Genomic DNA, 56,247 nt, shown 5'->3' on the forward strand with positions numbered 1-56,247 from the left:
TCCGCCATCCATGGCTCCGCACAGTTTCAGAACAGCCCACCCAACGGCTTCTTCTGACTTCAGAGTAGCCTGCCGTCAGTACAGGTCAATCCTGGTCCAGGAACTTCTCTGCATCCAGTGCGGCCATGCAGCCGAAACCGGCGGAGGTTACTGCCTGGCGATAGACGTGGTCGGCAACGTCGCCGGCGGCGAAGACGCCGGGGATGCTGCTCTGGGTTGCCATGCCTTCCAGGCCGGAGCGGATTTTGATGTAGCCGTTTTCCATGTCCAACTGGCCGTCGAACAGGTCGGTGTTCGGTTTGTGGCCGATGGCGATGAAGACGCCCGCCAGGTCGAGTTCCCGGGTGGAGTCGTCCTTGGTGCTTTTGATGCGCATGCCGGTGACGCCGGTGCCGTCGCCCAGGACTTCGTCGAGGGTGTGATCCCAGACGATGTTGATGTTGCCGTTCTCGGCCTTGTCGAACAGTTTGTCCTGCAGGATCTTTTCGGCGCGCAGGCTGTCGCGGCGGTGTACCAGGGTGACTTCGTCGGCGATGTTGGACAGGTACAACGCTTCTTCAACGGCGGTGTTGCCGCCGCCGATAACGGCGACTTTTTGCTTCTTGTAGAAGAAGCCGTCGCAGGTGGCGCAGGCGGAGACGCCCTGGCCCTTGAACTTTTCTTCGGAATCCAGCCCCAGGTACATGGCGGAGGCGCCGGTGGAGATGATCAGGGCGTCGCAGGTGTATTCGCCGCTGTCGCCTTTCAGGCGGAAGGGGCGGTTGCGCAGGTCGGCTTCGTTGATGGTGTCGTAAACCACGTTGGTTTCGAAGCGCTCGGCGTGCTTGAGCATGCGCTGCATCAGTTCCGGGCCCTGTACGCCGTCGTTGTCGCCCGGCCAGTTGTCTACGTCAGTGGTGGTTGTGAGCTGGCCACCCACTTCAATGCCGGTGATCAGGGTTGGCTTGAGGTTTGCGCGGGCTGCGTAGACGGCAGCGGTGTAGCCGGCAGGGCCGGAGCCAAGGATGATCAGTCGGGAATGCTTGGTTTCGCTCATTTTGGGTCTCTCGTCAAAACTGAAAGTCTACTGGAAAGTGCTGAAGGCTAACATGAACGGGGCGTTGTGCCAGTTGTTTTGGCTAATTTCTGTCATTGAATGATGCTATTCACTGAATGGCGTTGGTTATCAGTGACGCTCTTTAACCAATGACAGATGTGGAGGCAAGAAGTTGCCTGACCCGTTCCGTGCTTTTTCCCGATTCTCCCTGTTCCAGCCGGTGTTCCGCAACTGCGGGAAATACTGCCTGGATGTCGTCGGGCAGCACATGGTGCCGGCCGTCCATCAGGGCCCAGGCCTTGGCGGCGCGGACCAGGCCAAGGCCGGCGCGGGGAGACAGGCCGTAGAGCAGGCCGGGCATGCGCCGGCTGTGTTCCAGCAGGCGCTGGACGTAATCCAGCAGTGCCGGGCTGGCTGTTACGCGGCCAACGGCTTCCTGCAGGGTCGTCAGGTCGGACTGGTTCAGCAGGGTGTCCAGCTTTTCCGTAAGGATGCGGCGATCCTCACCCTCAAGCAGTTCCCGCTCGGCTTTGGGGTCCGGATACCCCAGGCGCAGACGCATGAGGAACCGGTCCAGCTGGGACTCCGGCAGGGGGTAGGTGCCGCCCTGTTCAATCGGGTTCTGGGTAGCGATGACGAAAAACGGGTGGGGCAGTGACCGGGTTTCCCCTTCGATGGAGACCTGCCGTTCTTCCATGGCCTCAAGCAGCGCACTCTGGGTGCGGGGCGAGGCGCGGTTGATTTCGTCAGCGAGTACGACCTGGGCGAAAATGGGTCCCTTGTGGAAGACCAGTGTCCCGGCTTCCTTGTCGTACATGGAATACCCCAGCACATCCGCAGGCAGCAAGTCGTTGGTGAACTGGATGCGCTGGTAACTCAGCCCCATGATCCGGGCCAGGGCGTGGGACAGGGTGGTTTTGCCCATGCCCGGGATGTCTTCTATCAACAGGTGGCCACGGGCCAGGAGCCCGCAAATGGCCAGGCGTACCTGTTGCTCCTTGCCCAGCAATATGGTGTTGAGCTCGTTGACGGCGGTATCAATCATTTTTTTCATGCCGGATTCAGTCCCGTACCCTTTTGAGAATGTCGCTGTAGGCGTCTATGCGTCGATCTCTCAGGTACGGCCATATCCGGCGTATCGATTCGCTGCGGTTGCGGTCGATGGTGGCATGCAGGACGGATTCCGACTGTTCGTCCGCCCGGGCCAGGAATTCGCCCTGGGGGCCACAGATAAAACTGTTGCCCCAGAAACGAATGCCGGCGGAGTGGCCGGATGGGTCAGGCTCGGTACCGACCCGGTTGGGCGCGATGACGGGCAGGTTGTTGGCGACGGCGTGGCCGCGCTGGACGGTGACCCAGGCGTCCAGTTGCCGCGCCTGTTCTTCTGGCTCGTCTGTTGTATCCCAGCCAATCGCGGTGGGGTAGATAAGTACTTCCGCGCCGGCCAGGGCCATCAACCGTGCCGCTTCTGGATACCACTGGTCCCAGCACACCAGGACGCCGAGTTTGCCAACGGACGTTTCAATCGGGGTGAAGCCGCTGTGACCGTCATTGAAGCTTGCGTCACCGGGGGTGAAGTAGAATTTTTCATAGAACCCGGGGTCATCGGGGATGTGCATCTTGCGGTAAAGGCCCGCAATGCTGCCATCCTGCTCAAAGACCACGGCGGTGTTGTGATAGACGCCGTTCATCCGGCGTTCGAAGATTGAGCCCACCAGTACGATGCCCAGTTCGGCGGCCAGTGCAGACAGGTGATTGCTGGTGGGACCGGGGATCGGTTCCGCCAGATCAAATACCGAAGTGTCTTCGGTCTGACAGAAATACAGGGTGGCGTGCAGTTCCTGCAGCACCACAAGTTGCGCCCCCTCCGAGGCAGCCTGCCTGACCAGCTTTTCACTGGTGGCGAGACTGATGGTCTTGTCCGGGCTGGAGGTTTGCTGGATGGCTGCTGTTTTCAGTGCGGCGCGATTCGCGCTGGTCATGGGGTTACCACTCCTGCGGGCAGCTGCATGGTGACACAGTGCAGGCTGCCGTGTTGGTGAATCAGGGGCCGACAATTGATGGGCACGATTTCCCTTTCGGGGAACAGGCCCTGCATGATGGCAATGGCCTCGTCGTCCTGGGGCACGTTGTAAACCGGCAGCAGCACAGCTTCGTTGATGATCAGGAAGTTGGCGTAGGTGGCCGGCAGGCGCTGACCTTCATCATCGAAGATGGCGTCGGGCCAGGGCAGCGGGGTCAGCTTGTATGGGGTCCCGTCCGCCTGACGGAATTGCTGCAATTCCTCTCCCATGGCCGCCAGGGCGCCGAAATGCTCATCCGTCGTATCCGGGCAGGCGACGTAGCAGATATGGTCCGGCGCGCAGAAGCGGGCGAGGGTGTCGATGTGGCTGTCCGTGTCGTCGCCCGCCAGGTAGCCGTGGTTCAGCCAGAGAATGCGGTCGGCCCCAAGTGTTTCAGAGAGCAGGGTTTCGATGTCAGTGCGATCCAGCTCCGGGTTGCGGGTGGGTGTCAACATGCATTCGCTGGTGGTCAGGATGGTGCCCAGCCCGTCGGATTCGATGGAGCCGCCCTCCAGGACAAAATCCACGGACATCATCGGCGTTGTTCCGAAGGCGCCGGCATTGGAAAGATGCTGGTTCAGGGCGTTGTCTTTTTCCCAGGGAAACTTGCCGCCCCAGGCATTGAACCGGAAATCCAGAATGGTCTTTCCGTCCGCTGTGTCCACGGAGATGGGGCCGTGGTCCCTGGCCCAGGTGTCGTTTGCCGGTGCGGGCACCGTAATAACACGACCGGGAAGGTCGTTGTCGCAGGCATAGGCGGTCAGTTGCTGTTCCAGTTCCTGCAAACGCACCACATGCTCACAGCTGATCACCAGGTGTTCGCGTTTCAGGACTGCTTTGGCAATCGCCATAAACACCGGTTCGACATCCTCAAGAATGTCGAACCAGTCAGTGCCGGGATGCGGCCATGTCAGCATGACCGCACTTTGGGACGCCCACTCTGCGGGCAACACGCGTCTGGAAGTCACTTGATAGCCACCTATTGCAAAAAGTCGTCATTCTAACCAAAGGATGACGTTGCGTCAGGATGTGTTTTAACGATTTCGTTTCAATACCGCATGGATAACGCGGTCGTCCTCAAAATAGACGACAAATCCATCGTAATGCCACTGGGAAATGGGGGGGGTGCCCACGGGACCCCTGGTTTGTTGCGGGTCGCCCCAGGCTTTGCGCACGTTGCCCTGCGTCATCCCGGTGCGGGGTAGATCCGCCTGCGACCGTTCAGCCTGCGATCCGACAGGGATCTTCACTTCATCGGCCATGGTCGGACTCACGGGTGACAGGCCAAGGGCTACCACGGTTGTTACAGCGCTGAGCAGGCGGGTTACAGGCTTTTTCATCGGTTCATTACTCCCTGGGAACTTGATGTTCAGCTGAACATCAGACATCTGAAAGACATGGATAAAGCGTAATATCCGAAAAACGTTAGCAAAAGTCACACAGTTTCGTCAGTCTACACGTTTTGGCGTTGCCGGATTTGCCAGCGCATCACATGCCGGGCAATTTGTTGGCGGTCACTGTCGTGAATGCTGGTGAATTCGGTATGAACCCTTGCGCCGCCGGTATCATCCGGGGTGGTGTGGAGGACCCGGGCAATGGCCTGGGGTTGAAACAGTTCGGGAGGCAGGGTCATGCGCAAGGCCAACTGATCGCCTTGCGACCAGGCGCCAGCGGCGCTGTGAAAGGCAAGTCCGCCCTCGCTGAGAGTGACATCCTGCCAGTCCTCCGGTTGCAACGGATTTTGCTCAAAGGCCATAATGCGCGCCAGCGTATCCAGCTTACCGTTCAGGGACTTGATCAGGGACGTCAACAATCGGTCCCGCTCCGCGAGATTTGCAAGCTGGGACCGGACATCCTGGTCCAGCCGTCTCAGGTCGGCGCGCAGGTTGTCCAGGTGATCACCGTTGAACGGGTTGTGCCCGTCCCCGGCGTTATCCGGAACCTTGCGGATTTCCAGGCCAATCCGGTCCTCAATCCGGAAACAGTCCCGGCGATCCGAGGCCGTCTCCGATGTGGAGGCGGACAGGGGAGTGTTGCGTGTTCGTGAGGGCATCGCGGCTCCGTAAGCACCGTATTTTTTGTTTATGTTGAAAAGTTTAGCAGTTTCCAGCCAGTCGTGTGGCCGGGAATCCGAATGACCCGAAGGTAGCAACAGGCACCTCTCATGTTCAGACCTTTATCGTTGTACATTGGTTTGCGGTACACCGCGGCGAAGCGGCGCAACCACTTCATTTCTTTTATCTCCCTCACTTCGATGATCGGGCTGATGCTCGGTGTTGCGGTGCTGATTATTGTCCTCTCGGTGATGAACGGTTTCGACCGTGAGCTGAAGCAGCGCATCCTTGGCATGGTGCCCCATGCCGTGATCGAGGGGGCGGACCAGTTGCGGGACTGGGAATCCGTGGATGCAAAGGTCGAGGAGCACCCCAGGGTGCTCGCCGCAGCGCCGTTTATCCAGGGGCAGGGCATGGTCACCGGTGGTGGTGATGTCCGCGGTGTGATGCTTAACGGTGTGCTTCCGGAGCAGGAGCGCAGTGTTTCGATCATTGAGAATCACATGCTTGAAGGCAGCCTGGATGACCTGAAATCCGGTGAGTTCGGCATTATTATCGGTCGGTTGATGGCCTCCAGCCTGCGATTGCAGGTCGGCGACAAGGTCACGGTCGTGCTGCCGGAGGCCTCTGTCACGCCGGCCGGCGTGCTACCCAGGCTCAAACGGTTTACGGTCAAGGGGATATTCAAGGTAGGCGCCGAGCTTGATGGCAACTACACGCTGATTCACATGGACGATGCGTCAAAGCTGATGCGAACCGGTGGCGAGGCCCAGGGTGTGAGGCTGTTGGTGGATGATCTGTTCGCGGCTCCGAAAGTCGCAGAGCAGGCCGCCCGGGGGCTGGATGGCCGCTACTATATTTCGGACTGGACCCGCACCCATGGCAATTTGTTCCAGGCCATTCGCATGGAGAAGACCATGATCGGGCTGCTGCTGATGTTTATCGTCGCGGTGGCCGCGTTCAATATCGTCTCGACCTTGGTGATGGTGGTGACCGACAAGACCGCGGATATCGCCATCCTGCGAACCATGGGGGCCACTCCGGGCCGCATCATGCGGATCTTTATCATTCAGGGTGGCGTCATTGGCATTTTCGGCACGCTGGTCGGTACCGTGCTCGGGGTTGTGGGTGCGCTGAATATCAGTGCTTTCATTTCGTGGCTCGAAGCGGCTCTTGGGCATCAGTTCCTGAGCGCGGATGTGTATTTCATCAGTTATCTGCCGTCGCAATTGCAGTGGCAGGATGTGGCCATTATCAGTGGCGCTGGCCTGGGCCTGAGCCTGCTGGCCACTATTTATCCCGCCTGGCGGGCATCGAGAATCGATCCGGCGGAGGCCCTGCGATATGAATGATGTGAATACTTCAGCGGCCGGGGCATCGCTGGTTATCGATTGCGAGAAGGTGACGCGCACGTACAACGAAGGCCCGGAAAAACTCACCATCTTCTCTGATATCTCGCTGCAGGTAGCCGCCGGTGAAACGGTGGCCATTGTTGGCAGCAGTGGTGCGGGTAAAACCACGCTCCTGAACCTGCTCGGCGGGCTCGACCGTCCGTCATCCGGCCACATCGCCATTTGCGACCAGGATATCCACCGGATGAGCGAGGCCGGGCGGGCGCGTTTCCGCAACCGGCACCTGGGATTCGTCTATCAATTCCACCACTTGCTTCCTGAGTTCACGGCCCTTGAGAACGTGATGATGCCCTGTGCGCTCGGTGGTATGGATGTCGCTGCAGCCCGGGAGAAGGCCAGGGCCGTGCTTGCGAAAGTAGGCTTGAGCGAGCGTCTGGGACACAAGCCGGGGGAGCTCTCCGGCGGTGAGCGCCAGAGGGTAGCGATTGCCCGGGCGCTGGTGAATGAACCCGAATGTGTGTTGATGGACGAGCCCACGGGGAACCTGGATGAGCATACCGGCGAGGGCGTGCGGCAATTGATCGAGTCCCTGCGTGACCAGTTGGGCATTGCGTTCGTGATGGTTACCCATGACATGAGCATGGCCCGGAGTCTCGGGCGGGTATTGCGTCTGGAGCAGGGGCGGTTACTGGTTGAGCGCGAGGTCGGGTGACCTAGCGCTTGCGGCGGCGCAGGAAGCGCCGTTCCTGCCAGTCTGATCGCACCTTCCGGCGCCACAGGAACTGTATCGACAGGTAGGCTAGACAGGCTGACAGGGTGGCGACGATCAGTGAGCCCAGGTAGAGCGGAATACCGATATCCAGGATGCGTTCACTGATCCACGACCAGGAAGCCTGGAATTCAAAGTTGAGGACTGGCCGGTCCAGGATCCAGGCGCCGATTTTGTAACTGAAGTAGAACATCGGTGGCATGGTCAGTGGGTTGCTGATCCAGACCAGCACCACGGACAGGGGCAGGTTGGCGTTGAACCAGATGGCGAAAAAAGCAGCGGCCAGCATCTGGAACGGCATCGGAATAAAGCACAGGAAAATTCCCACCAGGAAGGCGCGGGAAACGCTGTGACGGTTAATATGCCAGAGGTTGGGTTCATGAAGGATGTCGCCGAGAAATCGCAGCGACTCCATCGCCCTGACTCGATCGGGCGTTGGTAGGTATCGTTTCATGAACTTCTTTGGCATCTGGAAGTTCTGCCTTCTCAGAATGACAGCCCGGGACATGACGTCTTGCCGGAGCTTGGGAATAATCAGGAGGACATGGATTGTCCGGAAGTCTTGTCGCGTTTGCCTGCGGCGTTATCTTACTTTATACCCTCCCGGTCGTGCCACCTCTGAAGTGGCTGATTGTTGCCCTGTTGTCAGTACTTTATGGGCGTTTTGCGTCGACCTCGCGGCGGCTATCCACCGTGCTCATGTTCTTCGTCTGGCTGCTGGCAGGTCTGACCTGGTCATCCTGGCATGCATCAGACCGCCTGCAACATGCCCTCCCGAGTGAGTTGGAAGGCGAGGTGGTCGATGTTTCAGGCTACCTGTGTGAAATTCCCACCGAAGGAAGTTTTAACAGCCTCAGGTTCAGTTTTTGTGTCACCCGCTGGCGCCTTCCTGAAGGATTCAGGGCAAACGACGCCCCGTTGCCCGCCAAGGTAAGGCTGGCATGGTATGGCCGCGACGAGCAATCCCTGCCGGGACACCGGCTTCGCCTGAAGGTTGTGCTCAAGCAGCCGCACGGGGCGATCAACCCCGCCGGATTCCGTTATGAAACCTGGCTGTACCGCAAAGGCTTCCGGGCGACCGGGACAATACGGGGCGTTGATTCCGATACCTCGGTACCATGCGACCTGCATTGCCGCTATATGGCCTGGCGTCAACAGTTGGCTGATGCCGTGGGCGCCAATATGGGTGAGGCCAGGCACTACCCGTTGGTGTCCTCCCTCCTGATCGGGCATCGGGGCGAAATGACGCCTGACCACTGGGAGGTGTTGAAGGCCACCGGTACGATCCATCTGGTGGCCATCTCCGGTCTGCACCTTGGCTTGATCGCCCTCGGCGCGGGGTTTCTGGTCCGCCGATTGCTGCTCTGGTTGCCAGGGCCAACATTTTCGCCGCGTTACGGGCGGTACCTGGTCTATGCCTCCGTTGCCCTGGCCAGTATTGCCTACAGCCTTGCCGCCGGTTTTACGGTGCCAACACGCCGGGCACTGGTTATGGTGCTGGTTGCCGGCTGGGTGGTGATTCATGGTCGCCAGGTACCACCCTGGCGGGGATTGGTGTTCGCTCTTTTCCTGGTGCTGCTGGCAGATCCGTTTTCCCCGCTTGATCAGGGATTCTGGTTATCCTTTGGTGCCGTTACGGTGCTGGTGCTGGTGTTTTCCCGGCGTTTGTCCTCCCCGGGCTGGGCCGGGGCCCTGACGCTTGCGCAGGTAGCCGTGTTTGTCGGCCTGTGGCCGGTCTTGTCCGCGCTGGGGCAGGGGCAGCCTGTCTCGGGTCTGCTGGCCAATGTGTTCGCCATTCCCTGGGTGTCGGTTGTCGTTATGCCGGTGTTGATGGCTGGCGCGGCGCTGATATCGCTGCCGCCGCTGAGCCAGTCGTGGGTGCTGGGCTGTTTTGATCTGGTACTGGGAGTATTGTGGAGCGTGTTGGAGTGGCTATCCTCCCTGGACCTGCCGACTGGTAACCCCGGTGTTCCCGCCACCCTGGGGGTTGCGGCGCTGGCCATCCTTGCCCTGGTAGTCCCGTCATTGCGAATCCGCCTGCTGGTTGTTCTGGTGATGGTGCCCTGGCTGCTGTTGTCCCAGTTTGAGGGGCGCAACGGCAACCGTTTGGTAGAGGTGCCAGAGGTCTGGGTATGGGACGTTGGTCAGGGGTTGTCGGTGCTTGTTCGTCATCAGGATCAGGTGCTGCTCTACGATACCGGGCCATCCATTCCCGGTGTTTTCTCGGCCGTCGAGTCGGTCTTGATTCCCAATTTGTCGAATCTGGGCGTGGGCGTCATCAATACCCTGGTGATCAGCCACGGTGACAGTGACCACGCCGGCGGCTTGCCTCTGCTGTTTGATTCCGTCCCGGTGTCGGAAACCATTACCGGGGAACCGCGCCGGGTGGCCGAACGTTCGGGTGGGGAAGGACCTGCGCCACTGGTCTGCTCCCGGGACCTGAACCGGACTGTCGGCGAGCTTACCCTAGGCTTTTGGCGGCAGCCGGAAGTAACGACTGCCACAGACGCGAACGATACGTCCTGCGTTGTCACCGTCACCACTGCGGACCGGTCTTTCCAGTTGTTATTGCCAGGTGATATCACCAACGCAGTGGAATCTGGCATGCCGGGGCAGCCTCACTTTGCCGGGCTGACCGACCCGGGCGCCTACCGAATTGTGCTGGCGCCGCACCATGGCAGCAAAACTTCCTCGTCTGGCCAGTGGGTGCGGTGGCTTGACCCGGACCTGGTGATATACAGCGCGGGGTACCGGCATCGGTTCGGGCACCCCCATCCTTCGGTTGTAGAGCGTTACCGGGCTGCTGGTAGTCAGCAACTGAATACCGCTTACTCTGGCGCAATACGTTTGAGGATGGACAGCAGCGGCCTGGAAGTCGAGGAGCAACGACAGTCGGCCCCATTCTGGATTCGCCGGCCCGTAACGAATTGGTGGGCATTGTAAAATACCGTGACACAACGGGTGTGGCCTGCGGCGGCAGCTATGCTAAAGTAGCGCGGCTTGTTAACAATCAGGGAGACCAAGCGTGTTCGAGCTGTTGAAAGCCGGTGGCATTCTGATGGTGCCAATTGTAGCCTGTTCCATCCTGGCACTTGCCATAATCCTTGAACGTTTCTGGACGTTGCGGCCCTCAAGGGTAGCGCCTCCCCAGACCATTAATGAACTCTGGCGCTGGATCAAGAAAAAAGAGCTGAATGGCCGCAAGCTCAAGGCGCTGCAGGGTTCCTCTCCGCTTGGCCGGATTCTCGCAGGCGGGCTGATGAACGCCAAGCATGGCCGCGAAATCATGAAGGAAAGCATCGAGCATGAGGCCAGTCAGGTCATTCATGATCTGGAACGTTTCCTCAATCCTCTGGGCACTGTAGCTACCATTACGCCCTTGCTGGGGCTACTGGGGACCGTGATCGGCATGATCAAGGTGTTTGCAGAGATCCAGCTGGCCGGCGTCGGTAACGCGGGCAATCTTGCGGGCGGCATCTCAGAGGCTCTGATTACCACTGCCGCGGGGCTGAGTGTGGCCATTCCGGCGTTGATTGGCCACCGCTATTTCCTCCGCCGTGTTGATGTACTGGTGGTGGGCATGGAGCAGGAAGCCATCAAGTTGGTGGAAGTGGTCCATGGCGACCGTGAAATCGATGTGGAAGGAGCCTGAACGCCGTGAAGTTCAAGCGCCAGAGAAGTCAGGAGGTCGGAGTAGACCTGACGCCATTGATTGATGTGGTGTTCCTGCTGCTGATCTTCTTTATGGTTTCCACCACCTTTACTCGCGAAAGTCACCTTGAGGTGGAATTGCCGGAGGCCAGTGCCGATGTCCGCGCAGAAACCGAAGTGCGGGAAATCGACGTGGTGATCAATGCCGAGGGGCAGTACATCCTCAATGACCGCACGCTCGTCAACAATCGTCGGGAAACCCTGGAACGGGCCGTGCGGGAACTCTCGGAAGGCGACAGCGCTCTGCCCTACGTGATCACGGCGGATGCCCGGACACCCCATGAGTTTGTCGTCAGGGCAATGGACGTGGCTGGCCGCCTGGGATTTGCCAAACTGAGCATTACCACTGAGCGGGAGGCTGACGGGCAGTGAGTGAAACCGCCAACGCTGACGCCAGCGAGCCACAGGAAGCCTCCAACTGGGAGACCTACAAGCGCCTGCTGGCTTACGTCAAACCCTTCTGGCTGGCGTTCTCGCTGGCGGTTCTGGGGAACGTGATCTATGCCGCCGCCTCCACGGGCATGGCGGCTGCCATGGAATACGTGATCCTGGCCATTGAGAACCCCACGGAGCAGAACCGGATCCTGCTCACGTTGCTGATCGTCGGTGTGTTTGCCTTCCGGGGCGTGGGGACATTCCTGAGCCAGTATTTCATCAGCTACGTCGGCCGTCAGGTCATCAATGCCCTGAGGAACCAGGTATTCGACCGGCTGATGACCTTGCCATCCCGTTATTTTGACGACAATGCCTCCGGTCGTCTGGTATCCAAGCTGACCTTCAATGTCGAGCAGGTGGCGGAAGCGACCACCAACGCGGTGACGATCACCCTGCGTGAGGGTCTTACCATACTGGGCCTGCTCGGTTTCATGCTGTACACCAACTGGAAACTGACCGTGGTGTTCCTGGCGGTCGGACCTATCATCGGGCTGGTGGTCAGTTACGCGAGCAAGCGCTTTCGCAAGATCAGTAAACGGATTCAGGGGTCCATGGGGGACATTACCCATGTGGCTTCCGAATCCATCTCCGGATATCGCGTGGTACGGACATTTGGCGGCGAAGACTACGAACGTGAGCGTTTCCGCGACGTCAGTGAACGCAACCTGAAGCAGAGCCTGAAGATGGCATCCACTCAGGCCATCAGCATTCCGGTTATTCAGGTGCTGGTGGCGGTGGCCATTGCCGCGCTGGTTTGGACCATGCTGGCGCCGGAAATTCGCGGTGAAATGAGCACCGGTGAGCTGATCGCCTTTATCACCGCTGCCACCACTATGGCCAAGCCCATTCGCCAGGTGACGTCTGTCCACGCCAAGATCCAGAAAGGGGTGGCTGCGGCCCACGACGTGTTTGGCACCATGGATGAAGAGCCCGAGCACGACGAAGGCACCTACAGCCCGACGCGGGTGAACGGTGACATCACCTTTGACGACGTCTCTTTCCGCTACCGGGACCAGTTGGATGATGTGCTCAGCGGCATCTCCGTGGACATTCCCGCCGGGCAGAGTGTGGCGCTGGTAGGCCGCTCGGGCAGTGGCAAGTCCACTATGGTCAGCCTGCTACCCAGGTTCTATGAATACACCGGCGGCGATATCCGCATAGATGGCCATTCCCTCAAGGAATTCAGCCTGCAGGCGCTGCGTGCCCAGATCGCCCTGGTTACGCAGAACGTGGTGCTGTTCAACGACACCATCGCCGCCAATATTGCCTACGGGGCTCTGCGCCATTGCACCCGTGAGGAAATCCGGGAAGCCGCCGCCAAGGCCCACGCCCTGGAGTTCATTGACCGCATGCCGGCGGGCCTGGACACCATGATTGGCGACAACGGTGTGATGCTTTCCGGAGGGCAGCGGCAGCGCCTCGCGATTGCCAGGGCGCTGCTGAAAAACGCCCCGATCCTGATCCTGGATGAGGCGACATCGGCCCTGGACACGGAATCCGAACGTCATATCCAGGAAGCGCTGGAAACCGTGATGCAGGGCAGGACCACGCTGGTCATTGCCCATCGGCTGTCAACCATCGAGAAAGCCGACCGGATTCTGGTCATGGAAGCAGGGCAGATCGTTGAGTCCGGTCGCCACGACGAGCTGCTGGCCATCGGCGGCGCCTATGCCCAGTTGCACCAGATGCAGTTCAGCGAGCAGGCATGACCACCCTGACGGACAGGCTCTGGTATGGCCGTGGCCGACCCTTGTGGCCGTTATACCCGTTGGCATGGCTGTATCGCATGGTTGCCGAAAGCCGGCGGCGAAAAGCCTGGCAGGCTAAAGATGAGGTGTTGCCGGCGCCGGTTGTGGTTGTCGGCAATATCACGGCCGGTGGTACCGGTAAATCTCCGCTGACGGCCCGGCTTGTCTCACTGTTGAAAGAACATGGCTGGCGACCGGTGATCCTGAGCCGGGGATACGGTGGCCGCTCCGGTCATTATCCCCTGCAAGTTGATCAGACGACCCGCGCCGAGGTGGCGGGCGATGAGCCGGTCATGCTGGCGCTGGAAACCGGTTGCCCCGTGGTTGTCGATCCCGAGAGAAAGCGCGGAGCCCTGTGGGCCCTGGAGCAGCAGCTTGGCGATATCCTGATTTGTGACGATGGCCTGCAGCATTACCGGTTGCCGCGTGATATCGAGCTGGCGGTTTTCGATGCCGAGAGAGGCATCGGTAATGGGGCCGGAATCCCCGTGGGCCCCCTGAGGGAACCTCTGGACCGGCTGTCGGGTGTGGACTTCGTGGTGACCAACGGCGGTAAGCTGGAGGAGATCGAACATCCTGCCCAGTTTCCCATGACGCTGGAGCCGGCAGCCTTGCGCAATCTCAGTACCGGCGAAACGGCCCCGCTGGACAGCCTGCGGGACAAACCGGTGCATGCCATTGCGGGTATCGGTAATCCCCGGCGTTTTTTCGCTACACTGGAGTCACTCGGGGCCCGGGTTTCGGCGACGGCCTTTGCCGACCATCACAAGTTCCGTGCGTCGGATCTTCCGGTCGATGATGGTGTCTGGCTGCTGATGACTGCCAAAGATGCGGTAAAATGCCGGGAGTTTGCACCGGACAATACCTGGGTGTTGTCGGTAAAGGCACAATTGCCTGACGCATTCGCTGAAGCGTTCCTGGCCCGTGTGCGGGAATGCAGGGGCTCCCTGACTATTCATGAATCTGTGAGAACGTAAAATGGATAAGAAATTGCTGGCCATGCTGGCTTGCCCGGTTTGTAAAGGTGACCTGAAGCTGAACCAGGAGAAAACCGAACTGGTCTGCTATCAGGACGCCATGGCGTTTCCGATCCGCGAAGGTATCCCGGTCATGCTGGCAACGGAAGCCCGAACGCTGTCCACTGACGAGCGCCTTGATAAGCGCTGATAGGTAAGTTTCATGTCTTTTACTGTGGTGATCCCCGCCCGTTATGCCTCTACACGTCTGCCTGGAAAGCCATTGGCTGATATTGCAGGCAAGCCGATGATCCAGCATGTCCACGAACGTGCCGGGGAAAGCGATGCCGGCCGCGTGGTCATTGCCACCGACGACGAGCGCATTCAGTCCGTGTGCCTTGGTTTTGGGGCAGAGGTGGTGATGACGTCGCTCGACCATGCCAGTGGTACAGACCGGCTGGAAGAAGTGGCCCGTGTGCTTGGTTTTGCGCCCGACGACCGGGTGGTTAATGTGCAGGGCGACGAACCGCTGATTCCGCCGGCCCTGATCAATCAGGTGGCGAATAACCTGGAGCGTTTCCCTCGCGCAGCCATCGCCACCCTGTGCGAAAAGATTACCGATGTCTCCAGTGTATTGAACCCGAACGTGGTGAAAGTGGTGGCGGACCATCAGGGTATGGCTCACTATTTCAGCCGCGCGCCCATCCCCTGGGCCAGGGAAGCCTGGCGTGACGGAGGCTGGCCTTTGGGAGACGCCGATCTGCCGGAGGATGTGGATTACTACCGTCATATTGGCATCTACGGCTACCGGGTTCAGTTGTTGAATGACTTTGTTCGCTGGGCGCCCGCTCCCACGGAGATGACCGAATCGCTGGAGCAGCTGAGAGCCTTGTATAACGGCGCCCGCATTCATGTCGAAGAAGCGTGCCAGACGCCTCCGGCGGGGGTGGATACTGACGCGGATCTCGAACGGCTGAGGCGTTGGATGGAAACGGAGGCAAGAGGCGCATGAGTGAGCGGAAACCGGTCAATGTTCTGTTTGTCTGCCTCGGCAATATCTGTCGCTCTCCCAGCGCCGAGGGCGTGTTTCGCCACGCTGTCCGCGAAGCGGGCCTGGAAGACAAGATTAATATTGATTCCTGTGGCACCGGGGACTGGCATGTCGGCAACGCGCCGGATGACCGTGCCCGGCAAAAAGCCCTTCAGCGGGGTATCGATATTTCCGGTCTGCGTGCCCGCCAGTTCCATGCCAGCGATCTTGAACGTTTCGATTACATTCTGGTGATGGATCGGCAGAACCTCGCGGACGTGCGGGATATATGGCGTCAGAATGGCGGCACCGAACCCGAACTGTTCCTGAACTATGGCCGCAGCAACCATGATGAAGTACCCGATCCCTATTATGGCGGGGACAAAGGCTTCGAAACCGTGCTGGATCTGATCGAAGATGCCAGCGAGGGACTTCTGGATGTGATACGGAGGCACCAGGCTTGAGCCCTTCACCGGAGCTTGATGAAAACGTCAGCCTGGCGACCATGAACAGCCTGGCGGTGCAGGCCAGCGCCCGCTGGTTCGCTGAAGCCAGATCCGGCGAGGAACTCAAATCCCTGCTGGACGTGGCTGCCCGGAGAAATCTGGCCACGCTGATTCTCGGCGGCGGCAGTAACCTGGTGTTCGCTGGTGATTTTGACGGCCTGGTGTTGCGCATGTCGATTGCCGGCCGTCACTGGGAACAGGTAGAGGACGATTCCGCTGTCCTGGTGCTGGGGGCCGGCGAGAACTGGCATGAGTCGGTGCTGTATGCCGCATCCGCAGGCTACTGTGGCATTGAAAACCTGGCATTGATACCCGGTACGGCTGGCGCGGCGCCAGTGCAGAACATCGGTGCCTACGGTGTGGAGCTGAAAGACACCCTGGTCAGTGTTACCGCCCTTGATCGGGACACCGGTGAGTGGGTGGTGCTGGCCAATGAGGAATGCGAATTCGGCTACCGGGATAGCCTGTTCAAACATCGCCCCGGGCGCTATGTCATCACTGAGCTGCGTCTCAGGCTCTCCCGCTCCAGGACACTTTCCCTGGAGTATGCCGATCTGGCCAATTATTTTGACGACGAGGATGCTTCAACCCTGACTCCGCTCGACGTGGCCGAGGCGGTGATGGCGGTCAGGCGTCGCAAACTGCCCGATCCCGAGCAAATCCCCAATGCCGGCAGTTTTTTCAAAAACCCGGTGGTGGAGATGAGTGTCTGGGAAGCGTTAAAGGCGGCGTATCCGGACATTCCTGGCTACCCGGGTAACGGCAGCGCAAAACTGGCGGCGGCCTGGCTCATTGATCAATGTGGGTGGAAAGGATTCCGTAATGGTCGGGTCGGGGTCCATAACCGCCAGGCACTGGTGCTGATCAACCATTCCGGGGGGTGCGGATCGGATGTACTCGCGCTGGCGGACCGTATCCGACAGGATGTCCTGGCGCGGTTTGGCGTAACGCTGGAAATGGAGCCCGGCGTCATTCCGCCGGAGTTCGCACTGGGGCGATGACCCCAGTGCGGCTGCCTGACATCTGTGTCAGAGCCCGCTGCGTGGCGAAGCACTGATCAGGAATGGCAGGGCCTCGTCCAGGGCGACGTCCTGTTTGTCGGCATCGCGACGCCCCTTGTACTCCAGCGTGCCCGCCTCAAGGCCGCGGTCAGAGACCACGAAGCGGTGGGGGATGCCAATCAGTTCCATATCAGCGAACTTGACGCCCGGGCGCTCTTTGCGGTCATCCAACAGAACATCAAACCCGGCCTGGCGGAGCTGGTCATACAGTTTTTCCCCGGCTTCCGCGACGGTCGGCGATTTATGGGCATTCAGCGTGACCACGGCGACCTCAAAGGGCGCGATCGACTCGGGCCAGATAATACCCCTGTCGTCGTGGTTTTGCTCGATGGAAGCGGCCACAATCCTGGAAACTCCGATACCATAGCAGCCCATCTCCACAATCACGTGCTTGCCGTTTTCATCCAGTACCGTGGCGTTCATGGCTGTGCTGTATTTGTTGCCCAGCTTGAAAATATGACCCACTTCGATGCCGCGACGGATTTCCAGGGTGCCTTTGCCATCCGGACTTGCATCGCCTTCCACCACGTTCCTGAGGTCTTCGACACGGGAGAGTTCCGCGTCGCGGCCCCAGTTCACGCCGGTCAGATGGAAATCTTCCTTGTTAGCGCCGCAGACAAAATCCGCCAGGTGCGCGGCACTGCGGTCAACGATGACCGGCAATGGCAACTTGACCGGCCCGATGGAGCCGGGCTTGCAGCCAACCGCTTTCTCGATTTCCTCATCGGTGGCCATGGTCAGGGGCGCGGCAATGCCGGCCAGGTTCTCCGCCTTGATCTCGTTCAGCGTGTGATCGCCACGGAGGATCAGCGCGACGGGGCCGGACTCGCCGTTCTCGTCTTCCTCGCCTTTGACCAGCAGGGTTTTCACGGTGCGGCTGGCGTCGACGTCAAGGAATTGCGCAAGCATGTCGATCGTACGCTGGCCCGGCGTTGACACTTCTTTCAGCTCTTCCGACGGGGCAGGGCGATCACCGGCGGGTGCGACAGCTTCGGCTTTCTCGATGTTCGCGGCGTAATCACTGTCGGTGCTGAAGACAATGTCGTCTTCGCCCGACGATGCCAGCACGTGAAACTCGTGGGAGGCACTGCCGCCAATGGCGCCGGAGTCCGCCTGTACCGGACGGTAGTCCAGGCCGAGGCGATCAAAAATGGCGCAATAGGTGCGGTGCATGACCTGATAGGTTTCGTTCAGGGATTCGGCATTCAGATGGAAGGAATAGGCATCTTTCATGATGAACTCCCGGGCCCGCATCACGCCGAAGCGCGGACGACGCTCATCCCGGAACTTGGTCTGGATCTGATAGAAGTTGGACGGCAGTTCCTTATAGCTTTTCAGCTCGTTCCGGATCAGGTCGGTAATGACCTCCTCATGGGTCGGACCATAGCAAAAGTCTCGCCCGTGGCGATCATTCATCCGCAGCAGCTCGCCGCCGTACTGCTCCCAGCGGCCTGACTCCTGCCACAACTCCGCCGGTTGCACAGCTGGCATTAACACTTCCTGGGCACCACTCTTGTCCATTTCCTCCCGCACGATACGCTCAACCTTGCGCAGAGTACGCAGGCCCATCGGCAGCCAGGTATAGAGGCCCGAGGCAAGTTTGCGGATCATACCGGCCCGGAGCATCAACTGGTGGCTGATAACTTCGGCGTCCGCGGGTGTTTCTTTCAGGGTAGCAATCAGGAAACGGCTTGCTCGCATTGTGTCTTCCGTATGAGGTTGTGAAGGTTCTTAGACTAATGGACAGGCCAGATATGGCACGTCTGGACCTTTATTTGTCGTAAAGTGGTGGTTATTGTACGGAGCCTGTCACACAAGGTACAGATCGAGTGGCCATATGACTGCAGACAACACAGCCGTATCCGTTAGTGTCACCCCGCGCCGGAAACCGGTCCAGGCCCGGAGTCGTGAGCGCGTTAATACCATCCTTGAGCACGCCGCCGCGATTTTCCATGAGGTGGGTGTGGACAGCACCAGCATGTCGGCCATCGCACGGCAATCCGGTATGTCGCTGGCCTCCCTGTATCGTTATTTTCCCAACAAGGCCGCGATCGTAAAGGCGATTGCCGAGCGTCATGTCGAGAAAATGGAAACCGCGCTGCGAGAACGGTTGGGGGAAATGACCCTGGTAGACGCAGTGGATGTGCTGATCGATCTTTTCTACGAATTCTACCGGACAGAACCGGCATACTCGGCTATCTGGAGTGGGGTGGAATCCATGCCGGAACTGCGTGAGCTGGATCTGAGGGAGCTGTACAGCAATGCCAGGGATCTGGACGCCCGGCTGCAGGAGGAATATCCACACCTGCCGGAGGAGCGACGGTGGACCGCCAGCCTGATGATGCCCAGATCCGCTGGCACTCTGTTGCGGCTTGCCGCCACACTGCCCGAGGACCAGGCGCGGGCCCTGGTGGCTGAGCTGAAATGCATGGCGAGCGCGTATTTACGGGAGCTGGTTCGCTGAATAGCCCCTGACCGGTTCAGGACAGATAGCCCAGCGGGAGCGCTGTGTTGTCGATCACCCGGCGCAGCACGAAACTGGAGTGAACACCGCTGACCCCCTGAATACGGGTGATGCGGTTGAGAAGGAAGTGGTGATAGTGGTCCATATCGGGCACCACGACTTTCAGCATATAGTCGGCATCCTGGCCGGTAATCAGATAGCATTCCTGAACTTCCGGGTACTCCGCCACCTGCTCTTCAAAAGCCGCGAATCGCTCAGGGGTATGGCGATCCATGCCAATCAGGATGATGGCGGTCAGCGACAGCCCCAGTTTCTTGTGATCCAGAACAGTCACCTTACGCACAATGATGCCGGCGTCTTCCATGGCCCTCACCCGCCGCAAACAGGGGGAGGGTGACAGCCCCACCTTGTCCGCAAGTTCCTGGTTGGTGAGGGAGCCGTCCTGCTGCAGTTGTTCCAGGATTCTGCGATCGGTTTTGTCGATTTTAACGAGAGATTCGGTTGATCTGGGCATAATATTGCGTCATATCTGTTTATAAGGGCAGAAACGATTAAAATAGTAGATCAGATGTGAAAAATAGCAATCATTTGTCCCGGATTTCCAGATAGTCTGTACACCATACATAGATTGTCCCCAGAACAGCGCAAGGAATAGACGTCATGGCATTTGATCATCGCAAGTATGTTGCTTTCACGCCGGTTGCCAAGAAAGACCGTCGCTGGCCGGATCGTGTGATTGAAAAAGCACCCACCTGGTGTGCGGTGGATCTTCGTGATGGCAATCAGGCTCTGGTTAAGCCCATGTCGGTTGCCCAGAAGCAGCGTCTGTTCGATTTGTTGGTGAAGCTGGGCTTCAAGGAAATTGAAATCGGCTTCCCGGCCGCCAGTCAGCCGGATTTTGATTTTTGTCGCAAGTTGATTGAAGAGGATCGCATCCCGTCGGATGTGAAGATTCAGGTATTGACCCAGGCCCGCCCGGAGCTCATTGAGCGCACTTACGAGGCGTTGCAGGGCGCGAAGCAGGCGATTGTTCACGTCTACAACTCCACATCCACGGTACAGCGTGAACAGGTGTTCGGTCTTGACCGTGACGGCATTCGGGATATCGCGGTAAATGGCGCCCGTGTGGTGAAGGAAATTGCCGCACGCCATCCGGAAACCGACTGGACCTTCCAGTACTCGCCGGAAAGCTTCACGGGCACCGAGCTGGACTTTGCCGCCGAAGTGGTTGATGCCGTCAATGATGTATGGCGTCCGGATCAGGGCCAGCCGGTGATTATCAACCTGCCCGCTACGGTGGAAATGGCAACACCCAACGTGTTTGCCGACCAGATCGAGTGGATTTGTGATCGGGTCCGTTACCGCGAGCACATCAGCATCAGCGTCCACACCCACAATGACCGTGGCTGCGGGGTAGCGGCCGCCGAACTGGCGGTCATGGCCGGTGCTGACCGGGTGGAAGGCACCCTGATGGGGAACGGTGAGCGTACCGGTAATATGGACCTGGTGACCATGGCCATGAACCTGTATTCCCAGGGCATTGATCCGACACTGGATCTGTCCGGCATGGCCGAGATCACCGAGGTTGTTGAGGCCTGTACCGAGATTTCGACCCATCCGCGCCATCCCTATGCGGGTGAGCTGGTCTTTACGGCGTTTTCCGGCAGTCATCAGGATGCCATCCGCAAGTGTCTCTCCAAACGCAAGGATGGCGATGTCTGGAACGTTGCCTACCTGCCCATTGATCCCCGGGATCTTGGCCGCCGCTACGAAGAAGTGGTTCGTATCAACAGCCAGTCCGGTAAAGGTGGTGTGGCCTACGTGTTGGAGCGTGATTACAAAATCAGCCTGCCACGCTGGTTGCAGATTGAATTCAGCAAAGTGGTGCAGGGTGAGGCCGAGGTCAATGGCGGTGAAATTGACTCCGTGACCATTCACCGCCTGTTTGAAGAGCGATACCTGAAGGTGCATCAGGCCTGGGCTTTGACCTCTTACGACCTGCACCGCGACGAAGACGGTGTGATGGCTGTCGTCAACATGGGGGAGGGCAGTCACCCGGTTCGGCTGGAAGGTCGTGGCCTCGGTGCCGTGGAAGCGGTGTCAGCGGCCCTGGAGGAGCGGTACGGCGTGAACATCGCCGTTGAGGCATACGATGAATTTGCCCTGGGCGAAGGGACCAATGCCAATGCGCTGGCCTGCATCCGGTTGACTGCCAACGGCGCCCATTGCAGTGCGGCGGCACTGGCGGAGGATACCACTTCGGCCACCCTTCAGGCGCTGTTCTCGGCGGTGGCCCAGGTTGTCGATGCCCCGACTGATACCGCGGCGGCAGAGGCGGTGGAGTCCGCCGGGGCCTGACTTAAACCCCTGGCTCCCAATAGAAAAAGCCGGCATGCGCCGGCTTTTTTTACGCCTGGTTATTGCCATTGCCCGTGAGGGGCAAAGGGCGGGTCCGCAACCTCAGACCGGGGTTACGTTTTCCGCCTGGGGACCTTTCGGGCCCTGTGTCACGGTGAACTGTACCTGCTGACCTTCGGTCAGGGTACGGAAACCGCTGGCATTGATTGCACTGTAGTGAACGAACACGTCACTGCCACCGTCCTGAGCGATGAAGCCAAAGCCCTTGGACTCGTTGAACCACTTAACGTGGCCGGTTTTTGTATCAGACATTGATCTTTCCTGTATTCCTGAAATTTTGCCCTCACGGGACCTTCGGTTTTTTTGGATGAAACCGGTGCTGAGAAATCCGAGCGTACTGAGGAAAGGACAACGAAGAGCACTGCGGCAGGACGTTGGAGCGCATTCACCAAATACCGCTGTATTTTCACAGCAATTTCAGTATAGACCGACTTTCGGGGTCGTCAACGCTTTTTGATCACTTTTCTGAAGGTTTTTAAGGCAGCAAAAACAACGGCTTGTCATGCAATCGTCACCGAATGCCCCGGCCGGAAACCGACCAGGGTATTCGTTGCGGGCAGGATTTCGGTCAGCCGCGGAAATGCTGGCTGATTTCTTCAAGAATGGCCGGATCGTCAATGGTGCTGGGCACGGAGTATTTTTCCCCGTCCGCAATTTGTCGGATCACCCGCCGGAGTATCTTGCCGGACCGGGTTTTGGGAAGGCGTTCAACGACCAGCGCCCGGCGGAAGCAGGCAATGGCGCCGATCTTCTCACGCACCATTTCCACCAGTTCCTCTTCCAGTTCATCGTGGTCAATGGTAGCGCCATCCTTGACCAGAACCAGGCCGACGGGAACCTGCCCTTTCATTTCGTCCTGGGCGCCGACCACGCAGCATTCGGCAACGGCGGGGTGAGAAGCGACCACCTCCTCCATTTCCCCGGTCGACAGTCGGTGGCCTGCAACGTTAATGACATCATCAGTCCGTCCCATGACAAACACATAGCCGTCGTCGTCGACGAAGCCGCCGTCCCCGGAGCTGTAAAAACCCTTGATCGGCTCAAGGTAGGTTTTACGGAAGCGGGCGTCGTCCCCCCAGACAGTCATCATGCAGCCTGGGGGCAGCGGTAGCTTGATGGCAATCTGCCCCTGTTCTTCTGCAGGAACCTGATTGCCCTCCATATCCACCACCTGGACATTGAAGCCGGGGGAGGGAACCGTGGCGGAGCCGGGCTTGGTGGCCATCATTTCGATGCCTACGGGATTGCAACAAATAGCCCAGCCGGTTTCGGTCTGCCACCAATGGTCCAACACTGGCAAGCCGGTCTGTTCCCGCAGCCATTCGTACGTCGCCGGGTCCAGGCGCTCGCCAGCCAGGAACAGCCGTTTCAGAGAGCTGATGTCGTATCGCGAGAGTTGGTCTGCTTCCGGGTCTTCCTTGCGTACAGCGCGGAAGGCGGTTGGCGCGGTAAACAGCATGTTCACCTTGTGATCCTGGACCACACGCCAGAAAGCCCCCGCATCCGGTGTCTTGACCGGTTTTCCCTCGTAAAGAATGGTGGTGCAGCCGGCAAACAGTGGCCCGTAGACAATGTAACTGTGGCCGACCACCCAGCCTACGTCCGATGCGGCCCAGTAAACATCGCCGGGTTTGGCGTCGTACACCAGCTTCATGCTGTAGCGCAGTGCCACGGCGTGTCCGCCATTGTCTCTCACCACCCCCTTGGGTTTGCCGGTTGTGCCGGAGGTATAAAGAATGTAAAGCGGGTCCGTGGACCTGACGGCAACGGGGGAGACCGCCTGGGCGCTGGCCATCAGATCGTTCCAGTCGTAATCCCGTCCCGCCTCGAGGGAGGCTTTTGCCTGGGGGCGCTGATACAGGATGCAGAATTCCGGTTTGTGGCTGGCCTGGTTGATGGCCTTGTCCACCAGCGGTTTGTATTCGATAACTCTGGAGATTTCGATGCCGCAGGAGGCTGTAATGATCGCCTTGGGGTGGGCGTCGTCGATGCGAACGGCCAGTTCGTGGGCGGCAAATCCGCCAAACACCACGGAGTGAATGGCGCCGATACGTGCGCAGCCGAGCATGGCGATAACCGCCTCCGGAATCATCGGCATGTAGATGATAACCCGGTCGCCCTTAACGATTCCGCGGTCTTTCAGGGCCCCGGCAAACCTGGCAACTTCGTCGGTGAGTTCCTGGTAGGTGTAGGATTTCCGGGTGTTGGTGACGGGCGAGTCGTAAATGAGCGCGGTCTGATCTCCGCGGCCGGCACGGATGTTGGCATCCAGGGCAACATCGCTGGTGTTGAGTTCGCCATCGGGAAACCACTCGCCATGACCATTGTCGGTTGCCTGCCAGATGGTGTTGGGTGACTTGAACCAGTCGATGTTTGCGGCCTGTTCTCGCCAGAACTCGTCAGGCTTGTCGATCGAGCGCCTGAATTCAGAGTTATAGTCCATTCCATCTACCTCATGATCCTGTTGTTGTTTTTGGATACTAACCACAACTGTAGGCGCTTTGAGGGGAAGGACTACTAGACCATAGGCTTAGTCAGCCGGTTCATTGGGCGGATGAACTCCGGTCACGGTTGCGGTGAGGTCGCCTTTGGCCAGGCGGGTGGTGATGGATTCGCCTTTAGCGACCTCGCTGGCATCCCGGATAATGGCGCCGTCGCGCTCACGGCGGGTAATGGCATAGCCGCGCCCCAGCGTTGCCAGCGGGCTGACCACGTGCAGGGTCTGGCTGGTGTGGCTCAGCTTGTCGTGATGACGATCGAGGCGCTGGCGGATGGCGTCGTGGAGCTTGTCCCGCATCCGCTCCAGGCGGTCCCGGCCATGGTCCAGGTGACGACTCGGGGATTGCATCAGTAGCCGCTGCTTCAGATGATTCATTCGCAGCTCCTGCTGCCCGAGTATCCCTGTCATCGCCTTGCCCAGTCGCATGTCCAGTTCGTCCATGCGCTGGGCTTTATCCATCAGCTCCCGCCGGGGGTCGCGAAGCCGGGCGGTCAGATGCGTCATCTGGGTGTCCAGGCGTTGCAGTGACCGCCGGATGGCGTTGGCGAGACGGGCCTGTGTCTCATCCACCCGCCGGCTCCATTCCCGTTGGTCCGGCGAGATTTTCTCCGCCGCGGCGGAGGGCGTGGGCGCCCTGAGATCCGCCACGAAATCCGCAATGGTGACGTCGACCTCATGGCCGACCGCGCTGACCGTCGGGATGCTGCAGTCCGCGATAGCCCGGGCAACGGATTCTTCATTGAAGCACCACAGGTCCTCAAGCGACCCGCCGCCGCGACCGATGACCAGCACATCGGCCACGCCATGGGCCTGGGCCTGTTGGATGGCGCGGACAATATCGGCGGTGGCCGCCTTTCCCTGAACGGCTGTGGGGTAGAGCGTGACAGGGATAGCCGGGCATCGCCGCGCCAGAACCGTCAGAATGTCATGAATGGCCGCGCCGGTAGGCGAGGTGACAACGCCAATGTGACGCGGGACTGCAGGTATGGGTTTCTTGCGGGCGGCATCAAACAGCCCTTCCAGTTGCAGCTTTCTCTTCAGTTCCTCGAAGGCCTGCTGGAGCGCGCCGAGGCCGGCTGGCTCCAGGTGTTCGACGATGATCTGGAAGTCGCCCCGGTTTTCGTACAGGGTCACCTTGCCGCGGATTCGTATCTGGTCGCCTTCTTTCGGTAACTCGCGGATACGCTGGTTGGAGCCCCTGAACATGGCGCAGCGGACCTGGCATTTGCGGTCTTTCAGGGAAAAATACCAGTGCCCGGACGACGGGCGTGAAAATCCCGACAATTCGCCTTCCACCCAGACCTGCATAAAGCTGGTTTCCAACAGGTGTTTGGCCTGGTGATTCAGTTCGCTGACACTCAATGCCCGGGGACGGGAATCCTGAAAGGGGCTGTTCAATGTGTGACTCCCTGCTTCAATATACGCAATAGCCGAAAAGTGAAGGGCAAAAATAGCGGAATTTCAAAAAGATGCAATCGAAGGTTCAAACTGCGCTGGTTTACTGTCCACCCACGCCCATTTATAATAGTCCGATTAAGGTTTTTGCTTTGTCGCGCCATGCCGGGCGCGGCAGGTGAATTCCCAACTTAGCATGTTCAAAAGGCGGATCCCAATGCTGCGAATTGCCGAAGAAGCCCTCACATTTGACGATGTTCTGCTGATCCCAGGATTTTCGGAAGTTCTTCCCCACGAGGTCAGCCTGAAGACCCAGCTGACCAAAGGCATTACCCTGAATGTTCCATTGGTGTCGTCAGCAATGGATACGGTGACCGAGGCCGAGCTGGCCATCGCCATGGCTCAGGAAGGCGGCATCGGCATCATGCACAAAAACATGACCGTCGAGCAACAGGCGGCCGCCGTTCGTAAGGTCAAGAAATTTGAAAGTGGTGTGGTGAAAGACCCCATCACCGTGGCTCCGGGAACCACCGTACGTGAGTTGGTGGATATCACCACGGCCAATAACATTTCCGGTCTGCCGGTGGTTGACGGTCGTGACCTGGTCGGCATTGTGACCGGTCGGGATATCCGGTTTGAGAGCCGCATGGACACGCCGGTGTCAGATATCATGACGCCGAAGGACAAGCTGGTGACCGTCAAGGAAGGGGCAAGCCTTGATGACGTCAAGGAATTGTTGCATCGCCATCGTATTGAGAAAGTACTGGTGGTGAATGAGGACTTCCAGCTCAAGGGTCTGATTACCGTCAAGGACATCCAGAAAGCCAAGGATTACCCGTTGGCCTGCAAGGACGAGCAGGGGCGTCTGCGTGTCGGGGCTGCCGTGAGTACTGGTGGTGATACCGAGGCACGTATCACGGCGCTGGCGGAAGCGGGCGTGGATGTGATTGTGGTTGATACAGCCCACGGTCACTCCAAGGGCGTGATTGATCGCGTGCGCTGGGTCAAGGAGAAGTTCCCCGAGGTTCAGGTTGTCGGTGGTAACATCGCCACCGCCGACGCGGCCATTGCCCTGGCGGATGCTGGCGCGGATGCCGTGAAGGTGGGTATTGGCCCCGGTTCCATCTGCACCACGCGTATTGTTGCCGGCATCGGCGTTCCGCAGATTTCCGCGGTTTCCAACGTTGCCGCTGCATTGAAAGATCGCGGTGTACCACTGATCGCCGATGGCGGTGTGCGTTTCTCCGGTGACATTGCCAAGGCGATTGCTGCTGGCGCTCACAGCGTCATGATCGGCAGCCTGCTTGCGGGTACCGATGAGGCTCCGGGTGAGGTTGAACTGTTCCAGGGGCGCAGCTACAAGGCGTACCGGGGCATGGGCTCTATTGGCGCCATGGGGCAGGGGTCCAGTGACCGTTATTTCCAGGATGCCACCAAGGGTATTGAAAAACTGGTACCGGAAGGCATTGAGGGCCGGGTTGCCTGCAAGGGGCCAATGCGCAACATCGTGCATCAGTTGATGGGTGGATTGCGGGCTTCCATGGGCTACACCGGCAGCGCCACCATGGAAGAGATGCGTACCCGGCCACAGTTTGTACGTATCACCAACGCGGGTATGCGTGAGAGCCACGTCCATGACGTGACCATCACCAAGGAAGCACCCAATTACCGTGTCGGCTAATCATGCCGTTCCGGGCGCGGCTCAGGGGCTGAGCCGCGCTTATTATTTCTGATCCGAGGACTCCATGGCCCAGAACATCCACGACCACCGCATTCTGATTCTCGATTTTGGTTCCCAGTACACCCAGCTCATCGCGCGTCGCGTGCGGGAAATCGGGGTTTACTGTGAAATCAAGGCGTTCGACATCACCGACGACGAGCTTGAAGCGTTTAATCCCAAAGGCATCATCCTTGCCGGCGGTCCTGAATCTGTCACCCAGCTTGGTGGTCCCCGTGCTCCGGATGGCCTGTTTGACCGTGGTATCCCGATTCTTGGTATCTGCTATGGCATGCAGACCATGGCCGAGCAGCTTGGTGGCCGTGTCGCCAGCTCCGAGAAACGTGAATTCGGGTACTCACAGGTCAAGGTTCGGGCCGCCGGGCCGCTGTTGCAGGATATTACCGATCACCTGACTGCCACCGGTGAGTCCCTGCTGGACGTGTGGATGAGTCACGGTGACAAAGTTGTGGTCATGCCGGACGGCTTTGAACTGCTGGCCTCCACCGAGAGCGCTCCGATATCCGCGATGCAGGACCTGAGCCGCAACCTGTACGGCGTTCAGTTCCACCCGGAGGTCACTCACACACTCCAGGGCAAGCGCATCCTTGAGCATTTCGTGCTGAACATTTCCGGCTGTGAGGCGCTGTGGACCCCCGCCAAGATTGTTGATGACGCCGTACAGCAGATCCGTGATCAGGTCGGCAACGACAAGGTATTGCTCGGCCTCTCCGGGGGCGTGGACTCGTCCGTAACCGCCGCGCTGCTGCATAAGGCCATCGGTGAGCAGCTGACCTGCGTGTTCGTGGACAACGGCCTGCTGCGCCTGAATGAAGGCGATCAGGTCATGGACATGTTCGCCAGCAATATGGGCGTGAAAGTGATCCGTGTGGACGCAGAGGAACTGTTCCTGTCCAAGCTCAAGGGCGAGGCGGACCCGGAGAAGAAGCGCAAGATTATCGGCAACACCTTTATTGATGTGTTCGACGAAGAAGCCACCAGTATCCGCGATGTGAACTGGCTGGCCCAGGGCACCATCTATCCGGACGTCATTGAGTCCGCGGCATCCAAGACCGGTAAAGCCCATGTCATCAAGTCTCACCACAATGTGGGCGGCCTGCCGGAGACCATGAAGCTGAAACTGGTGGAGCCACTGCGTGAGCTGTTCAAGGACGAGGTTCGCCGCATCGGGCTGGAGTTGGGGCTGCCATACGATATGGTCTATCGCCACCCGTTCCCCGGACCGGGGCTGGGTGTTCGCATCCTGGGTGAAGTGAAGAAAGAATACGCGGATATCCTCCGCCGTGCCGATGCCATCTTCCTGGAGGAACTGCATCGTGCCGACTTTTATCACAAAACCAGTCAGGCATTTGCGGTGTTCCTGCCAGTGAAGTCAGTAGGTGTGGTTGGGGACGCGCGCCGTTACGAGTATGTGATTGCCCTGCGTGCCGTAGAAACCATCGATTTCATGACGGCTCGCTGGGCCCACTTGCCCTATGACTTACTGGAAACGGTATCCAACCGGATTATCAATGAGATTACCGGCGTGTCCCGGGTGACCTATGATGTATCGTCCAAGCCGCCGGCTACCATTGAGTGGGAGTGACCGGTACTGGTTGGTAATGTCAGGCACCGGCTAGCTTTCAAGGCGGGCTACGGAAGCACTCCCTGGACGGCATTCCGAAATACTCCCTCCAGGTCCTTGGCGCCAACGGGCCGCGGATTACCGCTGGCCGAAGGGTCCGCCGCGGCCAGGCGGCTAACGTCCACAGCATGGTCGAGGGGGACATCCAGCTCCGCCAGGGTATGGGGAATGCCCAGTTCGCGCCGAAATGCCAGTACCCATTGCAATACTGACCCGAAGGTCGTCTCAGCCAAACCGATCACCTGGGCGATCGGTTTCAAGCGGTCTTCAATGCATTCGCGGTTATGCACCATGACATAGGGCAGGACAACGGCGTTGGTCAGGCCGTGGTGGGTGTGGTACATCGCCCCGACGGCATGGGAAATCGCATGCACGCCACCCAGTCCTTTCTGGAAAGCAATCGCCCCCATGCTCGCCGCGGCCAGCATCTCGGTACGTGCCTTCAGGTCACTACCATCGCGGTAGGCCGTCGGCAGCGCCCTGGCCACCAGGCGCATACCTTCCAGGGCAATGCCATCGCAAATCGGGTGAAAACCCGGTGCACAATAAGCCTCGAAGCTATGTATAAACGCATCCAGTCCGGTCGCGGCGGTGACCGGGGCTGGCAGCCCAGTGGTCAACTCGGGGTCGAGGATGACCGTCACCGGCAGCATCCCGGGATGGAAAACGATGACCTTGCGCTGTTCGGCTTCGTTTGAAATCACCGCGGCCCGGCCCACTTCGGACCCGGTTCCGGCGGTTGTCGGGATGGCGATGACCGGCGCGATGCCCTCCGGGTCGGCGCGTTTCCAGTAATCGCCGATGTCCTCGAAATCCCAGATCGGGCGGGTCTGGCCAGACATAAAGGCAATGGCCTTGCCCACGTCCAGGCCGCTTCCGCCGCCCAGGGCGACCACGCTGTCATGACCGCCCGCCCGATAGGCGGTCACACCGGCCTCGACCATGCGCCCGGTGGGGTTACCCTCCACGTCGGAAAAAACGGCAGTGTTCAGGCCAGCGGCCGTCATGGTCGCCAACGTTCCGGTCACCATGGTCAGATTGGCCAGGCCACGGTCGGTGACCAGCAAGGGAGCCTTGAAGCCCAGTTCGCTGCACAGTGAAGGCAGCTCCTGCAGGCGGCCGGGGCCGACCAGCATGCGATTGGGCAGGCCCCAGTTTGCGGTTAAGGATTGTTCCCGGGTCATAGTTCAGCCACCTAATCTCAAATGAAAACTCTTGGGTTGGGTCAGGGCGTCGTAGCCCAGTTCCGATAAAGAGGCACCGTGGCCGCTGTGTTTCACGCCGGTCCAGGCCAAGGCGGGGTCAAGCACATCACAGCGGTTCATAAACAGGGTGCCGGTTTGCACCTGGCGGCCCAGGCGTTCGGCGGCCTCCAGGTCCCGTGTCCAGATCGAGGCGGAGAGTCCGAACTCGCTGTCATTCATCAGCCGGATGGCTTCTTCGTCCGAGGCAACGGCCATCACGCCCACCACGGGGCCAAAACTTTCCTCCGTCATCACCCGCATGCCATGGTCCACGCCGGTCAGGATTTGTGGTGCCATATAGGCGGTACCCGGCTTGTCCTGGGTAAAGCGTTTGGGGTCGATCACGGCGGTGGCTCCGTTTTGCGCCGCTTCGGCGATCTGGGCGCGTACAAAGTCGGCGGCCTGGGCCTTCACCATCGGCCCTAAGGTAGTGGCCCGGTCCAGTGGGTTACCCAAGGTCAGCTTCAGCGCCTCGGCCGCCAGGGCTTCGACAAAGGGTTGGTAAACGTCCCGATGCACATAGATACGCTCCACTGAGCAACAGGACTGGCCGCTGTTGAAGAAGGCACCGTCCGCCAGGTTAACTGCGGCGTCGGTCAAGTCCGCGTCCGCCCGGACGTAGGCCGGGTCCTTGCCACCCAGCTCCAGGGCGGTGCCGGCGAACTGGCCACTCTGTGCCACCGCTTGCTGGATGTTCCGGCCGCCGCGCACTGAACCGGTAAAACTGACAAGACGAATGGCGGGTTCCCGCAGCAAGGCGGCGGTGGTGCCGTGGCTGAGGTGCACCGCCTGGAAGACCCCCTCGGGCAAGCCTGACAGGCGTAACACCCGCTCCAGGCGTTCGGCGCAGAGCAACGTCTGTTGCGCGTGTTTCAACAACACGGCGTTGCCGGCGGCCAGTGCCGGCCAAACGGAGTTGACCGCTGTCATGTAGGGGAAATTCCAGGGGGCGATGGTCAGTACCACGCCAACCGGGTCGCGCTGGATGTAGCGTTTGAATTCGGCCTTCCCAGGTATCTCAATCGGGGCCAGCGCGCGGGGCGCAATCTCCAGCATATAACGGGCGCGCTCGGCGAACCCCCTGGCTTCCCCGGGGCCTTGGGCAATGGGGCGGCCCATTTGCCAGGCCAGTTCTTCCGATAGCTCGTCCTGTTGTTCCATCAACGCATCCACGGCGTCGCCGAGGATGCGCAGGCGTTCTTCCAGGGTGCTGTCCTGCCAGGCTCGCTGGGCTTCGGTGGCCCGCTCTACGGCCTGCCGGGCCTGGGGCTGGCTTAAATAGGGCCGTTCGGCATAGAGGGTGCCATCCACCGGGCTGATGATGCGTGCGATATCCGACATAAGCCTCTCCACTCCATCAGATGATTTCCCCTAAATAATTTCAAAGTAACGCTGCATTTCCCAGTCGGTGATGGCCTTGCGGAATTCCCGCTCCTCCCATTCACGGGTCGCCGCGTAATGGTCAACGAACGCATCGCCGAAGTAATCCCGCGCGACCTCGGAATGTCGCAGGCGGGACGCGGCCTCCATCAACGTGGCGGGCAATTGGCGTTCGGGGGTGAAGGCGATGTCATAGGCGTTGCCCTCGATGGGACTATCCGGCTCGATGTGGTTTTCAATGCCCCACAGCCCCGAGGCCAGGCTGGCGGCCAATGCGATGTAGGGGTTGATGTCCGCTGCCGAGATGCGATATTCCACCCGCTGGGACTTGGGCAACCCGGGGATGGCACGCAGGGCGCAGGTGCGGTTTTCAATCCCCCAACTGGCGGCCGTGGGCGCCCAGGCACCCGGAACCAGGCGGGTATAACTGTTGACTGTGCAGGCGATCATCGCCAGGAACTCCGGCATCAAGGCCTGCTGCCCACCGATGAAATGGCGCATGGTCTCGGACAGGTGATGGGGCGTGTCGCTCTCGTCATAAAAGGCCGAACTGCCATCGGACTTCTGCAGTGACAAATGGATGTGGCCACTCTGGCCGGGATAGTCCGGGGACCATTTCGCCATGAAGGTGGCCATCATCCCATGGCGCTCGGCATAGACCTTGGTGAAGGTCTTGAACAGGGCGGCCTTGTCGGCGGCCCGCAGGGCTTCGTCCACGTCCAGGGCGGCCTCGAGCACGCCTGGGCCGGTTTCGGTGTGGAATCCCTCCATCGCCATGTCCAGGTCCTGGCAGTAGGTCATGAAGTCGTTGTAGAACTCGCCCATCACCGAGTTGCGCAGGACGGAGTAGCCGAAGAAGCCCGGCGTGATGGTCTTCAACTCACGATAATTCTTCTCCCGCACCGACTGGGGTGTCTCCTGGAACATGAAGAACTCGAATTCGCAGCCAGCGAAGACCTTAAAGCCTAGTGAGTCCGCCCTTTTCAGTACCCGGCGCAGCAGGCCGCGGGGGCAGATCGACTCGGTCCGCCCGGTGAACTCGCACAGGAAAAACAGGATATTGCCTTCGGAAGGGATCTCTCGGCAACTTTCCGGAACTATGCGGGCCCAGGCATCCGGATAGGCGGTGTGCCAGCCGGTGAACTCAACATTGTCATAGAGCTGGTCGTTGCTGTCCCAGCCGAATACCACATCACAGAACCCAAACCCGTGTTCCAGCGCCGAAAGAAACTTGTCGCGGCTCATGTACTTGCCGCGCAATACGCCGTCTATGTCAAAGGCCCCGACCTTGACCTGGGTGGCATGGCGGTCTTCGACGATGGCCTTGGCGTCCTGAAGGGTTTTCACATCTCCGGGCTGCATCTGGTTTCTCCCATAGGAGGATTGGGCACGCCCGGCGCTTTTGAGGGTGCGGGTGGGCGTCATTTTTATTGTTGGGACTGCACCTTTCAGCTTAGCCATACCGCAAGACTCTGCCACAATATTCAGTAATCGCTATAGCAGGTACTGATCTGGTCCACCCTGGATCCCGTAATTCATGCTTGCAGCAACCGCAAAACCCGTAGCGGCCTTCGCCATCGAGAAACACGTCTACATGGTGTTTCCCAACGAACTGAACGCCCACCAGACGGTGTTTGGCGGCATGATCATGGCCAACTACATCGCCAGTTATGACAAGACGAAACAAGCAAGGTAGAATCCATGTTTTACGCTACGCCGGAATCCATGAAATCACGAGGGTTGGTCAATTATTGAGCCAAATAACTTCCTTTTGGCACAATAAGTTGCGATGCAACCCATTGTCCATCTCCACTATTAGTTAGTGGGTATTCACGGATTATTTAATATCAAATGGGAAACCGGGTATTTCGCCAGGAATGAGCGTTGACTTAGGTATTGACGAGTGTTGGATGGCGCGCGCTCTGGCCTTGGCCGAACAGGCCGCTGCCCGGGGCGAGGTGCCGGTTGGCGCCGTCGTTGTTCTTGATGGGCGGGAAATTGGTGCCGGATTCAACGCGCCGATCAGTGGTTGTGACCCCACGGCCCATGCCGAGATTCAGGCTCTGAGGGACGCAGCGAGACGGGTTGGTAACTACCGTTTATCCGGCGCAACGCTGTATGTCACGCTTGAGCCTTGTACTATGTGTGTAGGGGCGATTGTCCACAGTCGCATCAGCCGGTTAGTCTACGGAGCCGCTGAACCCAAGGCGGGCGCCGTGGAATCGGCGCGCAACACGCTGGAAGACGAACACTTCAACTGGCAGGTAGAAGCCAGTGGTGGCGTGCTTGCCGAGCGTTGCGGTGAAGTGATCAGCCAGTTTTTCAGTCGCCGGCGTGCGGAGATCCGTCGCCAGCGCCAGCAACAAAAACAGGATTCAGGGAAGGAGCAGGGCAAGCCATGAAAGTACTGGTGACCGGCGGAGCCGGCTATATTGGCAGTCATGTTGTCCGTCAGCTTGGCGCGGCAGGTCATGACATAGTGGTTTTCGATAATCTCTCCACTGGCTACCGCTGGGCAGTGACCTGCGGTCAACTGGTGGTGGGAGACCTGGCAGACGAAGCGGCCATTGCCGATGTGTTTGCGCAGCACCGGTTTGATGCCGTCCTGCATTTCGCCGCCAACATTGTGGTTCCTGAATCGGTTGAGAACCCTCTCAAGTATTACAGCAACAACACCCGCAATACGCTGAACCTGCTGCGGGCTGTTGAGCAGCAACGCGTCCCCTACATGGTGTTTTCCTCCACCGCTGCCGTCTATGGCATGCCGGAACAGACCGTGCTGACCGAGGACCTGCCGCTGGCGCCGATCAACCCATACGGCGCGTCAAAGATGATGAGCGAACGCATGATCATGGATCTGGCAGCATCCTGTTCGCTGAATTACGTCATACTCCGTTACTTCAATGTGGCTGGCGCCAACCCTGACGGATTGCTGGGGCAGGCGACACCGGAGGCCACGCACCTGATCAAGGTTGCCAGCGAATGTGTGACGGGAAAGCGCGAGGGCATGAGCGTATTTGGCACGGATTACGATACCCGTGACGGCACCTGCATCCGTGATTACATCCATGTGGAGGATCTGGCCAAGGCCCATGTGATGGCCCTGGACTACATGGCGGATGGCGGAGAATCGCGGGTACTGAATTGTGGGTACGGGCGCGGGTTTACCGTGCGGGAAGTGATCGATGTGGTCAAGCGTCAGTCCGGCGCGGATTTCCCGGTACAGGAAACCGGCCGCCGGGCAGGGGATCCTGCCGCCCTGATGGCGGACAATACGCGCATTCGGGAGGTTCTGGGCTGGCAGCCGGATTACGATGACCTGGAAACCATCGTGGGCACCGCTCTGGCCTGGGAAAAAATCTGGCAAGACCGGCAGATCGCCTGACCCAACTCAATTTACAACCTTACAATTATCAGGATTGACGGATGAAGATCACCATTTTTGGTACCGGATACGTGGGGCTGGTGACAGGTGCCTGCCTGGCGGACGTAGGACACGATGTGCTGTGCATGGATGTGGATCGCGGCAAGATCGAAAAGCTGGAAAATGGCCAGATTCCGATATACGAGCCGGGTCTGGACAACATCGTCAGGCATACAGTTGACGCTGGCCGGCTGTCGTTCACCACGGATACTGCGAAGGCAGTAAAGCACGGCGTGCTCCAGTTCATCGCTGTTGGTACGCCGCCGGATGAAGACGGCTCCGCGGACCTGCAATACGTGACAGCGGTTGCCCGCTCCATCGGTGAGCACATGGATGATTACAAGGTGGTCGTCGACAAGTCCACCGTGCCAGTGGGTACCGGCGACAAGGTCAGGGCAGCGGTGCGTGCCGAGCTTGATCGCCGCGGGCTGGAACTGGAATTTGACGTGGTTTCCAACCCGGAATTCCTCAAGGAAGGGGCCGCCATCAATGACTTCATGAAGCCTGACCGTATTGTGGTCGGCACCGACAGCGACAAGGCCGCTGACCTGCTGAGGGAGGTTTATTATCCCTTCAATCGCAGTCACGACCGGATGATCTTTATGGATATCCGCTCAGCGGAACTGACCAAATACGCAGCCAACTCGATGCTTGCCACCAAGATCAGCTTCATGAACGAGATGTCCAACCTCGCCGAGCGTCTGGGCGCGGATATTGAAGCGGTGCGCCGTGGCATTGGTTCGGACCCGCGTATCGGCTATCACTTTATCTACCCGGGTTGTGGTTACGGCGGCTCCTGCTTCCCGAAAGATGTCCAGGCCCTGGCCCGGACAGCACGGGACTGTGACTATGATGCGCGCCTGCTCAATGCGGTGGAAGCGGTGAACTCTGCTCAGAAGCATGTGCTGTTCGACAAAATCAGCCATTACTTTAACGGTGACCTTCAGGGCAAGGTTGTGGCGCTGTGGGGGCTGGCGTTCAAGCCCAATACCGACGATATGCGCGAAGCGTCAGCACGCACCCTGATGGAAGATCTGTGGAAGTCTGGCGCCAAGGTGCAGGCCTTTGATCCGGAAGCCATGGAGGAAACACAACGCCTTTATGGAGACCAGGCCGGGCTCACCCTGTGCGGAACCAAGGAGCAGGCCCTGAAAGGTGCTGACGTTCTGGCTATCTGCACCGAGTGGAAGGAATTCCGTTCGCCGGATTTCGCAGCCATAGCCGACGCGCTGAGGGAGCCGGTGGTGTTTGACGGTCGAAACCTTTACGAGCCAGAGATGCTGAACCGCAATGGCCTCATTTATTACGCCATCGGTCGTGGCCGTAACCAGTTCCAGTTTGACTGATATGCCGGCAACCAGCGACTTTCAGCTCCACCAGCGCCTCGCCGCTGACACCGTCAGCCTGGGACGAACCCGGTTGTGCCAGGTGCGGTTGATGAATGACCGCACCTGGCCCTGGGTTATCCTGGTGCCGGCCGTGCCCGGGATCCGCGAAATCTATCAGCTCGAGGTGAACGATCAGCAACGACTGCTGACAGAGTCCTCGGCCCTGAGTAAAGACATGATGACCCTGTTTGGCGGTGACAAGATGAATGTCGCTGCGCTGGGAAATATGGTGCCGCAGTTGCACTTGCACCACATTGTGCGCTTCGAGGGTGATCCGGCATGGCCGGGCCCGGTGTGGGGCAAGCAGGCTCCGGTACCCTATAGCGAGCTCGAACTGGAATCGGTTCGTAAAAAGCTCAACCCCGTTATTTCCTCTCTCGCCTGACCCGAGTGGCGGCCGACCTTTCAGGGGTCGTCACCGGCTTCGACTGTGGCCCGTTCTGCCATGGGCGTCTGACTTATTGGGCCAAAGCCCTCCTCCATGAGCCTATCCAGGAATCTCTGCGAACCAGGGATGCTATATATGCGTGTGAATAATAAGAATGTGACGTAGATCTCAAAAAAACGAATGAAAAAAGAGAGCGTACCTATGGAGAGTCATTCCTTTGCCCAGATGAATCTGCCGCAGGCGTCCCACGAGGAGGTTGTTAACTACCGATACCTTGCTCTTGGGTTGCTATCTGCAAGGGTGTATTCGGAAGACACCGCCGAACTTATCAGTGAATGTGCCGTGCTCGATTTTGATCGCGACGGCGTGGCGTTGATTCTTCCCGAAGAGCAGGTCAGGCCGGATCAGAGAGTACGTCTTTCTCTGGCGCGCAAGCATGTGGCCCGGAATGCCAGGGAAGAGCTTGCCATCAGTTTTGTACCCGGTAACGTTCGCTATGTTAGCGATATTGGCGACGGTGTCAGGGTTGGGATCAAGTTGGAGTACGCTGGCCTCGATGACATTGAAGACACCTTCCGCCACCGGGCCATCGAGATAGAGAATTACCTGGACCGGCACCATGCCGATGCTGAACGCATGGCATCCTCTGCCTACAAGGTTCCGGAGGGGTACCAGGTCGGCGGCAGAATGAAGTACGCCGTTTGAAGGAGACAGAAAAAAGCCCGCCAGGTGGCGGGCTCAAGTCGCCTCGTGGAGGCAACGACTCAACAATAGGATAGGCTCTATCCCAGTTAACTGACGAACGTTGAGTCGTTAGGGTTCCAAAAAAAACGAATTTTTTATCTCAGCTATTCAGGTTCGTGCCCTTCGGGCGTGTTTCGCCAGGGCCTGGGAGCCCATCAGAATCATCCGCAGTTCCGTCTTCAGTTTCAGTTTCAGTTCCTCTCTCTGCTTCGGCGTGGCATCCAGCGCTTCCGCGCCCTGATTGAATACCAGGGTCACCATGGATTCGGCGACGAGCCGGGCGTCCGACAGAGGCTTGTTCTGTTCATCCGCAAAGCGCCGGAGATCGTCTGCCAGTTCCGTAACAAAGTGATCGATTTCCGCCTTGATGGCGGTACGGAAAGGTTTGGAGACGCCAGTGCGTTCCCGCAGCATGAGCCGGAACAGGTTGGCGTTGTTCCCCAGGTACTCCATGAACGTCTCAATGGACGTACTGATGGCACTGCCGTCCCTTGCGATCCGTTTGCGTGCGTGGCGCATGAGCTGGCGCAGCGCCACGCCACCTTCGTCCACCAGTGCCAGCCCCAGTTCGTCCAGTTCAGCAAAGTGGCGGTAGAACGAGGTCGGCGCAATGCCGGCTTCCCGGGCGACTTCCCGCAGGCTGAGGCTGCCAAAGCCGCGATCCGCGCTGAGCTGGGCGAGGGCAGCATCCATCAGGGCGCGGCGCGTTTTAAGTTTTTGTTCGGCTCGGGACGACAATACAAGGGCTCCGATTGCTGAATAGGGCGCTACATTCTATCGGTCTGCGCAGAGGGCGTCACCCACCGTGATTGGAGCCTGATTTTCACGCGCATTGTGTTTATAATGGGCGGCTTTTCCAGTAGGGTCTGTTGACGTTTCGTATTCACCCCCTGTTGCGCCTGAAAAAGCACCAATCTAGGCGCGAGGAATGAGGTTTGGTCATTCCAAATAAGTGACGAGCAACGACGAGTGGCGCTTTTTCAGGCGCAACCCGAAGGGCTGGGGCCATTTTTCCGCCCAGCGTCGTTATCAGTCGCTTATTTGGAATGACCAAACGGCGCTCCTTCTGCCTAGCTGGACGAAAAAATGGCCCCAGCAGGGGGTGAATACGAAACGTCAACAGACCCTAGTGTCCGCCGAATCCATATTTCGCACACATTTATGCACACATTTGAAACAACGGGAACCGGTATGCGCAGTCATTATTGCGGTGGTATCAACGAATCTCACATTGATCAGGAAGTAACACTCTGCGGTTGGGTCCACCGTCGCCGCGACCACGGCGGGGTGATCTTCCTCGACCTGCGGGACCGGGATGGGATATCCCAGGTCGTGGTTGATCCGGATACCCCTGAGAGTTTTGCCCTGGCGGAAAAAGTACGCAGTGAGTTTGTTATCAAGGTCACCGGGCGCGTTCGTCGCCGTCCGTCCGGCACCGAGAACAACAACATGCCGACCGGCCAGGTTGAGTTGCTGGGTAAGGAAGTGAGTATCCTGAACGCCGCTGCCACGCCGCCGTTCCCGCTGGATGAGCACGTTGACGTGGGCGAGGATGTCCGCCTCAAGTACCGCTATGTCGACCTGCGTCGTCCGGAAATGCTGAACCGACTGCGTTTCCGCTCCCGCGTGACCAGCTATATCCGTAACTACCTCGACGGCAACGGCTTCATGGATGTGGAAACCCCGATCCTGACCCGTGCAACGCCGGAAGGTGCGCGGGACTACCTGGTGCCAAGCCGGACCCATGACGGTTCGTTCTTCGCCTTGCCGCAGTCCCCGCAGCTGTTCAAACAGTTGTTGATGGTGTCCGGCGTTGACCGTTATTACCAGATTGCCAAGTGCTTCCGCGATGAAGACCTGCGGGCCGATCGTCAGCCGGAATTTACCCAGGTGGATGTCGAGGCGTCGTTTGTTGATGAAGAAAGCCTGATGTCCCTGAACGAGGGCATGATTCGCTCCCTGTTCAAGGATGTTCTGAGCGTCGAGCTGCCGGCATTCCCGCGTATGCCGTATGCAGAGGCGATGCAGCGTTATGGCAGTGACAAGCCGGATCTGCGGATTCCGCTGGAGCTGCTCGACGTAGGTGACCTGGTTGAAGGCGTGGACTTCAAGGTCTTTGCCGGCCCGGCGAAGGATCCGAAAGGTCGTGTTGCCGCACTGCGTGTGCCTAAGGGCGGTGAACTGACCCGTAAGCAGATTGATGAATACACCAAGTTCGTCGGTATCTATGGAGCCAAGGGTCTGGCCTACATCAAGGTGAACGAATTGGCCAAGGGTGTTGAAGGCCTGCAGTCACCGATCATCAAGTTCCTCGGCGATGACGTGGCCTTGGCGATCATCGAGCGTGTTGGCGCGGAAGACGGCGACATCGTTTTCTTTGGTTCGGATAAAGCCAACGTGGTGAACGAAGCCCTGGGCGCGCTGCGCATCAAGGTAGGCCATGATCTCGATATGCTTACCTCTGAGTGGGCGCCGCTGTGGGTTGTGGATTTCCCGATGTTTGAGGAAACTCCGGACGGCAGCCTGACGGCTATTCACCACCCGTTCACCGCGCCTTCCTGTTCAGCTGAAGAGCTGGCGGCCAACCCGGCAACGGCTCTGTCACGGGCCTACGACATGGTGCTTAACGGCACCGAGCTGGGTGGTGGTTCCATCCGTATCCACAACGAGGATATGCAGGAAGCGGTGTTCCGTATCCTGGGTATCGGTGAGGAAGAAGCCCGCGCCAAGTTCGGCTTCCTGCTGGACGCCCTGAAGTTCGGTTGTCCTCCACACGGTGGCCTGGCCTTTGGTCTGGATCGCCTGGTGATGCTGATGACCGGCGCCTCGTCCATCCGTGACGTAATTGCCTTCCCGAAAACCCAGAGTGCTACCTGTCTGATGACCCAGGCGCCGGGTGAAGTGGACGAAAAACAGTTGCGTGAGCTGCACATCCGCCTGCGCAAGCCAGCGGCCAAGGCAGCTGAAGGCAACAAGGCAGAAGCTAGTAACGAGTAAGCAATACCCTGGTTGGGCTTCCCGGTTGCGAATCGGGAAGCCCGGAAGATTGATGGAGTAGAGTATGGCTGGTCATAGTAAATGGGCCAACATCAAGCATCGCAAGGCGGCTCAGGATGCCAGGCGGGGAAAGATCTTCACCAAAATCATCCGTGAGCTGACCGTCGCTGCCCGTCAGGGTGGCGGCAACCCGGACGACAATCCCCGCTTGCGGGCGGTTATCGACAAGGCGCTCACTGCCAATATGAAGAAAGACACCATCGAGCGCGCGGTAGAGCGCGGCGCCGGTGGTGGCGACGACAACAATTATGAAGAGCTGACCTACGAAGGCTATGGTCCGGGTGGCGTCGCTATTTTCATAGAGGCCATGACTGACAACCGGAATCGCACGGTGGCGGAAATCCGGCACGCCTTCAACAAGATGGGCGGCAATCTCGGAACTGACGGTTCCGTGGCCTACCTTTTCAGCAAGCAGGGCATCATCAGTTACAGTCCCGAGGTGGAAGAGGACAAACTGATGGAGGCGGCCCTGGTGGCAGGCGCGGACGACCTTGCCGAGCAGGACGACGGCTCTTACGAGATTGTCACCACGCCCGAGCAGTTTCTGGATGTCAAACAGTCGCTGGTGGAATCCGGGCTCAAGCCGGACAATGCGGAAGTCACCATGGTGCCTTCCACCCGCGTTGAGCTGGATCGCGACGGGGCTGAAACCATCCTGAAGCTGATCGAGATGCTGGAAGATCTGGATGATGTCCAGAACGTCTATTCCAACGCCGATATTCCCGGCGAGGTGATGGATTCCCTGTAGCCAACCAAGGAATGTGATGTGGCCATTATTCTGGGCGTAGATCCGGGGTCCCGAATTACCGGGTACGGTATTATCCGGGCGCAGGGGCGCCACATTGAGTACATCGACAGCGGCTGTATCCGGGTGGGTGAGAAGCCCATGGCGGAGCGCTTGCAGACAATTTTCCACAGTCTTGCCACGTTGATCGGAGAGTACCGTCCGGAGGAATTCGCCATTGAGCAGGTGTTCATGGCTCGTAACCCGGACTCCGCCCTCAAGCTGGGGCAGGCCCGTGGCGCTGCCATTGTCAGTGCCGCCAACAGCGGGCTGCCAGTACACGAGTATTCTGCCCGCCAGGTCAAGCAGGCGGTGGTGGGCAAGGGCGGTGCTGACAAGTCCCAGGTTCAGCATATGGTCCAGGCGCTTTTATCCCTTTCCCGCACCCCCCAGGCGGACGCCGCCGATGCCCTTGCGATTGCCTTGTGCCATGCCCACATGAGCCAGAGCATCACGCGCCTGGCTGCCGGCGGCAAAGTGCGTAGCGGGCGGGTAAGGCAACAATAACCGGCGCGTGCGCGCCCGAGGAGACTTCCGTTGATAGGCCGAATTCGAGGCACACTGGTAGAAAAATCCCCCGGCCAGGCACTGGTTGAGTGCTCAGGCCTGGGGTACGAAGTGGATATTCCCTACACCACCTTCTTCCACCTCCCGGACGCGGGCGCGGAAGTCACCCTGCACACCCATTTTGCAGTCCGGGAGGATGCCCAGAGCCTGTTCGGCTTTGCGTCCCGTCTTGACCGGGATGTGTTCCGGTTACTGATCAAGGTCAATGGCGTGGGGCCCAGGCTGGCGGTGGGTATTCTGTCGGGGCTGGATGCGCACCAGTTTATTCGTTGTGTCGAAGCGCGGGACGCCAACGCGCTGGTGAAGTTGCCGGGGGTAGGAAAAAAGACCGCCGAACGCCTGCTTATTGAAATGACGGATCGGATAGGGCAACTTGAAGGGCAGTTCACGCCTATGTCGTCCGAAACGACAGGTGGTGGTGCGAGTAATGCGACAGCGCCAACGTCCACACACGACCCCAGGGACGAAGCCGAAGCCGCCCTGATAGCCCTTGGTTACAAGCCCCAGGAGGCAGCCAAGGCCATCAACAAGGTCAAAGAGGAGGGCATGGCCAGTCAGGACCTGATCCGACTGGCCTTGCGTAATATGATTCCGGCGGGATGAACCCGTCGTAATTTGTGGTCTGTCTGGCGCCAAATCTGTATAGAGCGTAACGTGACAGCCACTGAGCCGTTTGTACAATTGGGTCTCCAGTATTCACCTGATCCCGACGTGAATGTACAGGCATGAAGTTGAGTCCCTTTGTTCGGGTAACGCCATGATTGAGTCAGATCGTCTGATTACTGCCCAGGCCGGGCAATACGAAGAAGTGCAGGATCGAGCGATCCGGCCAACGCTGCTGTCCGAGTATGTGGGGCAGCCTGCGGTGCGGGAACAGATGGATATCTTTATATCGGCTGCCCGTGGTCGTGAGGAAGCGCTGGACCACGTCCTGATTTTTGGTCCGCCCGGGTTGGGCAAGACGACGCTGGCGAACATCATTGCCAACGAAATGGGCGTGTCGATCAAAACCACCTCGGGACCGGTGCTGGAGAAGGCCGGCGATCTTGCCGCCATGCTGACGAACCTGGAAGAGGGCGATGTTCTCTTTATTGATGAGATTCATCGACTCAGTGCGGCGGTGGAAGAGGTGCTGTATCCGGCGATGGAAGATTACCAGCTGGATATCATGATCGGCGAAGGTCCGGCAGCGCGATCCATCAAACTGGATTTGCCGCCCTTCACGCTGGTCGGCGCCACCACCCGCGCGGGTCTGCTGACTTCACCGCTGCGGGATCGGTTTGGCATTGTTCAGCGTCTGGAGTTCTATAACACTCAGGACCTGACGAGCATTATTCTGCGCTCGGCCCGTTTGTCCTCTGTCGATATCGACGAAGGCGGAGCGTTTGAGATCGCGCGGCGGTCACGGGGTACGCCGCGGATCGCCAACCGGCTGTTGCGCCGGGTTCGCGATTTTGCCGAGGTGAAAGCTGATGGTCGTATCAGCAATACCATCGCAGACCAGGCACTGAACATGCTGAAGGTGGATGATCAGGGCTTCGACCATATGGACCGCCGTCTGCTGTTGGCCATGATTGAGAAATTTGACGGTGGTCCGGTTGGTGTCGAAAGCCTGGCCGCAGCGATCAGTGAGGAGCGCGGCACCATTGAAGACGTTCTTGAGCCGTTCCTGATTCAGCAGGGATTCATAGTTCGGACACCGAGGGGGCGTATGGTGACCTCCAGCGCCTACCAGCATTTCGGTGTGGCGCCGGCGCGTCCGGGAAAGGAGGATCTCTTTGACTGAAGCGCAAAGTGCCGCGCAGTTCCGGCTGCCAGTCAGGGTTTATATCGAGGATACCGATGCCGGTGGCATCGTGTTCCATGCCAAGTACCTGCATTATATGGAACGTGCCCGCACAGAGTGGGTGCGGACCTGCGGAGTTGGTCTGCGTGCGGGTCTGGCGGATAACATCAGTTATGTGGTCCAGCGGTTGAATATCCATTACGCGGTGCCGGCAAAGCTCGATGATCAATTGCTGGTGACAGCGGAGCCCATCGGTTTTGGCCGGGTATGGATGGACTTCCGACAGCGGGTGCTGAAGGCGGGGGACGAAACCCTGCTCGCTTCCGCTGACGTGAGGGTTGCCTGTGTGGCCCTGGACAGCGGGCGGCCGAGACGGCTGCCGGACAATATGCGTGAACTGTTGGAAAACGTTCATGAAAACCAACTGTTAACCGGAACAAGCCAGGAGTAGAAGGTGGAGTCAGAAATTTCTGTTTGGTATCTCGTCGCCAACGCGGGGGTGCTGGTTCAACTGGTCATGCTGTTGCTGGCTCTGGCTTCCGTGGTGTCCTGGGCGCTGATTTTCCAGCGTTTCCAGGTGTTCCGCAAAGCCCGGCGGGCACAGCTCGAGTTTGAGGAACGGTTCTGGTCCGGTATGGATCTGGGCCAGCTTTACCGGGAAGTGAACAGTGATCCCACGCCCTTTTCAGGGATGGAGTCGCTGTTTCGTTCCGGTTTCAAGGAGTTCTCCCGCCTGCGCCAGCAGAGCCGTGACGCCGACGCTGTCATGGATGGTACCCAGCGCGCCATGCGTGTTGCGTTCTCCCGTGAACAGGAGCGGCTGGAACTGTCCTTGCCTTTCCTGGCGACCGTTGGTTCGACGAGTCCTTACATCGGCCTCTTCGGTACCGTCTGGGGCATCATGAACTCGTTCCGTGGCCTGGCCCAGGTCCAGCAGGCCACGCTGGCCACGGTAGCGCCGGGGATTTCCGAGGCATTGATCGCGACCGCCATGGGTCTGTTTGCGGCGATTCCGGCCGTCATTGCCTATAACCGTTTCTCCGCCATGTCCGATGCTCTGCTGAAGAACTACGAAACCTTTGCGGACGAGTTCTCCAGCATTCTCCATCGTCGCGTGCACAGCAGCGAGCAGTCATCAGCTGCGTGAAATCCATGGGCCAGTGTAAGGCAGTCAGGAGCATACAGGCATGAAAGGCATGGGGATGATGCCGGCGCACCGCCGGAAGCCAATGTCCGAGATCAACGTAGTCCCATACATCGATGTGATGCTGGTTCTGCTGGTGATCTTTATGGTGACCGCACCGATGCTGACCCAGGGCGTCAAGGTGGACTTGCCGGAAACGACCTCAGATCCGATCCAGTCCGACAAGGACGTGGAATCCGTCATTGTGTCTGTGGATTCGAACGGCGCCTACTTCCTGGAAATCGGTGACGAGGATAGTGATCCGATGTCATTGGGTGAGGTGCGGACGCAGGTATCGAAAATACTGTCCGAGCGCACTGCCCGGGAAATCCTGGTGCGCGGCGACGAGCATGTGGAATACGGCACCGTGGTTCGTCTGATGGCGGAACTGCAGGGGGCCGGCGCCACCAGCGTCGGACTTATTACCGAAGCGCCATCCACTGACAACTGAGCATAGAGCGGGCAGGTTTTTTGTGACAGGTCAGGAACGTGATGTAACCAATATCGGGCAGCAACCGTGGAAGTCGCCCGTTGCCTTGTCACTGCTGCTGCATGGGCTGATTGTGGTTGTAGCGTTGGCAGGCTGGACCTGGACTACGCCAAAGGACGAACCGGAGCCCCGGAGCATCGCTGCCCGACTGATCACTCAGCAGGAACCGGAACCCAGCCCGGTCGTTGAGGAGGTGGACGAGCCTGACAGGGATGAGGAGCGCCGCAAGGAGCAGGAAGAACAGAAGCAGCGGGAGGAAGCAGAACGCAAAGCCGCTGAAGAAGAGAGGGCCAGGGAAGAAGCAAGGCGTATAGAGCAGGAGCAGGAACAGGAACGCAAGCGGCAAGAAGAAGCTGCGGCCCGTGAGCGCGAGGAGCAAAAGGCTCGTGAGGAAGAGGCGGCGCGGCAGAAGGCCGAGGCCGAAGCGAAAGAGCGCGAGCGGCAGCGGGCGGAAGAGGAAAAGCGCCGCCAGGAAGAAGCCAGGCGTAAGGCGGAAGAAGAGCGTCGTAAAGCGGAAGAGGAGCGGCGCAAGCGCGAGGAAGCGGAAAAGCGTGAGCGTGAAGAGCAGGCTCGTCGCGAAGCCGAGCAAAAGCGGAAGGAAGCTGAACGGCGCCTGAAAGAGCAGCAACTGGAAGCGCTTGCGGAAGAGGCCAATCGTGAACGCGAAACAGAAGCGAGGCGCCAGCAGGAAGCGGCTGCGGCAAAAGCCCGGGAAGCTCGCATGATGTCGGACAGTGAAAAGTACCAGGCGTTGATTCGTGAGCGATTGAGCCAGGCCTGGTATCCGCCGTCATCCGCAACGGAAGAGATGACGGCCCGGTTGCAGATCACCTTGCTGCCGACCGGTGAACTACAATCTGTGAAGCTGGTCAACAGCAGTGGCAACACGGCGTTCGACAACTCGGCCCTGGGCGCGGTCAAGTCTCTGAGCCGCTATCCGATTCCGGATGACCGGGATACGTTTGAGCGTTATTTCCGCCAGTTTACGATCGAATTCAATCCACGGCGGTTGAAATAAGGACAAATGGAAAAGCTGATGACATACCGGACAAACAATACCCGTACCCGCCTGGCGTTCAGCCTGGTTTGCTCCCTTCTGGTCTGGATGCTTGGCGCGGGCTCCGCTTCTGCGGAGCTGACCATCAGAATCACCGAGGGGGCCGATTCGGCGATTCCCGTGGCGGTGGTGCCATTTGCTGAAAGTGGCGGTATTCCGTCCGGGGACAAGATCAGCAGTATCGTCCAGGACGATCTGAGCATGACCGGGGAGTTCCGCACCTTGTCCCCGGAAAAAATGCTCAGCCTGCCGTCCGAGCGTTCAGAACTCTACTTTCGGGACTGGCGCCTGCTGGGCCAGCGATACGTGCTGGTCGGTCAACTGACCCGCAACGGCGATCGGGTGGAGGCCCGTTACGAGCTCTTTGATGTCAACCGGGAAGAGCGCATTCTGGGTGAGTCCGCCAGTGCCAGCACAGGGAACATGCGCACCCTGGCGCATCACATCAGCGACAAGGTCTATGAGGCGATTACCGGAGTGCCCGGCGCGTTCTCAACCAGGCTGGCGTACGTCACCCTGGATACCGTCAACGGCCAACCCCGCTACCGCCTCCAGGTGAGCGATGTGGATGGCAAGCGGGCCAGGGTGCGGCTCGAGAGCAAGGAACCCATACTGTCTCCGGCCTGGTCTCCGGACGGCAGGAGGTTGGCGTACGTGTCGTTTGAAACCGGGAAGCCCGCGATTTACATCCATGAATTGAGATCCGGTAATCGTACCCGTGTCGCCGATTTCCGTGGCCTTAACTCGGCTCCGGCCTGGTCTGACGATGGTCGTTCCCTGTTGCTGACCCTGTCAAAGGATGGCAACGCCGAAATCTATCGTATGGACATCGAAAGCCAGAACCTGAAGCGGTTGACCAACCACTGGTCCATCGATACCGAAGGTACCTGGGATCACACCGGCGACGGTATTTTCTTTACCTCTGATCGCTCGGGCGGGCCCCAGATCTATCACAAGTCCAGCGAGGGCGCCGAGCCCCGGAGGATTACCTTCGGTAGCCGCTACAATGCCCGCCCGCGGCCGGACAGTCAGGGAGAGTATGTGTATTACGTCCACCAGCGTGATGGCGGGTTTCATATCGCGCGTACGGACTTGAGCAATGGCGAGGAAACGGTTCTGACCCGGACGGCGTCCGATGAATCCCCGTCACTTGCGCCCAACGGCAGAATGCTGATCTATGCCACCAAACATAGTGGCAACAGTGTGCTGACAGTGGTATCGGCGGACGGCGGCGCAGCTTACAGCCTGCCGGCCACCGAAGGTGATGTCAGGGAGCCGGCCTGGTCGCCGGTCATTCGTTAATCCGGAACCACCCGATGGTGGTTCTGCTGTAAAAAAACACCAGATAACTGTAAACCTAAAGGAAGGAAAGATTATGAAATTGTCAGTTCACCAGAAAGCATTTGCGATGGTTCTGTCCCTTGGCCTGGTAGCCGGTTGTAGCTCCACTGGCGACACCATGGGAGAAGATGAGTACGGATCTGACGTATCTGCGGTCGACCAGGATGGCGGCAGCACCGTATACGGCGGTTCCGACGACGGCGGTGTGTCCGCTTCCGATCTGAGCGAGGAAGAGCTCCGCGAGCGTCAAGAGCGCGCTGAACAGGAAGCCATGCGCGATATCACCACCTTCTACTTCGACTTCGATACTGCCGAAATCAAGGCGGAAGCCCGGGAAGTACTGGTCGCCCATGCACGCTACCTGGAGAACAACCCGAACCAGCAGGTGCGCCTGGAAGGTCATTCCGATGAGCGTGGCACCAAAGAGTACAACCTGGCGCTGGGTGAGCGTCGTGCCAACGCGGTTGAGCGTTTCCTGATCGTGAACGGCGCTTCCCGCGGCCAGATGGAAACCGTAAGCTATGGCGAGGAGAAGCCGGCAGTCATGGGTTCCAACGAGAGTGCGTGGGCCCAGAACCGTCGTGTTGAGCTCGTATTCGAGTAACCGTTAGATAGCTATAGGATCTCCCATGAGACGTTTGCTCATGGCGACGGCCGTTCTCCCGCTGGCCTTAGGGTCGGCGGGATGCGCGCTGGCGCAATCTGCGACACCGGTGCTTCAGGACAATGCCTCTGAAGCCCGCAACAAGGCCAGCAACAGCCAGGCGAACGCCGAGCTGTTCTACATGATTCAGCAGCTGCAGGGCGAGGTTCGCCGGCTTCAGGGCGAAGTCGAGGAGCAGCGAAACGTGATTGACCGGCTGAGCCGGCAGTCGCGGGATCGCTACATCGATCTGGACCAGCGAATTCTTGAGCTGTCCGATAAGGTGTCTTCCAGCGGGGCGGCGGTCGGTAACAGTCAGGGTGACAATGCCGGAGCTGCGGAGTCAGCGGAGCCCGAGAAGCCCATGACCAAGGTGTACCGTCAGCCGGAAGCCGACGAGCGCCAGGCCTACGAGCAGATTCAGGACCTGATCCACAAGGAAAAGAACTACGACGAAGCCATCAACCGGATCTACGACTTTGTCGACAAGTACCCGGAAGGTGATTTGTCAGTGAACGCCTATTACTGGCTGGGGGAAGTGTACCTGGTCAAGCCCCAGTTGGAGCAGGCCAAGCAGGCGTTCACCATTGTGGCCACGCGGTACGAGGATCACCGGAAAGCCCCGGATGCTGTCTACAAGCTTGGGGTGACGCTGGATCGCCTGGGTGAAAAAACGGAAGCGAAGAACCGGATGGAATCGGTGGTACGCAACTACCCGGATACCAAGGCGGCCGAACTGGCCCAAAAGTATCTGGATTCTGCGGGCGGCTGATAACCGCCCCCTGAAAGAATGTTGAGAAACCTGAGAAAAGGGGTTGATCAGCGGCAAAAAATCATTACTATATGCGCCTCGTTTGGGTCGTTAGCTCAGTTGGTAGAGCAGTTGGCTTTTAACCAATTGGTCGAAGGTTCGAATCCTTCACGACCCACCAAATCCGGAGCATGGCAACTGGCTGAGTGGTTGCGGTGTTCGATCCTGACGCCGAGGCGAAGAGCGGATCAACAGTTAAGGGTCGTTAGCTCAGTTGGTAGAGCAGTTGGCTTTTAACCAATTGGTCGAAGGTTCGAATCCTTCACGACCCACCAATAAGACCGGCAGTCTTGACTGCTTGTCTGGAAAAAGAGCCTTCGGGCTCTTTTTTTTTGCGCGAACGCTCCCAATGGTATACTCCACAGGTCAACGAAACACAGAGACGCAGTAATGATACGATCTGAAGACCGCATTCTGGTTCAGGAGCATCTGGCGCACCAGGCTGAACCCAAACCGTTGAGTGAGGACGAAAAAGCCGAACTGGAAGCACGTATCCGGCAAACCCTGAAAGATCAGGATGCGGTGCTGGTCGCCCATTATTATACCGACCCCGATATCCAGCGTCTGGCCGAGGAAACCGGCGGGTGTGTCGCCGATTCACTGGAGATGGCGCGTTTCGGCAACCAGCATCCGGCTTCGACCGTGGTGGTTGCCGGGGTTCGTTTCATGGGTGAGACGGCGAAGATCCTGAATCCCGAGAAGCGGGTATTGATGCCCACCCTGGAGGCAACCTGCTCTCTCGATGTGGGCTGCCCGGCGGATGAGTTTGCGGAATACTGTGATCAGCACCCGGATCGCACCGTGGTGGTTTATGCCAACACCTCCGCCGCTGTAAAGGCGAGGGCGGACTGGGTGGTTACCTCCAGCTGTGCCCAGGCCATCGTGGAGTCCCTGGATGCCAGGGGCGAGAAGATCCTGTGGGCGCCGGACAAGCACCTGGGCCACTACGTCCAGAAGACCACCGGCGCCGACATGCTGTTGTGGGACGGCTCCTGCATTGTCCACGAGGAGTTCAAGTTCCGTGGCCTGGAGGATCTGAAGGCGATCTATCCGGATGCGGCCGTGCTGGTGCATCCGGAATCACCGGACGCGGTGGTTGAAATGGCCGATGTGGTTGGCTCAACCTCGCAGTTGATTCACGCGGTGCAGACGCTGCCCAACCAACAGTTCATCGTGGCGACGGATAACGGCATTTTCTACAAGATGCAACAACTGGCGCCCAACAAGACCCTGATTGAAGCGCCTACTGCGGGCAACGGCGCGACCTGTCGCAGCTGCGCCCACTGCCCCTGGATGGCCATGAACGGTCTGGAGAACCTGCTTCACGTGCTGGAGCAGGGGGATCAGGAAGTGCTGGTTGGTGATGATCTGCGGGAGCGGGCCCTGAAGCCACTGCAACGGATGCTGGATTTCACCGCGGGAATGAACCTGAAAGCAGCCGGTAACGCCTGATACGTTATACGTAGCGGGGCTTCAGCTCCGCTGCGCATTCAGCCTGTTGGTGATTTCCGCCAGGCGTTCGGTGACCACCTGTCGCATGGGCGCTCCCGCTGGCAGCTTCTCCTGCGCCTGCCGAAGTTGCCGTTGCGCGGCCTCAAGATCCCCCATCAAGGCGTCGTATTCCGCCCTGGCCCGGTGCACCCCGACAATATTGCGTGCCATACCTTCCGCTTCCGCCAGCCGGTTCCAGAGATGCTCCTGTCTGGGCATGCGTCTCGTTAATTGTCGCAGGTATTCCGAGGCGGCTTCTCCGTTGCCGCTGGCTGTTTCCAGCTCGGCCAGGGTGAAGGTAATCGGGTAGTTACCGGGATTGCGGGACAAGCCCTCAGTCAGCAGGCTTCTGGCTTCATCCAGCCGTTTCTGCTGAATCAGGGCCTCTGCCAGGGTCACGATATAGGTGATTCGCCCCGGGCTGCTGTCCAACAGCTTTTCCAGCACCTGGGCAGCGCTGGCAGGGTCGTCATTGCGCAGGTGCGCCACGGCCATGCCATAGCGGATCGCATCGGTTTTTTCAGTGTCGGGGCGCTCCAGGTAATCCCGGAACGTTTCCACCGCCACCTTTGCAGACCGTGCGTAATGGACCTGTAACCGGGACCGGATCAGGTGGTACTCCTGGGTATCCTCGATATTACGCACCGGGTACTGTTCCGCCCGGTTGCGAGTGTCGGAAACCCTGCTCTGGGTCAGGGGGTGCGTCGACAGATACTCGGGAAGGCGATTACCCTGCAACCGGTTCTGCTTCATCATGGTTTCAAACATCTCCGGCATGCCCCGGGGATCCATGCCGGCGTCCGCGAGGATGTCCATGCCCACGCGATCGGCCTCCTGCTCATGTGCCCTGCTGTACGCAAGCATGTTCTGAACCGACAGGGCCTGGGTGCCGGCAATGGCAGCGATGCCGATGTCCGATTGGGTGACGGCGGACAGGACAATGCCAGCAATCATTCCGGCGATGGTCAGTGGCGCGCTGGTTTCCTGTTGTTCCATGCGGCGGGCAAAATGTCGCTGGCTCAGGTGGGCTAATTCGTGTGCCAGAACCGAGGCGAACTGTTGTTCACTGCTGGCATTGAGCACCAGGCCGCCGTTAATGCCGACGATGCTTCCGGGAACCGCAAAGGCGTTGATGTCCGGGCTGTCGATGATCGCGAGTGTCAGGTCCCGGTTTTTCAGGGGTGCTGAAGGCACCAGGCGGTAAATGACATCGTTGAGGTAGCTGTAAACCAGGGGGTCGGTGATTTGCGGTGCCGAGCGCCGGATAGACACCATCACCTGTCGCCCTATCTCGGATTCCTGTTGCTCCGAGATCAGTCCGCCGCCGGCCCCGCCAATGGAGGGCAGGGAGCTGTCCTGGGCCCGGGCAGCGGTCATCGGCAGAAGAAGCATCAAGACTGCCAGACAGTGAGCCAGCGACGATCGTACCGGTCTGGTGAATGCAAGGAACATGCTCATCAATATGGACTACCCGTTGTTAAACCGCTTGATATGACACCATTTTGCCATTAAAAGTTCTGCTACATTTCATTAATCAGTATTGAGGTGCATTCGCCGTGTCAGGCCGGCATAATGCCGCCTGATTATCGTCAGTTCCGCAAGGTTACCTGTTCTCATGGCCGAACGAATTCTTGATGCATCCGGGCTCCACTGCCCGATGCCATTGTTAAAAACCAAGCTTGAACTCAACAGCATGTTACCGGGAGAAGAGCTGGAGGTGATAGCCACGGATGCAGGTTCTGCCCGCGATATCCCGGCTTTCCTGAAACTCTCCCGACACGAGCTGGTGAGCTCAACCGAAGCGGATGGCTGTTTTCGGTTTGTGATAAAGTGCGGCGGTTGATTTATTGGCACTAACGCCCCCAGCCGTGATTCCACGGAGATGTACATGGTCAGAATTTTACGCGGTCTTGCCCACAAATACTTTTCAGATGAAGAAGCCGTCATTCTTTTTCTGCTGCTTGTTGCGGGCACGGTATTTGTCATCCTTTTTGGCGCGATGCTGGCGCCTGCGATCGCGTCGGTCATCATCGCTTTCATTCTGCAGGGCCTGGTGACCAAGCTGACCCGCATGGGGGTGCCGGAGATTGTCTCGATCCTGGGCGTGTTCATCATATTCCTCGGCATCCTTGTAGGTTTTATCTTTGGCCTGCTGCCATTGCTGTGGACCCAGGTATCGTCACTGGCGGGGGAAGCGCCCAGGATTATCCGCGAAATGCAGTCCTATATGGAGCTGCTGCCCCAGCAGTACCCGACGCTGATCTCCATGGAAGCGGTAAACACCGTGTACCGGCAAATCAGTACCGAAGCCGGGCATCTGACCCAATGGCTGGTGTCTTTCTCCCTGTCCAGTATTCCGGATCTGGTGGCCTTGCTGATTTACATGGTGCTGGTGCCAATCCTGGTGTTCTTCTTCCTCAAGGATCGAAACCTGCTGCTGACCTCCATCTCCCGCCTGTTGCCGCCACAGCGCCCGATGATGCTGAGAATCTGGCGTGAAGTGAACCTGCAGTGTGCCAACTATGTCCGCGGCAAGGCTGTTGAAATCCTGATCGTCGGCGGCGTCACCTACGTCACCTTCAAGGTCCTGGGCATGCCTTACGCGGCGTTGTTGTCATTGCTGGTGGGGCTGAGTGTGGTGATTCCCTATATCGGTGCGGCGGTCGTCACCATTCCGGTGGCGATGATTGCGCTGTTTGCGTTTGGGTGGGGATCCCACTTCATCTGGGTTATGGTGGCCTATGGCATTATTCAGGGCCTGGATGGGAACGTGCTGGTGCCGGTGCTGTTTTCAGAGGTGAACAATCTGCATCCGGTTGCCATTATTGTGGCCGTGCTGTTCTTTGGCGGGATCTGGGGCTTGTGGGGTGTGTTCTTTGCCATCCCACTGGCGACCATGCTCAAGGCCATATTTGCCGCGTGGCCGGTCAAGGACAGTCTGCCAGTGGAGGCAAAGGAAGAGGCCTAGAGACTCTTCACCGCTTCCAGTACTTCATCGGCGTGGCCCTTGACCTTAACACCCCGCCATTCCTGGCGGAGAACCCCGTCCTGGTCGATCAGGAAGGTGCTGCGGTCAATGCCCATGTACTCCTTGCCATAGAGTTTTTTGAGCTTGATGACATCGAAGTGCTGGCAAACCGTTTCATCCTTGTCTGAAATCAGGTGGAACGGGAACTCGTGTTTGGCCCGGAAATTTTCGTGAGCTTTCAGGCCATCACGGGAAACGCCCAGGATAACCGTATCGAGCGTTTCAAAGGCTTCCATGCGGTCGCGAAAGTCCTGGCCCTCGGTGGTACAGCCGGGTGTATTATCCTTGGGGTAGAAATAGATGACGACGTTTTTGCCCTTGAGATCCGATAACCGGATGGTCTGGTTTCCGGTTGCCGGCGCTTCAAAATCGTCAACGGGTTGGTTTAGTGCAACTGCTGGCATGACATCTCCTTTAATTCCCTTGTGTCAGTTTGCGCCCAACATTACCATATCGGTTTTATTCGGACGGAGCTTTTATGATTACGGGTAGCCTTGTCGCACTGGTCACGCCCATGCATCCTAACGGTGACATTCACTGGGAGGATCTGGACAAGCTGGTGGACTTTCATATCGAAAACGGCACAAATGGTATTGTCGCCGTGGGTACCACCGGCGAATCCGCAACGCTGGACCCGGATGAGCATTGCCGGGTTATCGGCCATATCATAAAGCGGGTCGATGGTCGTATTCCCGTGATCGCGGGTACCGGTGGTAACAGCACACGTGAAGCCATCGAACTGACCTCCGAGGCCCACAAGCTCGGTGCGGACGCCTGCCTGTTGGTCGTGCCGTACTATAACAAGCCCACTCAGGAAGGGTTATACCAGCATTTCAAGACCATCGCCGAGGCCGTTCCGGGGATGAGCCAGATGCTCTATAACGTTCCGGGCCGTACCGCGTGCGACATGCTCAATGAGACGGTTGAGCGCCTGGCGGACATTCCCAATATCATCGGCATCAAGGATGCCACGGGTAATATCCCCAGGGGCGCCGAGCTCATCGAGGCTGTGAAGGGCCGTCTTGCCGTTTATTCCGGTGACGACGCAACCGCCGCTGAACTGATGCTGGCCGGGGCCAAGGGCAACGTTTCAGTGACTGCCAACGTTGCACCCAGGGATATGTCCCAGTTGTGTGAGGCCGCCGTTGCCGGTAACCGTGAAGAGACAGAACGCCTCAATGAGTTGCTGATGCCGCTGAATCGCAAGCTGTTCCTGGAGGCTAACCCGATTCCCGTCAAGTGGGCCCTGCGCCGCATGGGGATGATCGGTGAGGGTATTCGTCTGCCGTTGACGCCACTTAGTGAGAAATTCCACAGCGAAGTGGAAGATGCCCTTAAAGCGTCGGGCGTACTCTGAGTTTTCCGTACCACCAAAGAAGCTGGAGTAGCCTGATGGCGTTCCTTTTCAGGACAGAAGTAAAGCGTGTATTGGGGTCGGTTGCGCCAGCGACCGGCCTGCTGTTTGTATTGGCTGCCAGTGGTTGCAGTCTTATGGAAGACCGGTCGGAACGGTACGTCAACGCGAAGGAAGGGGAGCAGCTCCGTCTCCCTGATACCGCAGATGACAGCCGTTTCGGGCAGGTCATGCCCGTTCGCGAGGTCACCACCGCCGATTCCGGCCGCATGTACCGCTCGTCCATTCCCGAGCCGCCGGACATGACGTCTGAAATTCTTGATGAGAACTACGTGGTCGAGGAACTGGATGGCCAGATGTGGCTGTTGATCAACGACGTGCCTGGGCGGGTATGGCCGGCGGTATCGTCCTATATGAACGAGCGGGGCCTGGGTGTGGCCCATGACAGCCCCCAGCTCGGCCTTTTGCAGAGTGAGCTGGTGAATTTCAGCAAGCGCGCAAGAACCTTGCTGGAGCTGGACAGCGATCCGGGCCCGTCGGAAGACATGCTGGTGGTTCAGACCCGTGTCGCGCCGGGGGTTCGTCGCAAGACCACGGAAGTCCAATTGCGGGTCCATGAAGTAGAGAGTAACCCCGACGGGCTGCTGTCCTGGCAAACCGGTGAGGAACCAACGGCAGAAGGTCTGGCCAACAGCAAAAGACTGTTGGAAGACATGGGCGAGTTCCTGCGTGGTCGCGATGAGAGTAAATCCTACTCCAGGGCTGCCCTGGGTATGGTCAGCGAACCGCTGGTGCGCCTGATTTCCGAGAACGAAGAGCCGGTCGCCATCGAGATGGATCTGGACTACGGCCGGGCCTGGTCCGAAGTCAGTCGCGCACTGGATGAGGCAGAGGTGCCGGTTCTGGACCTGAACCGGAGCGAAGGCTGGTTCAACGTGGATTTCCGCAGCGAATCCGAGCGGGAATCCGGATGGTTCGATTGGTTCAGTGATGATGAGGAACCGCAGCACACCTTTGATTTGCGCCTCGAGGAACAAGAGGGCGCCCTGGTGGTGACCGCTGCCCGCGCGTCGGAATACAGCGGCGACGACCGCTCCTCCGAACTGCTCTCAGAACTGTTTGAATACCTTTATTAATGATGAGGTGCCGGTACGCAGCCGGCATTTCCGGAGACCTGAAATGGAAAAACGCGAAGAACTCTACGCGGGCAAAGCCAAATCCGTTTAT

Annotated in this window: 57 protein-coding genes and 2 tRNA genes (1 of these 59 only partly in view); 41 read left to right on the plus strand and 18 right to left on the minus strand. The window is 58.9% G+C overall.

Annotated features, from left to right (window positions below):
- Window positions 1–85: 85 nt before the first annotated feature.
- From trxB to ACJO5Y_RS03510, 6 genes are all read right to left on the minus strand, one after another.
- A complete protein-coding gene (gene trxB / locus ACJO5Y_RS03485) occupies window positions 86–1,036 on the minus strand; it encodes a thioredoxin-disulfide reductase (protein ID WP_406985038.1) in 951 nt (316 codons plus the stop codon).
- Window positions 1,037–1,178: 142 nt separating this feature from the next.
- Window positions 1,179–2,090, minus strand: a complete 912-nt coding sequence (locus ACJO5Y_RS03490) for an AAA family ATPase (RefSeq protein WP_406985039.1) — start codon at window positions 2,088–2,090, stop codon at window positions 1,179–1,181.
- A 7-nt stretch (window positions 2,091–2,097) separates the two neighbouring features.
- Window positions 2,098–3,018 carry a carbon-nitrogen hydrolase gene (locus ACJO5Y_RS03495; RefSeq protein WP_406985040.1) on the minus strand — a complete coding sequence of 307 codons (921 nt, stop codon included), beginning with the start codon at window positions 3,016–3,018 and terminating at the stop codon, window positions 2,098–2,100.
- Window positions 3,015–4,067, minus strand: a complete 1,053-nt coding sequence (locus tag ACJO5Y_RS03500; protein WP_406985041.1) for an agmatine deiminase family protein — start codon at window positions 4,065–4,067, stop codon at window positions 3,015–3,017. The genes ACJO5Y_RS03495 and ACJO5Y_RS03500 overlap by 4 nt, the downstream gene beginning before the upstream one ends.
- 66 nt (window positions 4,068–4,133) lie before the next feature.
- Window positions 4,134–4,439, minus strand: a complete 306-nt coding sequence (locus ACJO5Y_RS03505; RefSeq protein ID WP_406985042.1) for a hypothetical protein — start codon at window positions 4,437–4,439, stop codon at window positions 4,134–4,136.
- Window positions 4,440–4,552: 113 nt separating this feature from the next.
- Window positions 4,553–5,152, minus strand: a complete 600-nt coding sequence (locus tag ACJO5Y_RS03510) for a PilZ domain-containing protein (RefSeq protein ID WP_406985043.1) — start codon at window positions 5,150–5,152, stop codon at window positions 4,553–4,555.
- Window positions 5,153–5,263: 111 nt separating this feature from the next.
- Here ACJO5Y_RS03510 and ACJO5Y_RS03515 point away from each other — a divergent pair, with 111 nt between their 5' ends.
- Entirely contained in the window at window positions 5,264–6,505 is a 1,242-nt protein-coding gene (locus tag ACJO5Y_RS03515; protein ID WP_406985044.1) for a lipoprotein-releasing ABC transporter permease subunit, read from the plus strand.
- The gene (locus ACJO5Y_RS03520) at window positions 6,498–7,217 is read left to right on the plus strand and encodes an ABC transporter ATP-binding protein (protein ID WP_406985045.1); all 720 of its coding nucleotides are present in this window, start codon (window positions 6,498–6,500) and stop codon (window positions 7,215–7,217) included. Before ACJO5Y_RS03515 ends, ACJO5Y_RS03520 begins: the two co-directional genes overlap by 8 nt.
- 1 nt (window position 7,218) lies before the next feature.
- On the opposite strand, the gene ACJO5Y_RS03525 is transcribed toward ACJO5Y_RS03520, so the two are convergent.
- Window positions 7,219–7,743 carry a DUF2062 domain-containing protein gene (locus ACJO5Y_RS03525; protein WP_406985046.1) on the minus strand — a complete coding sequence of 175 codons (525 nt, stop codon included), beginning with the start codon at window positions 7,741–7,743 and terminating at the stop codon, window positions 7,219–7,221.
- A gap of 80 nt (window positions 7,744–7,823) precedes the next feature.
- On the opposite strand from ACJO5Y_RS03525, the gene ACJO5Y_RS03530 reads away from it, so the two are divergent.
- The 9 genes from ACJO5Y_RS03530 (at window position 7,824) to murB (ending at window position 16,661) form a co-directional block, all read left to right on the plus strand.
- Window positions 7,824–10,217 carry a DNA internalization-related competence protein ComEC/Rec2 gene (locus tag ACJO5Y_RS03530; protein ID WP_406985047.1) on the plus strand — a complete coding sequence of 798 codons (2,394 nt, stop codon included), beginning with the start codon at window positions 7,824–7,826 and terminating at the stop codon, window positions 10,215–10,217.
- A gap of 82 nt (window positions 10,218–10,299) precedes the next feature.
- Window positions 10,300–10,926 carry a flagellar polar localization protein PocA gene (gene pocA / locus ACJO5Y_RS03535; protein ID WP_406985048.1) on the plus strand — a complete coding sequence of 209 codons (627 nt, stop codon included), beginning with the start codon at window positions 10,300–10,302 and terminating at the stop codon, window positions 10,924–10,926.
- A gap of 5 nt (window positions 10,927–10,931) precedes the next feature.
- Entirely contained in the window at window positions 10,932–11,357 is a 426-nt protein-coding gene (locus ACJO5Y_RS03540) for an ExbD/TolR family protein (protein ID WP_406985049.1), read from the plus strand.
- Window positions 11,354–13,129 carry a lipid A export permease/ATP-binding protein MsbA gene (msbA, locus tag ACJO5Y_RS03545; RefSeq protein ID WP_406985050.1) on the plus strand — a complete coding sequence of 592 codons (1,776 nt, stop codon included), beginning with the start codon at window positions 11,354–11,356 and terminating at the stop codon, window positions 13,127–13,129. Before ACJO5Y_RS03540 ends, msbA begins: the two co-directional genes overlap by 4 nt.
- The gene (gene lpxK, locus ACJO5Y_RS03550; protein ID WP_406985051.1) at window positions 13,126–14,145 is read left to right on the plus strand and encodes a tetraacyldisaccharide 4'-kinase; all 1,020 of its coding nucleotides are present in this window, start codon (window positions 13,126–13,128) and stop codon (window positions 14,143–14,145) included. The genes msbA and lpxK overlap by 4 nt, the downstream gene beginning before the upstream one ends.
- Window position 14,146: 1 nt before the next feature.
- Window positions 14,147–14,335 (plus strand): Trm112 family protein, encoded by a 189-nt coding sequence (locus ACJO5Y_RS03555; RefSeq protein WP_406985052.1) that lies wholly within the window; start codon window positions 14,147–14,149, stop codon window positions 14,333–14,335.
- 12 nt (window positions 14,336–14,347) lie between these two features.
- On the plus strand, window positions 14,348–15,136 hold the full coding sequence (gene kdsB / locus ACJO5Y_RS03560; RefSeq protein WP_406985053.1) for a 3-deoxy-manno-octulosonate cytidylyltransferase: 789 nt from the start codon (window positions 14,348–14,350) through the stop codon (window positions 15,134–15,136).
- Complete coding sequence (locus ACJO5Y_RS03565; protein WP_406985054.1) at window positions 15,133–15,618, plus strand: low molecular weight protein-tyrosine-phosphatase; 486 nt, start codon at window positions 15,133–15,135, stop codon at window positions 15,616–15,618. The genes kdsB and ACJO5Y_RS03565 overlap by 4 nt, the downstream gene beginning before the upstream one ends.
- Entirely contained in the window at window positions 15,615–16,661 is a 1,047-nt protein-coding gene (murB, locus tag ACJO5Y_RS03570; protein ID WP_406985055.1) for a UDP-N-acetylmuramate dehydrogenase, read from the plus strand. The genes ACJO5Y_RS03565 and murB overlap by 4 nt, the downstream gene beginning before the upstream one ends.
- Window positions 16,662–16,688: 27 nt before the next feature.
- Here the strand turns inward: murB and ACJO5Y_RS03575 are convergent, their stop codons facing one another.
- On the minus strand, window positions 16,689–18,422 hold the full coding sequence (locus tag ACJO5Y_RS03575) for a proline--tRNA ligase (protein WP_406985056.1): 1,734 nt from the start codon (window positions 18,420–18,422) through the stop codon (window positions 16,689–16,691).
- 136 nt (window positions 18,423–18,558) lie between these two features.
- On the opposite strand from ACJO5Y_RS03575, the gene ACJO5Y_RS03580 reads away from it, so the two are divergent.
- Window positions 18,559–19,185, plus strand: a complete 627-nt coding sequence (locus ACJO5Y_RS03580; RefSeq protein ID WP_406985057.1) for a TetR/AcrR family transcriptional regulator — start codon at window positions 18,559–18,561, stop codon at window positions 19,183–19,185.
- 16 nt (window positions 19,186–19,201) lie between these two features.
- Here the strand turns inward: ACJO5Y_RS03580 and ACJO5Y_RS03585 are convergent, their stop codons facing one another.
- Window positions 19,202–19,699 carry an Lrp/AsnC family transcriptional regulator gene (locus tag ACJO5Y_RS03585; RefSeq protein ID WP_406985058.1) on the minus strand — a complete coding sequence of 166 codons (498 nt, stop codon included), beginning with the start codon at window positions 19,697–19,699 and terminating at the stop codon, window positions 19,202–19,204.
- A gap of 146 nt (window positions 19,700–19,845) precedes the next feature.
- Here ACJO5Y_RS03585 and leuA point away from each other — a divergent pair, with 146 nt between their 5' ends.
- Window positions 19,846–21,543 carry a 2-isopropylmalate synthase gene (leuA, locus tag ACJO5Y_RS03590; RefSeq protein ID WP_406985059.1) on the plus strand — a complete coding sequence of 566 codons (1,698 nt, stop codon included), beginning with the start codon at window positions 19,846–19,848 and terminating at the stop codon, window positions 21,541–21,543.
- 102 nt (window positions 21,544–21,645) lie between these two features.
- On the opposite strand, the gene ACJO5Y_RS03595 is transcribed toward leuA, so the two are convergent.
- The 3 genes from ACJO5Y_RS03595 to xseA form a co-directional block, all read right to left on the minus strand.
- Window positions 21,646–21,855, minus strand: a complete 210-nt coding sequence (locus tag ACJO5Y_RS03595; RefSeq protein WP_008169155.1) for a cold-shock protein — start codon at window positions 21,853–21,855, stop codon at window positions 21,646–21,648.
- 316 nt (window positions 21,856–22,171) lie between these two features.
- Entirely contained in the window at window positions 22,172–24,091 is a 1,920-nt protein-coding gene (locus ACJO5Y_RS03600; protein WP_406985060.1) for a propionyl-CoA synthetase, read from the minus strand.
- 42 nt (window positions 24,092–24,133) lie between these two features.
- Window positions 24,134–25,501: an exodeoxyribonuclease VII large subunit gene (xseA, locus tag ACJO5Y_RS03605; protein WP_406985061.1), complete on the minus strand. Its 1,368-nt coding sequence runs from the start codon at window positions 25,499–25,501 to the stop codon at window positions 24,134–24,136.
- Between the two features lie 214 nt (window positions 25,502–25,715).
- Between xseA and guaB the strand changes: the two genes are divergently transcribed.
- Both guaB and guaA read left to right on the plus strand, forming a co-directional pair.
- Window positions 25,716–27,179 carry an IMP dehydrogenase gene (gene guaB / locus ACJO5Y_RS03610; RefSeq protein ID WP_406985062.1) on the plus strand — a complete coding sequence of 488 codons (1,464 nt, stop codon included), beginning with the start codon at window positions 25,716–25,718 and terminating at the stop codon, window positions 27,177–27,179.
- A gap of 64 nt (window positions 27,180–27,243) precedes the next feature.
- Window positions 27,244–28,821, plus strand: coding sequence for a glutamine-hydrolyzing GMP synthase (gene guaA / locus ACJO5Y_RS03615; RefSeq protein WP_406985063.1), 1,578 nt, complete (start codon window positions 27,244–27,246; stop codon window positions 28,819–28,821).
- A 47-nt stretch (window positions 28,822–28,868) separates the two neighbouring features.
- On the opposite strand, the gene ACJO5Y_RS03620 is transcribed toward guaA, so the two are convergent.
- From ACJO5Y_RS03620 to ACJO5Y_RS03630, 3 genes are read right to left on the minus strand one after another with little or no spacing between them, the layout of a single operon-like run.
- A complete protein-coding gene (locus ACJO5Y_RS03620; RefSeq protein WP_406985064.1) occupies window positions 28,869–30,044 on the minus strand; it encodes an iron-containing alcohol dehydrogenase in 1,176 nt (391 codons plus the stop codon).
- A gap of 3 nt (window positions 30,045–30,047) precedes the next feature.
- Window positions 30,048–31,445, minus strand: coding sequence for an aldehyde dehydrogenase family protein (locus ACJO5Y_RS03625; RefSeq protein WP_406985065.1), 1,398 nt, complete (start codon window positions 31,443–31,445; stop codon window positions 30,048–30,050).
- Window positions 31,446–31,475: 30 nt separating this feature from the next.
- A complete protein-coding gene (locus ACJO5Y_RS03630; RefSeq protein ID WP_406985066.1) occupies window positions 31,476–32,945 on the minus strand; it encodes a glutamine synthetase family protein in 1,470 nt (489 codons plus the stop codon).
- A gap of 76 nt (window positions 32,946–33,021) precedes the next feature.
- On the opposite strand from ACJO5Y_RS03630, the gene ACJO5Y_RS03635 reads away from it, so the two are divergent.
- The 6 genes from ACJO5Y_RS03635 to ACJO5Y_RS03660 all read left to right on the plus strand — a co-directional run bounded on the left by ACJO5Y_RS03635 (window position 33,022) and on the right by ACJO5Y_RS03660 (window position 37,389).
- Window positions 33,022–33,180 carry a hypothetical protein gene (locus ACJO5Y_RS03635; RefSeq protein ID WP_406985067.1) on the plus strand — a complete coding sequence of 53 codons (159 nt, stop codon included), beginning with the start codon at window positions 33,022–33,024 and terminating at the stop codon, window positions 33,178–33,180.
- 181 nt (window positions 33,181–33,361) lie between these two features.
- Complete coding sequence (gene tadA, locus ACJO5Y_RS03640) at window positions 33,362–33,886, plus strand: tRNA adenosine(34) deaminase TadA (RefSeq protein ID WP_406985068.1); 525 nt, start codon at window positions 33,362–33,364, stop codon at window positions 33,884–33,886.
- Complete coding sequence (gene galE / locus ACJO5Y_RS03645; RefSeq protein WP_406985069.1) at window positions 33,883–34,869, plus strand: UDP-glucose 4-epimerase GalE; 987 nt, start codon at window positions 33,883–33,885, stop codon at window positions 34,867–34,869. Before tadA ends, galE begins: the two co-directional genes overlap by 4 nt.
- Window positions 34,870–34,910: 41 nt before the next feature.
- Window positions 34,911–36,254 carry a UDP-glucose dehydrogenase family protein gene (locus ACJO5Y_RS03650; protein WP_406985070.1) on the plus strand — a complete coding sequence of 448 codons (1,344 nt, stop codon included), beginning with the start codon at window positions 34,911–34,913 and terminating at the stop codon, window positions 36,252–36,254.
- Between the two features lies 1 nt (window position 36,255).
- Window positions 36,256–36,681 (plus strand): HIT domain-containing protein, encoded by a 426-nt coding sequence (locus ACJO5Y_RS03655; RefSeq protein ID WP_406985071.1) that lies wholly within the window; start codon window positions 36,256–36,258, stop codon window positions 36,679–36,681.
- Between the two features lie 204 nt (window positions 36,682–36,885).
- Entirely contained in the window at window positions 36,886–37,389 is a 504-nt protein-coding gene (locus ACJO5Y_RS03660) for a hypothetical protein (protein ID WP_406985072.1), read from the plus strand.
- Between the two features lie 147 nt (window positions 37,390–37,536).
- On the opposite strand, the gene fabR is transcribed toward ACJO5Y_RS03660, so the two are convergent.
- Window positions 37,537–38,166, minus strand: a complete 630-nt coding sequence (gene fabR, locus ACJO5Y_RS03665; protein ID WP_406985073.1) for an HTH-type transcriptional repressor FabR — start codon at window positions 38,164–38,166, stop codon at window positions 37,537–37,539.
- Between the two features lie 453 nt (window positions 38,167–38,619).
- Between fabR and aspS the strand changes: the two genes are divergently transcribed.
- From aspS to nadA, 15 genes are all read left to right on the plus strand, one after another.
- Window positions 38,620–40,425 (plus strand): aspartate--tRNA ligase, encoded by a 1,806-nt coding sequence (gene aspS, locus ACJO5Y_RS03670; protein WP_406985074.1) that lies wholly within the window; start codon window positions 38,620–38,622, stop codon window positions 40,423–40,425.
- A 64-nt stretch (window positions 40,426–40,489) separates the two neighbouring features.
- Window positions 40,490–41,233 carry a YebC/PmpR family DNA-binding transcriptional regulator gene (locus ACJO5Y_RS03675; protein ID WP_406985075.1) on the plus strand — a complete coding sequence of 248 codons (744 nt, stop codon included), beginning with the start codon at window positions 40,490–40,492 and terminating at the stop codon, window positions 41,231–41,233.
- Window positions 41,234–41,251: 18 nt separating this feature from the next.
- Complete coding sequence (ruvC, locus tag ACJO5Y_RS03680) at window positions 41,252–41,776, plus strand: crossover junction endodeoxyribonuclease RuvC (protein WP_406985076.1); 525 nt, start codon at window positions 41,252–41,254, stop codon at window positions 41,774–41,776.
- 30 nt (window positions 41,777–41,806) lie between these two features.
- On the plus strand, window positions 41,807–42,439 hold the full coding sequence (gene ruvA / locus ACJO5Y_RS03685; RefSeq protein WP_406985077.1) for a Holliday junction branch migration protein RuvA: 633 nt from the start codon (window positions 41,807–41,809) through the stop codon (window positions 42,437–42,439).
- A gap of 154 nt (window positions 42,440–42,593) precedes the next feature.
- Entirely contained in the window at window positions 42,594–43,622 is a 1,029-nt protein-coding gene (gene ruvB, locus ACJO5Y_RS03690; protein ID WP_406985078.1) for a Holliday junction branch migration DNA helicase RuvB, read from the plus strand.
- The gene (locus ACJO5Y_RS03695) at window positions 43,615–44,073 is read left to right on the plus strand and encodes a YbgC/FadM family acyl-CoA thioesterase (protein WP_406985079.1); all 459 of its coding nucleotides are present in this window, start codon (window positions 43,615–43,617) and stop codon (window positions 44,071–44,073) included. The genes ruvB and ACJO5Y_RS03695 overlap by 8 nt, the downstream gene beginning before the upstream one ends.
- A 3-nt stretch (window positions 44,074–44,076) precedes the next feature.
- The gene (tolQ, locus tag ACJO5Y_RS03700; RefSeq protein WP_406985080.1) at window positions 44,077–44,769 is read left to right on the plus strand and encodes a protein TolQ; all 693 of its coding nucleotides are present in this window, start codon (window positions 44,077–44,079) and stop codon (window positions 44,767–44,769) included.
- 40 nt (window positions 44,770–44,809) lie between these two features.
- Window positions 44,810–45,256: a protein TolR gene (gene tolR / locus ACJO5Y_RS03705; protein ID WP_406985081.1), complete on the plus strand. Its 447-nt coding sequence runs from the start codon at window positions 44,810–44,812 to the stop codon at window positions 45,254–45,256.
- Between the two features lie 22 nt (window positions 45,257–45,278).
- Complete coding sequence (tolA, locus tag ACJO5Y_RS03710; RefSeq protein ID WP_406985082.1) at window positions 45,279–46,313, plus strand: cell envelope integrity protein TolA; 1,035 nt, start codon at window positions 45,279–45,281, stop codon at window positions 46,311–46,313.
- A gap of 87 nt (window positions 46,314–46,400) precedes the next feature.
- Window positions 46,401–47,654 (plus strand): Tol-Pal system beta propeller repeat protein TolB, encoded by a 1,254-nt coding sequence (gene tolB, locus ACJO5Y_RS03715; RefSeq protein ID WP_406985276.1) that lies wholly within the window; start codon window positions 46,401–46,403, stop codon window positions 47,652–47,654.
- A gap of 73 nt (window positions 47,655–47,727) precedes the next feature.
- Complete coding sequence (pal, locus tag ACJO5Y_RS03720; protein WP_406985083.1) at window positions 47,728–48,297, plus strand: peptidoglycan-associated lipoprotein Pal; 570 nt, start codon at window positions 47,728–47,730, stop codon at window positions 48,295–48,297.
- A gap of 25 nt (window positions 48,298–48,322) precedes the next feature.
- Window positions 48,323–49,108, plus strand: coding sequence for a tol-pal system protein YbgF (gene ybgF / locus ACJO5Y_RS03725; protein WP_406985084.1), 786 nt, complete (start codon window positions 48,323–48,325; stop codon window positions 49,106–49,108).
- A gap of 84 nt (window positions 49,109–49,192) precedes the next feature.
- Window positions 49,193–49,268 (plus strand) — tRNA-Lys (locus ACJO5Y_RS03730).
- A 78-nt stretch (window positions 49,269–49,346) separates the two neighbouring features.
- Window positions 49,347–49,422, plus strand: a tRNA-Lys gene (locus tag ACJO5Y_RS03735).
- A gap of 115 nt (window positions 49,423–49,537) precedes the next feature.
- Window positions 49,538–50,599, plus strand: a complete 1,062-nt coding sequence (gene nadA / locus ACJO5Y_RS03740; protein ID WP_406985085.1) for a quinolinate synthase NadA — start codon at window positions 49,538–49,540, stop codon at window positions 50,597–50,599.
- 21 nt (window positions 50,600–50,620) lie between these two features.
- Here the strand turns inward: nadA and ACJO5Y_RS03745 are convergent, their stop codons facing one another.
- On the minus strand, window positions 50,621–52,030 hold the full coding sequence (locus ACJO5Y_RS03745) for a M48 family metalloprotease (RefSeq protein WP_406985086.1): 1,410 nt from the start codon (window positions 52,028–52,030) through the stop codon (window positions 50,621–50,623).
- Between the two features lie 223 nt (window positions 52,031–52,253).
- Between ACJO5Y_RS03745 and ACJO5Y_RS03750 the strand changes: the two genes are divergently transcribed.
- Both ACJO5Y_RS03750 and ACJO5Y_RS03755 read left to right on the plus strand, forming a co-directional pair.
- Window positions 52,254–52,481: a sulfurtransferase TusA family protein gene (locus ACJO5Y_RS03750; RefSeq protein WP_406985087.1), complete on the plus strand. Its 228-nt coding sequence runs from the start codon at window positions 52,254–52,256 to the stop codon at window positions 52,479–52,481.
- Between the two features lie 45 nt (window positions 52,482–52,526).
- Window positions 52,527–53,606, plus strand: coding sequence for an AI-2E family transporter (locus tag ACJO5Y_RS03755; RefSeq protein ID WP_406985088.1), 1,080 nt, complete (start codon window positions 52,527–52,529; stop codon window positions 53,604–53,606).
- Here ACJO5Y_RS03755 and ACJO5Y_RS03760 read toward each other — a convergent pair.
- Window positions 53,603–54,070: a peroxiredoxin gene (locus tag ACJO5Y_RS03760; RefSeq protein ID WP_406985089.1), complete on the minus strand. Its 468-nt coding sequence runs from the start codon at window positions 54,068–54,070 to the stop codon at window positions 53,603–53,605. The two genes, ACJO5Y_RS03755 and ACJO5Y_RS03760, sit on opposite strands and share 4 nt — an antisense overlap.
- Window positions 54,071–54,144: 74 nt before the next feature.
- On the opposite strand from ACJO5Y_RS03760, the gene dapA reads away from it, so the two are divergent.
- The 3 genes in view from dapA to purC are tightly spaced (at most 43 nt apart) and all read left to right on the plus strand, a layout consistent with a single transcriptional unit that may run on beyond the window.
- Complete coding sequence (gene dapA / locus ACJO5Y_RS03765; protein WP_406985090.1) at window positions 54,145–55,023, plus strand: 4-hydroxy-tetrahydrodipicolinate synthase; 879 nt, start codon at window positions 54,145–54,147, stop codon at window positions 55,021–55,023.
- Between the two features lie 35 nt (window positions 55,024–55,058).
- Window positions 55,059–56,156, plus strand: a complete 1,098-nt coding sequence (bamC, locus tag ACJO5Y_RS03770) for an NlpB/DapX family lipoprotein (RefSeq protein WP_406985091.1) — start codon at window positions 55,059–55,061, stop codon at window positions 56,154–56,156.
- A gap of 43 nt (window positions 56,157–56,199) precedes the next feature.
- Window positions 56,200–56,247, plus strand: partial view of a phosphoribosylaminoimidazolesuccinocarboxamide synthase gene (purC, locus tag ACJO5Y_RS03775; protein ID WP_406985092.1) — the start only. 666 nt of this gene lie beyond the right edge of the window; 48 of the gene's 714 nt are visible here — the first part of the coding sequence; its start codon is at window positions 56,200–56,202; its stop codon lies off the right edge, out of view.

The sequence above is a fragment of the Marinobacter alkalisoli genome (assembly GCF_045449855.1).
In the GTDB taxonomy this organism is placed as follows: Bacteria; Pseudomonadota; Gammaproteobacteria; order Pseudomonadales; family Oleiphilaceae; genus Marinobacter.

Bases quoted from the DNA above. Each gene is read 5' to 3' on its own strand.
- trxB (WP_406985038.1), bottom strand. From the start codon at position 1,036: ATGAGCGAAACCAAGCATTCCCGACTGATCATCCTTGGCTCCGGCCCT.
- ACJO5Y_RS03490 (WP_406985039.1), bottom strand. From the start codon at position 2,090: ATGAAAAAAATGATTGATACCGCCGTCAACGAGCTCAACACCATATTG.
- ACJO5Y_RS03495 (WP_406985040.1), bottom strand. From the start codon at position 3,018: ATGACCAGCGCGAATCGCGCCGCACTGAAAACAGCAGCCATCCAGCAA.
- ACJO5Y_RS03505 (WP_406985042.1), bottom strand. From the start codon at position 4,439: ATGAAAAAGCCTGTAACCCGCCTGCTCAGCGCTGTAACAACCGTGGTA.
- ACJO5Y_RS03510 (WP_406985043.1), bottom strand. From the start codon at position 5,152: ATGCCCTCACGAACACGCAACACTCCCCTGTCCGCCTCCACATCGGAG.
- ACJO5Y_RS03515 (WP_406985044.1), top strand. From the start codon at position 5,264: ATGTTCAGACCTTTATCGTTGTACATTGGTTTGCGGTACACCGCGGCG.
- ACJO5Y_RS03520 (WP_406985045.1), top strand. From the start codon at position 6,498: ATGAATGATGTGAATACTTCAGCGGCCGGGGCATCGCTGGTTATCGAT.
- ACJO5Y_RS03525 (WP_406985046.1), bottom strand. From the start codon at position 7,743: ATGCCAAAGAAGTTCATGAAACGATACCTACCAACGCCCGATCGAGTC.
- lpxK (WP_406985051.1), top strand. From the start codon at position 13,126: ATGACCACCCTGACGGACAGGCTCTGGTATGGCCGTGGCCGACCCTTG.
- ACJO5Y_RS03555 (WP_406985052.1), top strand. From the start codon at position 14,147: ATGGATAAGAAATTGCTGGCCATGCTGGCTTGCCCGGTTTGTAAAGGT.
- kdsB (WP_406985053.1), top strand. From the start codon at position 14,348: ATGTCTTTTACTGTGGTGATCCCCGCCCGTTATGCCTCTACACGTCTG.
- ACJO5Y_RS03565 (WP_406985054.1), top strand. From the start codon at position 15,133: ATGAGTGAGCGGAAACCGGTCAATGTTCTGTTTGTCTGCCTCGGCAAT.
- ACJO5Y_RS03575 (WP_406985056.1), bottom strand. From the start codon at position 18,422: ATGCGAGCAAGCCGTTTCCTGATTGCTACCCTGAAAGAAACACCCGCG.
- ACJO5Y_RS03580 (WP_406985057.1), top strand. From the start codon at position 18,559: ATGACTGCAGACAACACAGCCGTATCCGTTAGTGTCACCCCGCGCCGG.
- ACJO5Y_RS03585 (WP_406985058.1), bottom strand. From the start codon at position 19,699: ATGCCCAGATCAACCGAATCTCTCGTTAAAATCGACAAAACCGATCGC.
- leuA (WP_406985059.1), top strand. From the start codon at position 19,846: ATGGCATTTGATCATCGCAAGTATGTTGCTTTCACGCCGGTTGCCAAG.
- ACJO5Y_RS03595 (WP_008169155.1), bottom strand. From the start codon at position 21,855: ATGTCTGATACAAAAACCGGCCACGTTAAGTGGTTCAACGAGTCCAAG.
- guaB (WP_406985062.1), top strand. From the start codon at position 25,716: ATGCTGCGAATTGCCGAAGAAGCCCTCACATTTGACGATGTTCTGCTG.
- guaA (WP_406985063.1), top strand. From the start codon at position 27,244: ATGGCCCAGAACATCCACGACCACCGCATTCTGATTCTCGATTTTGGT.
- ACJO5Y_RS03620 (WP_406985064.1), bottom strand. From the start codon at position 30,044: ATGACCCGGGAACAATCCTTAACCGCAAACTGGGGCCTGCCCAATCGC.
- ACJO5Y_RS03625 (WP_406985065.1), bottom strand. From the start codon at position 31,445: ATGTCGGATATCGCACGCATCATCAGCCCGGTGGATGGCACCCTCTAT.
- ACJO5Y_RS03630 (WP_406985066.1), bottom strand. From the start codon at position 32,945: ATGGCTAAGCTGAAAGGTGCAGTCCCAACAATAAAAATGACGCCCACC.
- ACJO5Y_RS03635 (WP_406985067.1), top strand. From the start codon at position 33,022: ATGCTTGCAGCAACCGCAAAACCCGTAGCGGCCTTCGCCATCGAGAAA.
- tadA (WP_406985068.1), top strand. From the start codon at position 33,362: ATGAGCGTTGACTTAGGTATTGACGAGTGTTGGATGGCGCGCGCTCTG.
- galE (WP_406985069.1), top strand. From the start codon at position 33,883: ATGAAAGTACTGGTGACCGGCGGAGCCGGCTATATTGGCAGTCATGTT.
- ACJO5Y_RS03650 (WP_406985070.1), top strand. From the start codon at position 34,911: ATGAAGATCACCATTTTTGGTACCGGATACGTGGGGCTGGTGACAGGT.
- ACJO5Y_RS03655 (WP_406985071.1), top strand. From the start codon at position 36,256: ATGCCGGCAACCAGCGACTTTCAGCTCCACCAGCGCCTCGCCGCTGAC.
- ACJO5Y_RS03660 (WP_406985072.1), top strand. From the start codon at position 36,886: ATGGAGAGTCATTCCTTTGCCCAGATGAATCTGCCGCAGGCGTCCCAC.
- aspS (WP_406985074.1), top strand. From the start codon at position 38,620: ATGCGCAGTCATTATTGCGGTGGTATCAACGAATCTCACATTGATCAG.
- ACJO5Y_RS03675 (WP_406985075.1), top strand. From the start codon at position 40,490: ATGGCTGGTCATAGTAAATGGGCCAACATCAAGCATCGCAAGGCGGCT.
- ruvB (WP_406985078.1), top strand. From the start codon at position 42,594: ATGATTGAGTCAGATCGTCTGATTACTGCCCAGGCCGGGCAATACGAA.
- tolR (WP_406985081.1), top strand. From the start codon at position 44,810: ATGAAAGGCATGGGGATGATGCCGGCGCACCGCCGGAAGCCAATGTCC.
- tolB (WP_406985276.1), top strand. From the start codon at position 46,401: ATGCTTGGCGCGGGCTCCGCTTCTGCGGAGCTGACCATCAGAATCACC.
- pal (WP_406985083.1), top strand. From the start codon at position 47,728: ATGAAATTGTCAGTTCACCAGAAAGCATTTGCGATGGTTCTGTCCCTT.
- ybgF (WP_406985084.1), top strand. From the start codon at position 48,323: ATGAGACGTTTGCTCATGGCGACGGCCGTTCTCCCGCTGGCCTTAGGG.
- nadA (WP_406985085.1), top strand. From the start codon at position 49,538: ATGATACGATCTGAAGACCGCATTCTGGTTCAGGAGCATCTGGCGCAC.
- ACJO5Y_RS03745 (WP_406985086.1), bottom strand. From the start codon at position 52,030: ATGCTTCTTCTGCCGATGACCGCTGCCCGGGCCCAGGACAGCTCCCTG.
- ACJO5Y_RS03750 (WP_406985087.1), top strand. From the start codon at position 52,254: ATGGCCGAACGAATTCTTGATGCATCCGGGCTCCACTGCCCGATGCCA.
- ACJO5Y_RS03755 (WP_406985088.1), top strand. From the start codon at position 52,527: ATGGTCAGAATTTTACGCGGTCTTGCCCACAAATACTTTTCAGATGAA.
- ACJO5Y_RS03760 (WP_406985089.1), bottom strand. From the start codon at position 54,070: ATGCCAGCAGTTGCACTAAACCAACCCGTTGACGATTTTGAAGCGCCG.
- dapA (WP_406985090.1), top strand. From the start codon at position 54,145: ATGATTACGGGTAGCCTTGTCGCACTGGTCACGCCCATGCATCCTAAC.
- bamC (WP_406985091.1), top strand. From the start codon at position 55,059: ATGGCGTTCCTTTTCAGGACAGAAGTAAAGCGTGTATTGGGGTCGGTT.